The 56,215-nt window shown below is 66.7% G+C and carries 52 protein-coding genes (1 of these 52 cut by a window edge); 23 read left to right on the forward strand and 29 right to left on the reverse strand.

What is annotated here, in order from left to right; translation table 11 throughout:
- Positions 1–278: 278 nt before the first annotated feature.
- The 10 genes from ACQR0U_RS26280 to hutI all read right to left on the reverse strand — a co-directional run bounded on the left by ACQR0U_RS26280 (position 279) and on the right by hutI (position 12,543).
- Positions 279–422: a hypothetical protein gene (locus tag ACQR0U_RS26280; protein WP_315714295.1), complete on the reverse strand. Its 144-nt coding sequence runs from the start codon at positions 420–422 to the stop codon at positions 279–281.
- Between the two features lie 146 nt (positions 423–568).
- Positions 569–1,609 carry a phytoene/squalene synthase family protein gene (locus ACQR0U_RS26285; protein WP_316225953.1) on the reverse strand — a complete coding sequence of 347 codons (1,041 nt, stop codon included), beginning with the start codon at positions 1,607–1,609 and terminating at the stop codon, positions 569–571.
- A complete protein-coding gene (locus ACQR0U_RS26290) occupies positions 1,606–3,144 on the reverse strand; it encodes a phytoene desaturase (RefSeq protein WP_316166565.1) in 1,539 nt (512 codons plus the stop codon). Before ACQR0U_RS26290 ends, ACQR0U_RS26285 begins: the two co-directional genes overlap by 4 nt.
- Positions 3,145–3,195: 51 nt before the next feature.
- Entirely contained in the window at positions 3,196–4,101 is a 906-nt protein-coding gene (gene bchO / locus ACQR0U_RS26295) for an alpha/beta fold hydrolase BchO (RefSeq protein WP_434872318.1), read from the reverse strand.
- Positions 4,102–4,134: 33 nt separating this feature from the next.
- Entirely contained in the window at positions 4,135–5,103 is a 969-nt protein-coding gene (locus ACQR0U_RS26300; protein WP_434872319.1) for an alpha/beta fold hydrolase, read from the reverse strand.
- Positions 5,104–5,237: 134 nt separating this feature from the next.
- Positions 5,238–6,977, reverse strand: a complete 1,740-nt coding sequence (locus ACQR0U_RS26305; RefSeq protein WP_315750161.1) for a magnesium chelatase subunit D — start codon at positions 6,975–6,977, stop codon at positions 5,238–5,240.
- The gene (bchI, locus tag ACQR0U_RS26310) at positions 6,974–8,020 is read right to left on the reverse strand and encodes a magnesium chelatase ATPase subunit I (protein WP_315714289.1); all 1,047 of its coding nucleotides are present in this window, start codon (positions 8,018–8,020) and stop codon (positions 6,974–6,976) included. Before bchI ends, ACQR0U_RS26305 begins: the two co-directional genes overlap by 4 nt.
- Positions 8,021–8,104: 84 nt before the next feature.
- A complete protein-coding gene (gene hutU / locus ACQR0U_RS26315; protein ID WP_434872320.1) occupies positions 8,105–9,775 on the reverse strand; it encodes a urocanate hydratase in 1,671 nt (556 codons plus the stop codon).
- Between the two features lie 9 nt (positions 9,776–9,784).
- Positions 9,785–11,332 carry a histidine ammonia-lyase gene (hutH, locus tag ACQR0U_RS26320; RefSeq protein WP_434872321.1) on the reverse strand — a complete coding sequence of 516 codons (1,548 nt, stop codon included), beginning with the start codon at positions 11,330–11,332 and terminating at the stop codon, positions 9,785–9,787.
- Positions 11,329–12,543, reverse strand: a complete 1,215-nt coding sequence (gene hutI / locus ACQR0U_RS26325; RefSeq protein WP_434862856.1) for an imidazolonepropionase — start codon at positions 12,541–12,543, stop codon at positions 11,329–11,331. The genes hutH and hutI overlap by 4 nt, the downstream gene beginning before the upstream one ends.
- An 87-nt stretch (positions 12,544–12,630) precedes the next feature.
- On the opposite strand from hutI, the gene ACQR0U_RS26330 reads away from it, so the two are divergent.
- From ACQR0U_RS26330 to ACQR0U_RS26350, 5 genes are all read left to right on the forward strand, one after another.
- Positions 12,631–13,989, forward strand: a complete 1,359-nt coding sequence (locus ACQR0U_RS26330) for a formimidoylglutamate deiminase (protein WP_434862855.1) — start codon at positions 12,631–12,633, stop codon at positions 13,987–13,989.
- Positions 13,986–14,723, forward strand: a complete 738-nt coding sequence (gene hutC / locus ACQR0U_RS26335; RefSeq protein ID WP_316225947.1) for a histidine utilization repressor — start codon at positions 13,986–13,988, stop codon at positions 14,721–14,723. Before ACQR0U_RS26330 ends, hutC begins: the two co-directional genes overlap by 4 nt.
- A gap of 128 nt (positions 14,724–14,851) precedes the next feature.
- Complete coding sequence (locus ACQR0U_RS26340; protein ID WP_316225946.1) at positions 14,852–15,796, forward strand: ABC transporter substrate-binding protein; 945 nt, start codon at positions 14,852–14,854, stop codon at positions 15,794–15,796.
- Positions 15,797–16,009: 213 nt separating this feature from the next.
- Positions 16,010–16,783, forward strand: a complete 774-nt coding sequence (locus tag ACQR0U_RS26345; protein WP_434842920.1) for an ABC transporter permease — start codon at positions 16,010–16,012, stop codon at positions 16,781–16,783.
- The gene (locus ACQR0U_RS26350; RefSeq protein WP_434841349.1) at positions 16,780–17,565 is read left to right on the forward strand and encodes an ABC transporter ATP-binding protein; all 786 of its coding nucleotides are present in this window, start codon (positions 16,780–16,782) and stop codon (positions 17,563–17,565) included. Before ACQR0U_RS26345 ends, ACQR0U_RS26350 begins: the two co-directional genes overlap by 4 nt.
- 307 nt (positions 17,566–17,872) lie before the next feature.
- On the opposite strand, the gene ACQR0U_RS26355 is transcribed toward ACQR0U_RS26350, so the two are convergent.
- Both ACQR0U_RS26355 and ACQR0U_RS26360 read right to left on the reverse strand, forming a co-directional pair.
- Positions 17,873–18,160, reverse strand: coding sequence for a hypothetical protein (locus ACQR0U_RS26355; protein WP_434842781.1), 288 nt, complete (start codon positions 18,158–18,160; stop codon positions 17,873–17,875).
- Between the two features lie 17 nt (positions 18,161–18,177).
- Positions 18,178–18,939 carry a DUF899 domain-containing protein gene (locus tag ACQR0U_RS26360; protein WP_316201226.1) on the reverse strand — a complete coding sequence of 254 codons (762 nt, stop codon included), beginning with the start codon at positions 18,937–18,939 and terminating at the stop codon, positions 18,178–18,180.
- Between the two features lie 86 nt (positions 18,940–19,025).
- Here ACQR0U_RS26360 and ACQR0U_RS26365 point away from each other — a divergent pair, with 86 nt between their 5' ends.
- Together ACQR0U_RS26365 and ACQR0U_RS26370 are read left to right on the forward strand one after the other, a co-directional pair.
- Positions 19,026–20,246, forward strand: coding sequence for a helix-turn-helix domain-containing protein (locus ACQR0U_RS26365; protein ID WP_434842780.1), 1,221 nt, complete (start codon positions 19,026–19,028; stop codon positions 20,244–20,246).
- Between the two features lie 28 nt (positions 20,247–20,274).
- A complete protein-coding gene (locus tag ACQR0U_RS26370; RefSeq protein WP_434842779.1) occupies positions 20,275–20,919 on the forward strand; it encodes a Vgb family protein in 645 nt (214 codons plus the stop codon).
- Between the two features lie 41 nt (positions 20,920–20,960).
- Here the strand turns inward: ACQR0U_RS26370 and ACQR0U_RS26375 are convergent, their stop codons facing one another.
- Positions 20,961–22,112, reverse strand: coding sequence for a hypothetical protein (locus tag ACQR0U_RS26375; protein WP_434842778.1), 1,152 nt, complete (start codon positions 22,110–22,112; stop codon positions 20,961–20,963).
- 209 nt (positions 22,113–22,321) lie between these two features.
- On the opposite strand from ACQR0U_RS26375, the gene ACQR0U_RS26380 reads away from it, so the two are divergent.
- From ACQR0U_RS26380 to ACQR0U_RS26405, 6 genes are read left to right on the forward strand one after another with little or no spacing between them, the layout of a single operon-like run.
- Positions 22,322–23,143: a sugar phosphate isomerase/epimerase family protein gene (locus tag ACQR0U_RS26380; RefSeq protein WP_434842777.1), complete on the forward strand. Its 822-nt coding sequence runs from the start codon at positions 22,322–22,324 to the stop codon at positions 23,141–23,143.
- Between the two features lie 48 nt (positions 23,144–23,191).
- The gene (locus tag ACQR0U_RS26385) at positions 23,192–24,829 is read left to right on the forward strand and encodes an ABC transporter substrate-binding protein (RefSeq protein ID WP_315714271.1); all 1,638 of its coding nucleotides are present in this window, start codon (positions 23,192–23,194) and stop codon (positions 24,827–24,829) included.
- Between the two features lie 4 nt (positions 24,830–24,833).
- Positions 24,834–25,808: an ABC transporter ATP-binding protein gene (locus ACQR0U_RS26390; RefSeq protein ID WP_315827749.1), complete on the forward strand. Its 975-nt coding sequence runs from the start codon at positions 24,834–24,836 to the stop codon at positions 25,806–25,808.
- Entirely contained in the window at positions 25,805–26,797 is a 993-nt protein-coding gene (locus tag ACQR0U_RS26395) for an ABC transporter ATP-binding protein (protein WP_315827718.1), read from the forward strand. Before ACQR0U_RS26390 ends, ACQR0U_RS26395 begins: the two co-directional genes overlap by 4 nt.
- The gene (locus tag ACQR0U_RS26400) at positions 26,797–27,726 is read left to right on the forward strand and encodes an ABC transporter permease (RefSeq protein ID WP_315714392.1); all 930 of its coding nucleotides are present in this window, start codon (positions 26,797–26,799) and stop codon (positions 27,724–27,726) included. Before ACQR0U_RS26395 ends, ACQR0U_RS26400 begins: the two co-directional genes overlap by 1 nt.
- A complete protein-coding gene (locus ACQR0U_RS26405; protein WP_315827717.1) occupies positions 27,723–28,580 on the forward strand; it encodes an ABC transporter permease in 858 nt (285 codons plus the stop codon). The genes ACQR0U_RS26400 and ACQR0U_RS26405 overlap by 4 nt, the downstream gene beginning before the upstream one ends.
- 276 nt (positions 28,581–28,856) lie before the next feature.
- On the opposite strand, the gene ACQR0U_RS26410 is transcribed toward ACQR0U_RS26405, so the two are convergent.
- Entirely contained in the window at positions 28,857–29,756 is a 900-nt protein-coding gene (locus tag ACQR0U_RS26410) for an NAD(P)/FAD-dependent oxidoreductase (protein ID WP_434842776.1), read from the reverse strand.
- Here ACQR0U_RS26410 and ACQR0U_RS26415 point away from each other — a divergent pair.
- Together ACQR0U_RS26415 and ACQR0U_RS26420 are read left to right on the forward strand one after the other, a co-directional pair.
- Positions 29,749–29,991, forward strand: a complete 243-nt coding sequence (locus ACQR0U_RS26415) for a hypothetical protein (RefSeq protein WP_315714267.1) — start codon at positions 29,749–29,751, stop codon at positions 29,989–29,991. The two genes, ACQR0U_RS26410 and ACQR0U_RS26415, sit on opposite strands and share 8 nt — an antisense overlap.
- Before the next feature lie 10 nt (positions 29,992–30,001).
- Positions 30,002–30,163 carry a hypothetical protein gene (locus tag ACQR0U_RS26420; protein ID WP_315714266.1) on the forward strand — a complete coding sequence of 54 codons (162 nt, stop codon included), beginning with the start codon at positions 30,002–30,004 and terminating at the stop codon, positions 30,161–30,163.
- Between the two features lie 210 nt (positions 30,164–30,373).
- Here ACQR0U_RS26420 and ACQR0U_RS26425 read toward each other — a convergent pair whose 3' ends face one another.
- From ACQR0U_RS26425 to ACQR0U_RS26445, 5 genes are read right to left on the reverse strand one after another with little or no spacing between them, the layout of a single operon-like run.
- Positions 30,374–31,861 (reverse strand): ABC transporter substrate-binding protein, encoded by a 1,488-nt coding sequence (locus ACQR0U_RS26425; RefSeq protein ID WP_315714265.1) that lies wholly within the window; start codon positions 31,859–31,861, stop codon positions 30,374–30,376.
- 34 nt (positions 31,862–31,895) lie between these two features.
- On the reverse strand, positions 31,896–32,948 hold the full coding sequence (locus tag ACQR0U_RS26430; RefSeq protein ID WP_315750157.1) for an ABC transporter ATP-binding protein: 1,053 nt from the start codon (positions 32,946–32,948) through the stop codon (positions 31,896–31,898).
- Entirely contained in the window at positions 32,945–33,955 is a 1,011-nt protein-coding gene (locus ACQR0U_RS26435; RefSeq protein ID WP_316194278.1) for an ABC transporter ATP-binding protein, read from the reverse strand. The genes ACQR0U_RS26430 and ACQR0U_RS26435 overlap by 4 nt, the downstream gene beginning before the upstream one ends.
- Positions 33,952–34,818 carry an ABC transporter permease gene (locus tag ACQR0U_RS26440; RefSeq protein WP_315714262.1) on the reverse strand — a complete coding sequence of 289 codons (867 nt, stop codon included), beginning with the start codon at positions 34,816–34,818 and terminating at the stop codon, positions 33,952–33,954. Before ACQR0U_RS26440 ends, ACQR0U_RS26435 begins: the two co-directional genes overlap by 4 nt.
- A gap of 8 nt (positions 34,819–34,826) precedes the next feature.
- Complete coding sequence (locus tag ACQR0U_RS26445) at positions 34,827–35,777, reverse strand: ABC transporter permease (RefSeq protein ID WP_315714261.1); 951 nt, start codon at positions 35,775–35,777, stop codon at positions 34,827–34,829.
- A gap of 212 nt (positions 35,778–35,989) precedes the next feature.
- Here ACQR0U_RS26445 and ACQR0U_RS26450 point away from each other — a divergent pair, with 212 nt between their 5' ends.
- Genes ACQR0U_RS26450 through ACQR0U_RS26460 form a run of 3 tightly spaced genes read left to right on the forward strand, consistent with a single transcriptional unit; the run spans position 35,990 to position 39,270 of the window.
- Entirely contained in the window at positions 35,990–37,342 is a 1,353-nt protein-coding gene (locus ACQR0U_RS26450) for a GH1 family beta-glucosidase (RefSeq protein ID WP_315714391.1), read from the forward strand.
- Between the two features lie 2 nt (positions 37,343–37,344).
- Positions 37,345–38,325: a glucokinase gene (glk, locus tag ACQR0U_RS26455; RefSeq protein ID WP_315714260.1), complete on the forward strand. Its 981-nt coding sequence runs from the start codon at positions 37,345–37,347 to the stop codon at positions 38,323–38,325.
- Between the two features lie 6 nt (positions 38,326–38,331).
- Positions 38,332–39,270, forward strand: a complete 939-nt coding sequence (locus ACQR0U_RS26460; protein WP_315827712.1) for a 1-phosphofructokinase family hexose kinase — start codon at positions 38,332–38,334, stop codon at positions 39,268–39,270.
- Here the strand turns inward: ACQR0U_RS26460 and ACQR0U_RS26465 are convergent.
- Positions 39,230–40,357, reverse strand: a complete 1,128-nt coding sequence (locus tag ACQR0U_RS26465; RefSeq protein WP_316194275.1) for an SbmA/BacA-like family transporter — start codon at positions 40,355–40,357, stop codon at positions 39,230–39,232. The genes ACQR0U_RS26460 and ACQR0U_RS26465 overlap by 41 nt on opposite strands.
- 174 nt (positions 40,358–40,531) lie before the next feature.
- Between ACQR0U_RS26465 and ppsA the strand changes: the two genes are divergently transcribed.
- A complete protein-coding gene (gene ppsA / locus ACQR0U_RS26470) occupies positions 40,532–42,985 on the forward strand; it encodes a phosphoenolpyruvate synthase (RefSeq protein WP_434842775.1) in 2,454 nt (817 codons plus the stop codon).
- Positions 42,986–42,998: 13 nt separating this feature from the next.
- Here the strand turns inward: ppsA and ACQR0U_RS26475 are convergent, their stop codons facing one another.
- Positions 42,999–44,432: a lysophospholipase gene (locus ACQR0U_RS26475; RefSeq protein ID WP_316201234.1), complete on the reverse strand. Its 1,434-nt coding sequence runs from the start codon at positions 44,430–44,432 to the stop codon at positions 42,999–43,001.
- Positions 44,433–44,656: 224 nt separating this feature from the next.
- Complete coding sequence (locus tag ACQR0U_RS26480; protein ID WP_315714255.1) at positions 44,657–45,682, reverse strand: histone deacetylase family protein; 1,026 nt, start codon at positions 45,680–45,682, stop codon at positions 44,657–44,659.
- Between the two features lie 450 nt (positions 45,683–46,132).
- On the opposite strand from ACQR0U_RS26480, the gene ACQR0U_RS26485 reads away from it, so the two are divergent.
- The gene (locus ACQR0U_RS26485) at positions 46,133–47,470 is read left to right on the forward strand and encodes an MFS transporter (RefSeq protein ID WP_434842774.1); all 1,338 of its coding nucleotides are present in this window, start codon (positions 46,133–46,135) and stop codon (positions 47,468–47,470) included.
- A gap of 414 nt (positions 47,471–47,884) precedes the next feature.
- Here ACQR0U_RS26485 and ACQR0U_RS26490 read toward each other — a convergent pair whose 3' ends face one another.
- Positions 47,885–48,298, reverse strand: coding sequence for a hypothetical protein (locus ACQR0U_RS26490; protein ID WP_434842773.1), 414 nt, complete (start codon positions 48,296–48,298; stop codon positions 47,885–47,887).
- A gap of 108 nt (positions 48,299–48,406) precedes the next feature.
- Between ACQR0U_RS26490 and ACQR0U_RS26495 the strand changes: the two genes are divergently transcribed.
- Positions 48,407–49,342, forward strand: a complete 936-nt coding sequence (locus ACQR0U_RS26495) for a LysR family transcriptional regulator (protein ID WP_315714252.1) — start codon at positions 48,407–48,409, stop codon at positions 49,340–49,342.
- Positions 49,343–49,600: 258 nt separating this feature from the next.
- Here the strand turns inward: ACQR0U_RS26495 and ubiV are convergent, their stop codons facing one another.
- The 3 genes from ubiV to ubiT are packed head-to-tail and all read right to left on the reverse strand — an operon-like array spanning position 49,601 to position 52,056.
- On the reverse strand, positions 49,601–50,491 hold the full coding sequence (ubiV, locus tag ACQR0U_RS26500) for a ubiquinone anaerobic biosynthesis protein UbiV (protein ID WP_434842772.1): 891 nt from the start codon (positions 50,489–50,491) through the stop codon (positions 49,601–49,603).
- 36 nt (positions 50,492–50,527) lie between these two features.
- Positions 50,528–51,505 carry a ubiquinone anaerobic biosynthesis protein UbiU gene (gene ubiU / locus ACQR0U_RS26505; protein ID WP_315750151.1) on the reverse strand — a complete coding sequence of 326 codons (978 nt, stop codon included), beginning with the start codon at positions 51,503–51,505 and terminating at the stop codon, positions 50,528–50,530.
- Positions 51,496–52,056: a ubiquinone anaerobic biosynthesis accessory factor UbiT gene (gene ubiT, locus ACQR0U_RS26510; protein ID WP_315750150.1), complete on the reverse strand. Its 561-nt coding sequence runs from the start codon at positions 52,054–52,056 to the stop codon at positions 51,496–51,498. The genes ubiU and ubiT overlap by 10 nt, the downstream gene beginning before the upstream one ends.
- Positions 52,057–52,157: 101 nt before the next feature.
- Here ubiT and ACQR0U_RS26515 point away from each other — a divergent pair, with 101 nt between their 5' ends.
- Positions 52,158–53,684, forward strand: coding sequence for a UbiD family decarboxylase (locus tag ACQR0U_RS26515; protein ID WP_434842771.1), 1,527 nt, complete (start codon positions 52,158–52,160; stop codon positions 53,682–53,684).
- Positions 53,681–54,313: a UbiX family flavin prenyltransferase gene (locus ACQR0U_RS26520; protein ID WP_315714245.1), complete on the forward strand. Its 633-nt coding sequence runs from the start codon at positions 53,681–53,683 to the stop codon at positions 54,311–54,313. Before ACQR0U_RS26515 ends, ACQR0U_RS26520 begins: the two co-directional genes overlap by 4 nt.
- 139 nt (positions 54,314–54,452) lie before the next feature.
- On the opposite strand, the gene ACQR0U_RS26525 is transcribed toward ACQR0U_RS26520, so the two are convergent.
- The 3 genes in view from ACQR0U_RS26525 to ACQR0U_RS26535 are tightly spaced (at most 10 nt apart) and all read right to left on the reverse strand, a layout consistent with a single transcriptional unit that may run on beyond the window.
- The gene (locus tag ACQR0U_RS26525) at positions 54,453–54,767 is read right to left on the reverse strand and encodes a metal-sulfur cluster assembly factor (RefSeq protein WP_315714244.1); all 315 of its coding nucleotides are present in this window, start codon (positions 54,765–54,767) and stop codon (positions 54,453–54,455) included.
- Positions 54,764–55,273, reverse strand: coding sequence for a DUF2249 domain-containing protein (locus ACQR0U_RS26530; protein ID WP_315827704.1), 510 nt, complete (start codon positions 55,271–55,273; stop codon positions 54,764–54,766). The genes ACQR0U_RS26525 and ACQR0U_RS26530 overlap by 4 nt, the downstream gene beginning before the upstream one ends.
- 10 nt (positions 55,274–55,283) lie before the next feature.
- On the reverse strand, positions 55,284–56,215 hold the 3' portion of the coding sequence (locus ACQR0U_RS26535) for a hypothetical protein (RefSeq protein WP_434842770.1). The gene runs 406 nt beyond the window's last position; 932 of the gene's 1,338 nt are visible here — the last part of the coding sequence; the start codon falls outside the window, past its right edge — the gene reads right to left on this strand; it ends in the stop codon at positions 55,284–55,286.

Below are 56,215 nucleotides of genomic sequence, written 5' to 3' on the forward strand. Positions count from 1 at the left end.
GCCCCGCGTTGACCGTTTCTTTCGAATGCCCATCGCAACCTCCTCATCGAGTGTTGCGACGACCAATTGAATCCACCGGTTGAATCGGCTTTGCCTGTGGTACCTGCCGCCTGCATTTTTTCTGCAGGCGGGCCATGGGTGAGGCCTTCACCCGGCATTCCCTGCGCCCTCTGCACTGTTTGCGAGGGACAAGATCATCGCAGACTCGGGCAACCTCTGCCGCGAGAACGCGAAGCCATGTCGATCGCTGTTTGAGACGTGAATCCGCCTCCCCCACCCTACCGCTTCTCCGCCTCGCGCTCCCTGGCCTCGCGCTCGGCGCGCTGGCGGTCGAGGCGGCGGCCTTGCCATTCGAGCACGAGCCAGCCGAGCACACACATGGTGACTACGACGAATTCGAGCAGGCCGCCCATCTCGCTCATGGCGCGTCACTCATCGCGTCTCACCTGGTGTCCAGCTCATGACTTCGCGTGTCATGACATCGCAGCCGAGCCACACTGGTCGCGCCAACGCGGTCGTACCGTCGTACGCGAGTCGTCTCATACGTGATGGCGACGACCTCGCCTCGCTACGACATCCGCCCCGAGCGCAGCAACTGATCGCGTCGCTCCAGGCGCTCGAACAGATCGAGCACCCACAGCGCGCGATCGTGAACAGTCCGGCGCGGCGGCGCGATCGCGTGCGGGCGCTGCGCATCGGCCGCGACGACCGCCTCGATCAAAATGCGCGCCTCCGGCCGCGGCGGCGCCAGCGACGGCTGCTCCTGCAGCAGCGACATCACCGCCGCCTTGCCGAGAAGCTGCAGCTTGCGCGGCATCGAGACGAATGCGCGCCGCGACAGCGAATCGAATTCGGCACGTGCGACCTCGCGGCCGATCTCGGCATAGATCAGCCGCGCCGCATGGATGCCGGGCCGGCAGGTCCACGGCAGATCGGCGATGCCCGCAGAAGCGCGCGCATAGAACACGTCGGCGACCGCGAGCAGTCGCGCCGTGACCCGCCCGATGCGGTCGTCGAAGAACGGCGCGGCACGCCAGGTCTCGATATCGAGACCCGCCTCGCGCAGCCATTGCCGCGGCAGATAGAGCCGGCCGGCGCGCGCGTCCTCGCCGACGTCGCGGGCAATGTTGGTGAGCTGCATGGCGATGCCGAGGTCGCAGGCGCGTCCGATCGTCTCGGCCTCACGCCGGTTCATCAGCAGCGACATCATCACACCGACCGTGCCGGCGACGCGCACGGCATAGGCGAGCACGTCGCTCAGGGTCTCATAGCGGCGCCCCTGCGCATCCCAGGCGAGACCTTCGAGCAGCGCCTCCGGCAGCGTGCGCGGAATCGTGAACTGCGCCACGACGCCGGCCAGCGCACGATCGACGGGACTGTCGTCCGGCGTGCCATGATAGATCCGGTCGAGCCGTTCGTGCAGCAGCTCGACGGCGTCGACGCGGCGGCGGGGCCCGTCGATCGCATCATCGGCCTCGCGGCAGAACGCGTAGAGCGCGACGGCGGGATCGCCGACCGCGCGAGGCAGCACTTTCGAGGCGGCAAAGAACGTCTTCGATCCGCCCCGCAACATCCGCCGACAGATCGCAATGTCCGTTTGCCAGCTCATCGCCGCTCCAGCTCATGCGGCGCGGGCACGAGATCATCGAGCACACGCGCCGAGGACAGCACGCCCGGCAGGCCGGCGCCGGGATGGGTGCCCGCGCCGACCAGATAGAGCCGCTCGACCTCTTCGCTCTTGTTGTGCGGCCGGAACCAGGCGCTCTGCATCAGCACCGGCTCGAGCCCGAACGCCGCGCCGCGATAGGACGACAGGCGATGCTCGAAATCATCCGGCGTCAGCAGCCGCGACGTAACGAGCTGGCCGGCAAGGTCCGGCAGCAGCGTGTCGCTCAGCGCGGTCTCGATCCGCTGGCGGAACGGCTCGGCCGTCGCCGACCAGTCGATGCCGCTCTGCTGATGCGGTACCGGCGACAGAACGTAGAAAGCATCGCAGCCATCGGGCGCCAGCGACGGATCGGTCGCGGTGGGGCGATGCAGATAGAGGCTGAAATCATCCGCCAGCACCTTGCGGCGGAAGATGTCGTCGAGCAGGCCGCGATAGCGCGGGCCGAGCAGGATGGTGTGATGCTGAACGTCATCATAGCGGCGCTTCGTGCCGAAATACCAGACGAACAGGCTCATCGAGTAGCGCGCACGGTCGATGCGCGCATCGGTCCAGCGCCGGCGCGGCACGCTCGGCAGCAGATGCTTGTAGGTCCAGGCGGCGCAGCCGTTGGAGACGACGACGTCGGCGGCGATCGTCTCGCCGGATGCGAGCCGCACGCCGGTCGCAACGCCGTTCTTCGTGGTGATCTCGGCCACGGGCGCCGAGCAGCGCACCTGGCCGCCGTGCCCCTCGATCAGGCTGACGAGGCCGTTGACCAGCACGCCGGTGCCGCCCATCGCAAAGTGCACGCCCCAGCGACGCTCGAGATAGGCGATCAGGCAGTAGATCGACGTGGTCGTAAACGGGTTGCCGCCGATCAGCAGCGGATGGAAGCTCAAGATCACGCGCAGCCGCTCGTCGCGCACATGCTGGGAGACCAGCCCATACACCGAGCGAAAGCTCTGCAGCTTGATCATCGCCGGCGCGATCTTTGCCATGTCCATGAACGACAGGAACGGCACGTCGCCAAGCTCCTCAAAACCCTTTCTGAAGATCGCCTCGCTCGCCTTCATGAAGCGCTCGTAGCCATCGACGTCGCCGGGTGCCAGGCGCGCCACCTCGGCACGCATCTCGGCCGGGTCGCCCGAGCAGTCGAACACGGTGCCGTCGTCGAAGCGGATGCGATAGAATGGGGAGATAGGCTTGAGCGTGACGTCGTCGGACATCTTCCGACCGCACAGCTGCCACAGCTCCTCGAACAGGAACGGCGCGGTGACGATGGTCGGGCCGGCATCGAAGGTGAAGCCGTCCTGGCGATGCACATAGGCGCGGCCGCCGGGCGCATCGAGTTGCTCGTAGACCGTGACGCGATAACCGCGCGCACCGAGCCGGACCGCTGCGGCGAGGCCGCCGAAGCCGGAGCCGATCACGACCGCATGCGGCCGGTCTCCGAGCACAGCCGGGACAGCGGCCTTGATGGTGGAGACGTCGAGCATCGACGAAAGCGTAAATCGAAATTGACGTTTTCGCCAGCCAAAAATGTCAACTTAACTGGACGTTCCCTGTTGCACTGCAAGGACGCCCGCGCGCTCGGCGGCGTTGACGATCAGGCCCGCGATCCTGGCCGGCTGCTCCTCATGGGCCAAATGACCAAGGCCCTCAATGAGTTCGAGCTGCGCCTGGGGCACCAATCGCTGGACGCGACGCGCGACGTCTGGCGGGATGGCGCGATCATTCGCGGCCGCGACCAGAAGCAGCGCGGTCTTCAACCGCGGCAGCTCGCGGCCAAGCGGATGCAGGTCCCAGTTCGCCATCATCTCGAGCGCGGCGCCGACATGGCCGGGGCTGCCGACCAGCCGCCGATACAGCCGCTCGCCTGTCGCGTCGATCGTCGAGCCGGTGCCCTTCAGCAGCCGATGCACCGCCGCCGGATCACGGCCCCGCCAGGCAAACAGCCGCGGCACCAGCGGATTGAGCGCCATCATCTTGGCGAGCGGCGACAGGAACTGCGCGGCCGCGCCGCCGAACGGCAGATAGGCGCCATTGAGGCTGACGATCAGCTTCGGCGTGATCCGTCCATCGAGCGTCATGCGGGTCAGGATCGCCGCGCCCGCGGAATGACCGATCGCGATTTCAGGCGTGATCGCAAGCTTCTCGCAGAGGCCAGCGAGATCGCGCGACATGCCGTCGAGCGACAGCCGCCGCCCATGCGGGGTGGAGGTGAAGCCGTGGCCGGAGAGATCCGGCGCGACGACGGTGAAGTGCCTGGCGAGCAGCGGCGCGAGATCGCGCCAGGAATGGGTCGCGGCTCCCGTGCCATGGGCGAGCAGCGCAACGGGCCCCTCGCCCATGATCTGAACATGCCAGCGCAGGCCCGCGGCCTCGACGAAGCGGCTGGCCGCGCGGTTGGGCCAGTCGCTGCCGTCGACGCTCCAGTTCGGCTTGTCGCTCATGCCGGCCCACGCGGTTGGACGCCGCCGGCATCGTCAACGATCGGCCGCGCGCGTCAGGAAATCATCGTAGCTGGCGACGACTTTATCAAGCTGTTCGAAATGCGGCATCGCGCCGGTCTGCATCACCTCGATCTGCCAGTTGGGCAGAGCCTCGACGGCGTGCTTGCCGTGATAGTCGACGAAATCGCCGCGCACGCCATGCACCATCCAGACCGGCATCGCCAGTGCCTGGTAGAGCTTCAGGGCATTGGTGCTGAACAGATAGCCGGAGACGAACGAATACGGCGCGTTCTCGGCGCCGGGCTGATGGGTCGTGATGTAGTCATACTCCAGCAGGCCCTCGTCGATGTCCTTGCGGCCGAAGGTCTTCTGCAGGAAAAAACGAATGCTGGCGCGCGAGGTCAGCAGGGTGAAGAAGCCGTGCTTCCACAGCGGGACGTTGAGGATGTTGCGGACCCACGGCATGGCGCGGGTCGTGTCCTTGGTGCCCGCCGACTCGGCCGCGGCCTCGGCGCGGCGATCGAAGCCGGTCGGGCTGAGCAGCGCCAAGGTGCGAAACAGGTTCGGCGCCTCGGTGCCGGCGCGCGCGGCGAACTCGCAGCCGAGCGACAACGCGATGGCGTCGATCGCGACCTCGCCATGACGGCGGCGAATTTCGTTCGTGGCGAGCAGGATCGCATCTGTCATGATGCGCGGCGTATAGATGCGGTCGGCGCGGTCCGACAGGCCGAAGCCCGGCAGGTCGAGCGCATAGACCGGACGCGTCTGGCGGTAGTGCTCGAACAGCGGCTTCATCTCGTAGGCCGTCGCCGCGGCGTTGACGCTGTGGATCAAGAGCAGCGGCCGCTGCTCCGCCGGGGCGGCGGGGCCGTCGCCATAGCAGGTGATGCGGCCCGTACGCGGATCGGCGAGTTCGAAGCTTGGCGCTGCAAGCGGCGGCGGCATCGTCACAGCGCGCGTGTCAGCCGCATGATCACTCTGTGTAGTCGAGGCGACCTGCATGGCGTGCTCCTGTGTGACGATATCGGGGCGACGGCAGGCAACCGCTGCCTTACAAGGGGGTGAGCATAGCGATGACCGATCCTCTTGTCAGTCGCCGTTGGGAACGCAGCTTGACGCCGGGGGTTCCACCGCCATCAGCCGCGGCCGGCTTGCGCCATAACGGCCTGCGACAACCGTACGGCATCGGCATGAGGCAGCGCGACGTAACGCGCCTGCATCGCACCGGCGAGCTGCGCGGCCTTGTCCTGCGGGCGCGGCGAGGAATCGACCAGCACGACCGGAATGCCGGTCAACGCGAGCTGCCGTGCGGCCACCAGCGCCTCCGCCTCGGCCTCGCTGCGGCCGCCGCCATCGCGCGCGACATTCGCCCGGCCGTCGGTCATCAAAACGATCGTCGGCGTCTGGCCCTTGGCCTTCACGGCGAGCGCGAGCTCGGTTGCGGCGAAGATCGCCGCCGACAGCGGCGTGCCGCCGCCGCCGGGCAGCGCCGCGAGGCTGCGCTTGGCGCGCGTCAGCGAGCGCGTCGGCGGCAGCAGCAGCTCGGCGCCCCTGACGCGGAACGCGATCAGCGCGACCTCGTCGCGGCGAATGTAGCATTCGGCCAGCAGCAGCTCGACGGCGCCCTTCACTTCCGCAAGCCGCTGCAAGGCCGAGGAGCCGGAAGCATCGACGACGAAGATGGTCGTGGTGCCCGAGCGCTGCTTGAAGCGGGTGATCCGAATGTCGTCCTTGTGCACGATCAGCCGGCCACTCTTGCCGGAATGTTGCGTCCGCCGCCGCAGCGGCTGCCACGGCGCTGCCGCGCGCAAGGTCTCGAGCACATTGAGCCGCGCGCCGGCGCGCCATTCACCACGACGCGCGCCAATCGGACGGCCGCGCTTCGGCACCTTCTGAGCGGTGCCCTGCTTGCTGACGCTGCTGCTGCGGACGCGGGTCGCGCGTTCCTCTTGCAGCCGCTTCAGCAGGTCGACTGGAATGGCCGCCTGCGCCGCTTCGACCACGCGATCCTCGAGCGAACCGTCCTCGCTGCGGTCGTCGTCCTCACTCTCGGCCGACTCATTCTCGGGCTCCGGCGCCTCGCTGTTCTCAGTCTCGTCATCCGCTGCGGGCAGCCGGGTGGCGCGCGGCGCCAGCACCAGCCGCGCGGCGCAGGCGATGTGCGCTTCGGCGACTTCGACCTCACCATCAAGGGCCGCTGCGATGCGCGCGACGCGACAGGCGAGCAGCGGCGCGCGCAGCGAGTCGATGCCGAGCGCGCAGGCCGTCATCGTCAGCGCCGCGATCGCGTCGTCCGACGAACGGACCTGCGGCAGCCGCGCACGCGCTGCTGCGATGTCCGACGATTTGAACAGGCTCTCGCCGAGATCGACGCGCGCAACTTTGCTGAGATCGAGATGGCAGGCCAGGCGGTCGGCCAAGGCAGGCGACACGCGCTCATCACCGATGCCCTCGTCGAGCGCAATCAGTCCGAGCCGAGCCGGTGCGCGCAGCGACATGCCATCGCGCTCGATGCTGATAGCCCCGGTGTCGACGGCAACACAGAGATGTGTGACCGTCGACCGCGACATGCGCTCGGCCATCACGGCGATCAGCCCGCCGCCATCGGCATCGGCGAGCAGCCCACGTTGCAGCACCGGCCGCCCCGCCTGCAACGTCGCGGCGAGATCGAGGCCGCCAAGCAGGCGATCGTCCGAGATCGACGGCGGCAGCTTGCGCAAGGGTGTCGACGGCGGCATCAGCTCGTGCAACAGCTCCAGCCACTGCTCGCGCACCGGACCTGCGCCCGCACGCAGCAGCACCGACGCGGACGGGTCGATCGCGGCCAGAGCGGCCGCGATCATCGCATCGGCCCAGATCGCGGCGCCATCGCTCACGGCGCGAACAGCTCGTCGAGCGCGCGCTCGACCCGCACCGACGAGCCGGAATCGTCGAGCGGATTGCGCCTGAGACGGTGCCGCAACGCCATCGGCGCGACCGTCTTCAGATGGCGGTCATCGACCGCCTTTGCGCCCTCCAGCGCCGCTACCGCGCGCGCCGCCCGCATCAAGGTGAGTTCGCCACGCAGGCCATCGGTGCCGAGCGCCATGCAGAGGCGTGCGGCCTGCTCGAGCTCACGATCGGCGACCTTGACCGCTCCGATGTGCTCACGGCCCGCGAGGATACGCTTGCGCTGCTTCGCCTCCTCCTTCTCCCAATGTGCAACGAAGGCGGTGGGATCGGTCTCGAAGGCATCGCGCCGCTTGACCACCTCGATGCGCGTCGGCAGATCATTGGGCGTCTTGACCTCGACGGATAGGCCAAAGCGATCGAGCAATTGCGGCCGCAACTCGCCCTCCTCCGGATTGCCGGTGCCGACCAGCACGATGCGGGCGGGATGGCGGATGCTGAGACCGTCGCGCTCGACCACGTTCTCGCCTGACGCGGCGACGTCGAGCAGGAGATCGACGAGATGATCCTCCAGCAGATTGACCTCGTCGATATAGAGAAAGCCGCGATTGGCGCGAGCGAGCAGCCCCGGCTCGAATGATTTCTCGCCATGAGCCAGCGCACGCTCGAGATCGAGCGCGCCGACGACGCGGTCCTCGGTGGCGCCGAGCGGCAGGTCGATGACCGGAACCGGCACCTGGTGCGCCTTCAACGCCGCCGGCTTCTTTGTCTTGCCGCTTGGCTTGGAGCGCGCGCGACACGCGGCGCATTGCGCGGCGACGTCGGCCGGATCGCATTGATAGGGACAGCCGATCACGGCGCTCATCGGCGGCAAGAGCGCGGCGAGCGCGCGCACCGCGGTTGATTTTCCGGCGCCGCGATCGCCAAAGGCCAGCACGCCGCCGACCTTGGGATCAACGGCAGCGATCATCAGCGCCAGCTTCATCTCGTCCTGGCCGACGATGGCCGAGAACGGAAAGGCGATTCCCATGAGCGTCCCCTGCGCCGCGACGCGTTCCCGCCGCGTTGCCAGCATGAGACCACAATCAGGGGCCGCTCTTCAACCCATCAGCGCTTAACGGACGAGGCTCGGCAGATCGAGACCATTGGCCTCGGCGCAGGCGATGGCGTCCTCATAGCCGGCATCGGCGTGGCGCATCACGCCGGTCGCCGGGTCGTTCCACAGCACGCGTTCCAGCCGCCGCGCAGCGTCCGCCGTGCCGTCGGCGACGATCACCATGCCGGCATGCTGCGAATAGCCGATGCCGACGCCGCCGCCATGATGCAACGACACCCAGGTGGCGCCGCTCGCACAATTGAGCAGTGCGTTGAGCAGCGGCCAGTCGGACACTGCGTCCGAGCCATCCTTCATCGCCTCGGTCTCGCGGTTCGGGCTCGCCACCGAGCCGGAATCGAGATGGTCACGGCCGATCACGATCGGCGCCTTCAATTCGCCGCGGGCGACCATCTCGTTGAAGGCAAGCCCAAGGCGATGGCGATCGCCGAGCCCGACCCAGCAGATCCGCGCCGGCAGGCCCTGGAACTTGATGCGCTGCCTCGCCATGTCGAGCCAGTTGTGCAGGTGCTTGTTGTCCGGCAACAGCTCCTTCACCTTGGCGTCGGTCTTGTAGATGTCCTCCGGATCGCCCGACAGCGCCGCCCAGCGGAACGGGCCGATGCCGCGGCAGAACAACGGACGGATATACGCCGGCACGAAGCCCGGAAAATCGAAGGCATTCGCGAGGCCCATGTCCTTTGCCATCTGGCGGATGTTGTTGCCATAGTCGAGCGTCGGAATGCCCATGGCGTGGAAGTCGAGCATCGCCTGGACGTGGCCGACCATCGACGTCTTCGACGCCTGCTCGACCGCCTTCGGCTCCGAAGCACGCTTGGCTTCCCACTCTGCGAGAGTCCAGCCCTTCGGCAGATAGCCGTTGATCGGATCATGCGCGCTGGTCTGGTCGGTGACGATATCCGGCCGCACGCCACGACGCACGAGCTCGGGGAATATCTCGGCGGCATTGCCGAGCAGGCCGACCGACACCGCCTTCTTGGTCGTCGCGGCGTCGGCCATCAGCGCCAGCGCCTCGTCTAGCGTCGTGGCCTGGCGATCGAGATAGCCGGTGCGCAGCCGCATCTCGATGCGGCTCGGCTGGCATTCGACGGCGAGCATCGAGGCGCCGGCCATGGTCGCCGCAAGCGGCTGCGCGCCGCCCATGCCGCCGAGGCCCGCGGTCAGAATCCACTTGCCGGAGAGATCACCGCTGTAGTGACGGCGGCCGACTTCGACGAATGTCTCGTAGGTGCCCTGCACGATGCCCTGGCTGCCGATATAGATCCAGGAGCCGGCCGTCATCTGGCCGTACATCATCAGGCCCATTCTATCGAGCGCATTGAAGTGATCGAGCGTCGCCCAATGCGGCACGATGTTGGAGTTGGCGATCAGGACGCGCGGCGCATCCGGATGGGTGCGGAAGATGCCGACCGGCTTGCCCGACTGCACAACCAGCGTCTGATCCGCCTCGAGCTTGCGCAAGGAGGCGACGATGCGATCAAAGCTGCCCCAGTCGCGCGCGGCGCGGCCGATGCCGCCATAGACGATCAGTTCGCTCGGCTTCTCCGCCACATCAGGATCGAGATTGTTCATCAGCATGCGCAAGGGCGCTTCGGTGAGCCAGCTCTTGGCGCTGATGTCGCTGCCACGGGGAGCGCGGATCACCCGTTCGTTGTCCAGGCGTCGGTTCATGGGTCCCTCTCATCCAAGCTTGGGAAACGGATCGCGTCCGAGTGCATGCGTTGCAACCGTGGCCAGCACACCGCCACCGACGAGCGCGGCCGCCTTGGCGAGATCGTCGGCCATGTAGCGGTCGTGCACCAGCGCCGGCACATGCGCGCGAAGCGCGGCAATGACTGCAGACAGCGCCGCGCTGGTGCCGTGCGGCGCTCGCAGCTCGATGCCTTGGGTGGCGACGAGCAGCTCGATGCCGATGATAGCAGCGAGATTGTCGGCCATGTCGTACAGCCGGCGCGCCGCATGTGCAGCCATCGAGACGTGGTCTTCCTGGTTGGCGCTGGTCGGCGTCGAGTCGATCGAGCACGGCAGCGCGCGCTGCTTGTTCTCGGCGAACAGCGCCGCGGCCGTCACCTCGGCGATCATGAAGCCGGAGTTCAGGCCCGGCTCCGGCGTCAGGAACGGCGGCAGGCCGAAGTTCAGCGCGGGATCGACCAGCGTCGCGATGCGCCGCTCGCTGATCGCGCCGAGCTCGGACAATGCCAGCGCGATCTGGTCGGCGGCAAACGCCACCGGCTCGGCGTGAAAATTGCCACCGGAGATGATCTCGCCGGTGTCGGCCAGCACCAGCGGATTGTCGGTGACGGCATTGGCCTCGGTGACCAGCGTGCGCGCGGCCTGTGTCAACAGATCGAGCGCCGCGCCGGCGACCTGCGGCTGGCATCGCAGGCAATACGGATCCTGCACGCGCTCGTCGCCTTCGAGATGCGACAGCCGTATGGCGCTGCCGTCAAGCAGTTCGGTGAGCACGCGGCCGGCTGCGATCTGGCCGGGATGACCGCGCAGCGCCTGAATTTCGGGCCGGAACGGCGCCGTCGAAGCCATCGCCGCATCGACCGACAGTGCGCCCGTCACCAGGGCAGCGTTGAGCAGATCATGCGCGCGGAACAGACCGGCGAGCGCATAGGCCGTCGAGAACTGCGTGCCGTTGATCAGCGCCAGCCCTTCCTTCGGCCCGAGCGTAACCGGCGTGAGGCCGGCGCGCGCCAGCGCCTCGCGGCCCGGCACGAGCCGGCCGTCGACGAAGGCCTGGCCTTCGCCGATCATGACGGCGGTCATATGCGCGAGCGGCGCGAGATCGCCGGAGGCGCCGACCGAGCCCTGCTGCGGCACAAAGGGCGATACGCCGCGCGCCAGCATCGCCTGCAACTGTTCGATGATCTCACAGCGCACGCCGGAGGCGCCGCGACCGAGCGAGATGATCTTCAACGCCATCATCAGCCGCACCACCGGCTCAGGCGTCGCGGGGCCGACGCCGCAGCAATGCGAGAGAATGAGATTGCGCTGGAGCTGGGCCGTCTGGTCAGGCGGGATGCGCTTGGAAGCCAGCTTTCCGAAGCCGGTGTTGATGCCATAGACCGGCTCGGCGCCCTGCGCCGCCTTCGCCACGATCCCTGCTGCCGCTTCGACACGCGGCCAATACGCCGAATCCAGCATGAGCGACGCGCCGGTGTAGACGCGCACAAGATCATCGAGGCTGACGTGGCCGGGCTCTGCGACGATCGTGCTCATTGGCCCCTCCACACGCGCCGGTGCAGCGGGTTGAAGCCCATGCGGTAGACCAACTCCGCGGGACGGCCGATGTCCCAGATCGCAAGATCGCACCACTTGCCGGCCTCCAGCGTGCCGGTCTCGGCTAGCAAGCCCAAGGCCCGGGCGCCTTCGCGCGTGACGCCGGCGATGCATTCATCGACCGTCATCCGGAACAAGGTCGCCGCCATGTTCGTGGTCAGCAGCAACGAGGTCAGCGGCGACGAGCCCGGATTGCAGTCGGTCGCCAGCGCGAGCTTTACGCCGTGCTTGCGAAACAGCTCGACCGGCGGCTTCTGCGTCTCGCGAATGAAGTAGAACGCGCCAGGCAGGAGCACCGCCACCGTGCCGCTCCGCGCCATCGCAACAGCACCCGCTTCGTCGGTGTGCTCGAGATGATCGGCCGACAGCGCGCCGAACTCGGCCGCGAGCGCGGCGCCGCCGAGGTTCGACAACTGATCGGCATGCAGCTTGACCCGCAGGCCGAGCGCCTTGGCCGCCGCGAACACGCGCGATGTTTGCGCAGCGGAGAAAGCGATATTTTCCATGAATGCGTCGACCGCATCGGCGAGGCCTGACCTGGCAACCGCCGGCAGCATCTCGTTGCAGACGAGGTCGATGTAGCGGTCCTTGTCGCCACCGGCTTCGACCGGCAACGCATGCGCGCCGAGAAAGCTGGTGCGCACGCTGACCGGCCGCTGGCTGCCGAGCGCGCGGGCTGCGGACAATTGTCGCAGCTCTGTCGCGGCCTCCAGGCCATAGCCGGATTTGATCTCGATCGTCGTGACGCCTTCGGCGAGCAGCGCATCGAGCCGCGGCAGCGCGCGGGCGATCAATTCCTGTTCGCTGGCGGCGCGCGTCGCCGCGACGGTGGACACGATGCCGCCGCCGGCACGCGCGATCTCCTCATAGCTCGCGCCGGCGAGCCGCAGCTCGAACTCGTGCGCACGGTCGCCTCCAAAGACAAGATGGGTGTGGCAGTCGACGAGACCCGGCGTGATCCAGCGTCCCTCGCAATCGATGCGCTCGGGCGCATCTCCATCAGCCGGAAACTCCGATTGCGGACCGGCAAAGGCGATGCGGCCATCGCGTGCAGCGATCACGCCCTGCTCGATCACGCCGAGGCCCGGCTCCCCCTCGCGCAAGGTCGCGAGCCGCGCATTCTGCCAGATCCGGTCGAAACGCTGGGCCATGCTGCCTCCCCCTTCACGAAAGCTTGACGGGCGATATGTCTATACATAAACTCGCTTCCGCCGTCCTGTCCAGCGGGCTTATCGATCATGGCGTCATTGCACTTCGCATCCGCGCTTCTGCCCAGGGGGTGGGCCGAGGACGTGCAGGTCGTCATCAGCAATGGCGCAATCGAGTCGGTATCCGCCGGCGTGCCTCCGACCTCCGACGACGAGCAACATGAGGTCGCGATCCCCGGCATCGCCAGCCTGCACAGCCACGCGTTCCAGCACGGCATGGCCGGGCTTGCCGAGATCAGCGGCCACTCGACGGATACGTTCTGGACCTGGCGCGAGACGATGTACCGTTTCGCCCTGTCGATGCGCCCCGAGGATGTCGAGGCGGTCGCGGTCCTGCTCTATGTCGAGATGCTGGAGCGCGGCTTCACGCGGGTCGGTGAATTCCATTATCTGCACCACGATCGCGACGGTACGCCTTACGCCGATGTCTCCGAGATAGCGGGGCGCATCGCCGCGGCGGCCCAGACATCCGGCATCGGCCTGACCCTGCTACCGAGCTTCTACGCGCATGGCGGCTTTGGCGGCGCGGCGCCGCATGACGGCCAGCGGCGCTTCATCTGCGATATCGATCAGTTCGCCAAACTGCTGACGGCCTCCCGCAAGGCGATCAGCTCGCTTCATGGCGCCAATCTCGGCATCGCGCCACACAGCCTGCGGGCGGTCGCGCCGGATGAACTGGCCGCGCTGCTGCCGCTCGCCGAGGGTGGCCCGATCCACATTCACGCCGCCGAACAGGTGAAGGAGGTCGAGGACTGCCTCGCCTGGTCCGGCCAGCGCCCGGTGCAATGGCTGCTGGATCATCACGACCTCAACGATCGCTGGTGCCTGGTCCACGCGACGCATATGACGGCGGATGAAACGGCGGCGCTTGCGAGGAGCGGCGCGACGGCGGGCCTTTGTCCGGTCACCGAAGCCAGCCTCGGCGACGGCATCTTCCCGGCACGCGACTATCTGCGCGCGCGTGGGCGCATCGGCGTCGGGACCGACTCGAACGTGCTGGTCGGCGTGAGCGACGAGTTGCGCCAGCTCGAATACGGCCAGCGGCTGACGCATCGTGAGCGCAACGTGCTGACGTCAGGTCCGGATGCGTCGACAGGCCGCACGCTCTTGGATGCCGCTCTTGCTGGCGGCGCACAGGCGCTGGCGCAACCGCTCGCCGGCCTGCAGGTCGGCGGCCGCGCCGACATCCTCACGCTCGATCTGTCGCATCCGTCGCTCGCAGGGCGAACGCGCGATGCGCTGCTCGACGGCTGGATCTTCGCGACGTCGCACGGCGCCATCGATTGTGTCTGGGCCGGCGGCGCCAAGGTCGTGCAGGGAGGCCATCATCGGTCGCGCGAGGCGGCAAGGCGCGGCTTTAACACGGCGGTGCGGAGGCTGCTCGCATGAGCCTCGCCGATGACAGCGCCAGGCCGGGAGCCGGCACGCTCTACAAGACGATCCGGCAGGACATCGAGCGCCGCATCCTCACCGGCGAATGGCCGCCCGGCCACCGCATCCCGTTCGAGCACGAGATCATGGAGCATTACGGCTGCTCACGCATGACCGTGAACAAGGCACTATCGGAGCTCGCCCAGGCCGACCTGATCGAGCGGCGCCGCCGTGCCGGCACGTTCGTGCGGCGTCCGCAGTTCCTGTCGGCGGTGCTGAAGATCCCCGACATCCGCGCCGAGATCAGCGCGCTCGGCCGCGCCTATGGCTATGAACTGATCTCATCGACGCGCCGCACCGCCAACGCCGCCGATCGTGAGCGCCTCGGCGTCAAGACACCGTGCAAGGTCATCGCGATCCGCTGCCGCCACAGCGCCGACAACGTCCCGTTCGCGATCGAGGACCGGCTGATCGATCTCGACGCCGTACCCGATGCCGCGAAGGCCAATTTCAAGATCGATCCACCGGGCTCCTGGCTGCTGCATCACGTGCCCTGGACCGAGGCGGAGCACGCGATCAGCGCCATCGTCGCCGACGACGCAATCGCCGAAGGCCTCGACATCGCGGTCGGCTCACCCTGCCTCGTGATCGAGCGTCACACCTGGCGCAAGGGACAGCCGCTCACGGCTGTCAGGCTGATCTATCCCGGAGAGCAGCATCGCCTCGTGGCGCGGTTCAGGGGCAGCGAATGAGACAGCTCACGCGCGCCCGAACTGAGCATGGGATTTGCAAGCACGCTTGCAGAGATGAGCGGAGATCGCAGCCATCACGGCTGCGAGCCGCACGAAGGGCTTTCTTCTCACAGCAAAGGACGATGACGATGCGCAGATTTGGGCTACTCGCAGTAACGGCCGCGCTCCTGGCCTCGACGACCGTCTATGCCGACGACGTCAAGGTCGGTATCGGCATTTCCGGCTGGACCGGTTTTGCGCCGCTGACCTTGGCGAAGGAAGCCGGCATCTTCAAGAAGAACGGCCTCGACGTCACCATCAAGAAGATCCCGCAGAAGGACCGCCACCTCGCGATCGCCGCCGGTGACGTGCAGTGCGCGGCGACCACGGTCGAGACCTGGATCTCCTGGAACGCCAACGGCGTCGCCACCAAGCAGATCTTCCAGCTCGACAAGAGCTACGGCGCCGACGGCATGGCCGTGCGCAACGACATCGCCTCCATCAAGGACCTCAAGGGCAAGACCGTCGCAGCATCCGCGCCCGGCACCTCGCCCTATTTCGGGCTGGCCTGGATGCTCAAGAAGAACGGCCTCACGGTGAAGGACGTCACCATCGTGAACCTGGAGCCGGCCGCGGCCGCGCAGGCCTTCGTTTCCGGCCAGAACGACGCGGCGATGACCTACGAGCCGTATCTGTCGACGGTGCGCGCCGCGCCCGACAAGGGCAAGATCATCGCCACCACCCTGGATTATCCGATGGTGATGGACACCTTCGGCTGCACACCGAAGTTCCTGTCCGAGAATCCGAAGGCCGCCAAGGCGCTCGCCGACAGCTATTTCGAGGCGTTGGACATGATCGCCAAGGACCAGGCCAAGGCCTATGAGATCATGGGTGCCGACGTGAAGCAGACGGCTGAGCAGTTCGGCAACTCCGCGAAGTATCTGCGCTGGCAGGACAAGGCCGCGAGCCAGAAGTTCTTTGAGACGGAGTTCAAGACCTTCAACAAGGAGGCGGCCGAGCTCCTGCTCGAGGTCGGCATCATCAAGCAGATCCCGAAGATCGAGGATCTGTATGACGCGAGCTTCATCAAGTAGGCGCTGAAGCGTGCCCCGCACGATCCGTCATTGCGAGCGAAGCGAAGCAATCCAGGGCCCAGCGTGAGACTCTGGATTGCTTCGTCGCTTCGCTCCTCGCAATGACGGTGTTGAGGCATCCCGCCCGATATTGAGCAGCGTATTCCGAAGCCAACTCAACATGAGCGGCCCGCCCCCTCGCGAGCCGCACCCAACACGAAAGCCCGATCCGTGATCCGACCTCTCGAACCCGTCAGCGCCAGATCGAGAACCGCGCTCGGCCTTGCCTTCTTCGTCGTGTTCGTCGCGGCGTGGTCGCTGGCGACGGTTGGCGGCTATGTGCCGAAGACGTTCCTGGCAGATCCCCTGACCATGCTGCGCGAGGGCTGGGACCTGCTGGTCAAGTTCGGCTTCCTCACCGACATCGGCATGACCGTCTGGCGCGTCGTCGGCGGTTTCGTGCTCGCGGCCGTCATCGCCGTTCCGCTCGGCCTGTTGATGGGCGCCTACAAGCCGATCGAGGCGTTCCTCGAGCCGTTCGTCTCCTTCGCGCGCTACCTGCCTGCCTCCGCTTTCATCCCGCTCCTGATCCTGTGGGCCGGCATCGGCGAGTTGCAGAAGCTGCTGATCATCTTCATCGGCTCGGTGTTCCAGATCATCCTGATGATCACCGTCACCGTCGGCAACACGCGGCGCGACCTCGTCGAAGCCGCCTACACGCTCGGCGCCGGCGATCGCGGCATCATCGCGCGCGTGCTGCTGCCGTCGGCTGCGCCTGAGATTGCCGAGATCCTGCGGCTGGTGCTCGGCTGGGCCTGGACCTATGTCATCGTCGCCGAACTGATCGGCTCGTCCTCCGGCATCGGCCACATGATCACCGACAGCCAGGCGCTGCTCAACACCGGACAGATCATCTTCGGCATCATCATCATCGGCCTGATCGGGCTGATCTCGGATTTCCTGTTCAAGGCATTCAACGCCTGGCTGTTCCCGTGGAAGCTCGCATGACCACGCTCGTCATCGATCAGGTCACCCGCATTTTCCCGGCCCGCCAGGGCCACGCGCCGACGCGCGCGCTGGAGCCGGTCGCGCTCACGATCGGCAACAACGATTTCGTCACCATCCTCGGCCCCTCCGGCTGCGGCAAGTCGACCCTGCTGCGCATCGTCGCCGGGCTCGACCATCCGACGAGCGGCAAGGTGCTGCTCGACGGCCGCGAGGTCGAAGGCCCCGGCGCCGATCGCGGCATGGTGTTCCAGTCCTACACGCTGTTTCCCTGGCTCACCGTGCGTGAGAACATCGCCTTCGGCCTGCGCGAGCGCGGCGTGCCTGAGGACAAGCGCAACGCCGTCGCCGACCGCTTCATCCAGCAGATCGGCCTTGAGGGTTTCGAGAACCACTGGCCCAAGCAGCTCTCCGGCGGCATGCAGCAGCGCTGCGCGATCGCGCGCGCGCTCGCCAATGATCCGAAGATTCTGCTGCTCGACGAGCCGTTCGGCGCGCTCGACAACCAGACCCGCGTGCTGATGCAGGAGATGCTGCTCGGCATCTGGGAGCGCGACCAAAAGACGGTGCTGTTCGTCACCCACGACATCGAGGAGGCGATCTTCCTCGGCAGCCGCGTGCTGGTCATGAGCGCCCGCCCCGGCCGCGTCAAGGCCGACATCAAGATCGAGCTGCCGCATCCCCGCTCCTACAAGATCAAGACGTCGCCGGAGTTCGTCGCGCTGAAGGAGCGGCTGGTGGAGGAGATCCGGGCCGAGGCGCTGAAGGTGGCCGCGGAGGCGTGACGCCGCGCTGTCGCGGTGCGCGGTGTTTAACTGTGCGCTCAAACTGGCGGTGATGCTTGCGGAAACATACCCCTCACCCAAGTGAGTGTGCCGCGCTGTCTTACATGCCCTCTCCCACAAGGGGAGAGGGCGCAGTAACTGGCCCTGCGCAGGCTCGAATGGCGAGCAGTACTTTCCCAACGATCGCCGCGACAAGACTGCCCGATACAGCGCCCTCGCCCCTTGTAGGAGAGGGCATCGCCGGCCCACCCGCGGGCTCGCTCAGGTGAGGGGTCTCTCTCGGCAACCAACGCTGGTCGACGCCGAACTAACTCAAAGGCTGCTGCGATCGAGCCCCGGCGGACCTCGCCCTCGGCCGGCTCCGCCGCATCCGCTTCAGCCACGGCACCAAGTGAAACGCGCTCATCAGCAGATACATGACCGTCATGTCGCCGAGCGGCGCGCCCGCCGGCATCGCCGAGCAGATCATATCTGCCCGGCCGTCGCGGGCCATGGCGTTCAGCACCGCCATCAACGCGAAGGTCGGCGCCGCAGCAAAGCGGAGTGCCTCAGCGAGGTCCGGCATCGCGCGCCGCTTGGACGGGACGAACGCCATGGCTTCACTCCCTGCTCTCAGCGCGCCGCGTATTCGTCGCGGCGGCGCCACCACACGCCCTGCTCGTTGCGGCCCTTCGGCGCGCGGTCGAGCCACTGATAGGCGCCCCACAGCCCATCGAGGCCACGGGCGTAGCTCGAATAGGTGTGGTAGACGACGCCGTCTTCGACAATGAAGGCACTCATGCCCGGGCGGTCGCGCATGAAGGTGGCGCCGTCCGTGCCGGTGCCGGCGGCGACTTCCGCCACCATGGCCGGGACGTCGGACGGCTTCATCGGCGGGCTGGTGCGGTAGTTGTACTCGCTGCCCCCCTGGCGCTGCTGCTCCTCGGTGATCGCGACATTGAAGTCGAAGTTGAAATCGCTGCTCGCCGACGACGCCCAGGGGAAGCTCCAGCCCATGCGGCTCTTGTAGGCCCTGAGCTTCGCCAGCGGCGCGCGCGACACCGCCCACAGCATCACGTCGTGATTGGCGAGATGGACCTGGAAGCCGTTGAAGCCGTCGGCGATCATCGAGCAGGACGGGCAGCCGGCCTGGAAGTCGGGGCCGAACATGAAGTGATAGACGAGGAGCTGCGAGCGGCCCTGGAACAGATCGGGCAAGCTGGCAGGCCCCTCCTCGGTATCGAAGCGATAGGCCTTATCGACGCGCACCCAGGGCAAGGCCTGGCGACGCTGCGCCAGTTCATCGCCGCGGCGGGTGAACTCCTTCTCGGCCTGCAGCAAATCGAGGCGTGCCTTGAGCCAGTCTTCGCGAGTTCCGGTGAGATGCATGGTCATGTCGGTGTTCCTTTTGCGTGTTGACCGCATCTGAGACTAGGATCGCCGCGGGAGGAATGCGGAGTGACAAGTGTGGCGGGATTTGCATGGACTCGCTGATCTCGGCGGCGGCACAGGCGCTGGCCGCGGGTGATCCGCTCGGCGCGCTCAATCGCGTCGCGCTGCGCGACGATCCGCCGGCGCTGGCGCTGCGCGGCATCGCGATGGCCAGGCTCGGCGATGTCATCAGGGCGAAGGCGCTGCTGCGCCAGGCCGCGCGCAGCTTCGGCCCGAAGGCGGCCATGGCGCGCGCCCGCTGCGCCGTGGCGGAGGCCGAGATCGCGCTGGCGGCGCGCGATCTGTCATGGCCGACGAAGGCGCTGGCCGAGGCGCGCGCAACGCTGGAGCAGCACGGCGACCGCACCAATGCCGCCTATGCGCGGAGCCTCGAAATCCGGCGCATGGTCCTCATCGGCCACCTCGATGACGCCGAGCGGGGGCTCGCCGATCTCGATCCCTCGCCGCTGCAGCCGGCGGCGCGCACCATCTATGAACTGATCGTCGCCGGCCTGGCGCTGCGCCGCCTGCAGACCAAGGCGGCGCAGGCGGCGCTCGAGCGGGCCGGAGCCATGGCCTGGCGGACGCGGAGTCCGGAGCTGCAAGCCGAGGTCGAGCGGCTCGCGGCCACGCTGTCCGCGCCGGCCGCTCGCTTGATCCGAGGAGGCGAGCAACGGCTGCTGCAGCTCGATGAGGTCGAAGCGCTCTTCCGATCCGACGGCCTGATCGTCGATGCCTGCCGGCTCGTGGTGCGCCAGGGCAGCCTCGTCGTGCCGTTGGCGCGGCGTCCGGTGTTGTTTGCTCTCGCCCGCAGGCTGGCGGAGGCGACGCCCGATGATGTCTCGCGATCGGAGCTGATCGCCGCGGCTTTCCGCGGCAAGGAAGCCGATGAGTCGCATCGCGCCCGCTTGCGTGTCGAGATCGGGCGCTTGCGCCGGCTCTTGAAAGACATGGCCGACGTCAATGCGACGCGCGGCGGCTTTGCCCTGCTGCCGCGCGATGGCCGCCGCGTCGTCGTGCTGGCACAGCCGATCGAGGACGAGAATGCGCCCGTGCTCGCCTGCCTCGCCGACGGCGAGGCGTGGTCGAGCTCCGGCCTTGCGCTGGCGCTCGGCGCCAGCCAGCGCACGATGCAGCGCGCGCTCGACGCGCTCGCTCTGTCCGGCAAGGTCCAGTCGTTCGGCCGCGGCCGCGCGCAGCGCTGGACCTGTCCGGTGGTGCCGGCATTCGCGACCAGCTTGTTACTCCCGGCGTGGTCGTCGCTCGATTAGCGTGCTGCCGTCAGCAATGGAGAAGGTCATGACACGCGCACCTGCAGAGATCATCCGCGAATACGGCCCGTTCGACGGCACCGACCGAGTCAACGGCGTCAGCTATGACGGCGAGCAGGTGTGGATTGCGACCGGCGCCAGCATCAAGGCGTTCGATCCTGCCGACGGCGCGGTCCGCAAGTCGCTCGACGTGCCCTCGCATGCCGGGACCGCCTTCGATGGCAAGCATCTCTATCAGATCGCCGAAGATCGCATCCACAAGGTCGATCCCGACAGTGGCCGCGTGCTCGCGACGATCCCGGCGCCCTCGGGCGGTGGCGATTCCGGGCTGGCCTGGGCTGAAGGGTCGCTCTGGGTCGGCGCCTATCGCGACCGCAAGATCCACCAGATCGACCCGGCAACTGGGCAGATCCTGCGCAGCATTTCCTGCACGCGCTTCGTCACCGGCGTCACCTGGGTGGATGGCGAGCTCTGGCACGGCACCTGGGAGGACGATGTCAGCGACATCAGGCGCATCGATCCCGCGACCGGCGAGGTCCTCGATCAGCTCGACATGCCGGTCGGCACCGGCGTCTCCGGCATGGAGTCCGACGGGAGCGAGACGCTGTATTGCGGCGGCGGCGGCAGCGGCAAGGTGCGTGCGGTCAGGCGACCGAAGCAGGCACGGAGGTAACACGCAAATGAGCCACGGCAGGCTCAGCGAGCGGAGGCAGCCTACTTCGCGATGGACGTGAACGCCGCCTTGCGAAAGTTGGCGTTGGCTTCCTCGCGCGTCTGCAACTGCTGGCCGCCGCCGCCGACCGGCTTGGTCGGCGTGATCACGGAGAACAGGACGAAGCCGCCCGCCTTGCGCGGGAAGATGAAGTACTCGGCGATGTCCGACTTCTCGCTGTCCTCGCAGGACGACATGCCGCGGAACACCACCGCGCTGTCGACCAGCTCGCTGTTGCGGGCGGAGATGAACTTGCCTTTGCAGTCGCGCGCGTCGTTGCCGATGATCGTGGCAGCGACTTCCAGGCCGTCCAGGTTGCGCTGCGGCGGCACGATCCGGACGAAGCCGGTGGCATTGTCCGCCTTCCAGGCGACGCCGCCTGCGGTCAGCCACACTGGCCGGTCGCCGCCGCCGAGGATTGCCGGATGCGACAGCGCCGCCTTCAGAATGAAGTTGGAGGCGATCTGCATCGCCTCGAGCTGCAGCTCGGGCGAATCCTCGGACGCGCGTGCCGGCTGCACGCTCGCCGTCGCGGCCGGCGTGGTCGCGACGGGGGGCGCGGCCTGACGCTGCGCCGAAGCGGCGCCGGGCTGCACCGTGAAGTTCGTCGCCGCGGCCATCCCACCGGCATTGATTATGCGCACACAGTTCGCCAGCGAGGGCAACAGCACGGAGGTGCCGTTGAGATCGAACTGGAACAGGTTGCCCTGTGCGAAGGCGGACATCGTCCGCGCCGCCCGGAACGCCTTGATCAGGCTGGAATCGTTCGGCATCGGAACCACGACCATGTTGGCCGACCAGACCGAGCCCTCGACGTTGTACGAATTGCGGCCGTCGAAGCTGAGCACGATGGGAAACTTCTGCCCCTGCGACAGCGACCAGCCCGGATGAATGAAGGCGAGCGCCCAATTGTAGGTCGGCAGCGCGAGCACGCCGAAATTGATGCCGCTCTTGTAGCTCGCCGAGGCAATGCAGCTGGAGAACTTGCCGGTGTTGTCGTCAGTATAGGCGCCGCCCGACCATCCGGCGACCGAGATCGTGCCATACGGTCCCTTCGCGTAAGCAGCCGCTATCAAGGACGCCTCGATCAGCGCCACTGAGGTCAGTATCAGGACCGACAGCATCGCGCCAAGGATTGCCCGCCGCACCGTCATCGCACATCCCCGTTTTTGCCGCATTGTTGCAATTCCCGCGGCTACGTCAAGTAGATCCCGAGCGCGTTCGTCTACCCCAGGAATAGAACGACTGCGGCCTGCCGCGGGCTCAACCACACAAGATGTCGCGGTCGCCATCCACAGCCCTTCATGGGGGCGTCATCGAACTCCGCTAGCGCTCACGAGGTCTCAAGAAGGGATCTCGCCAAATGTCCGCCACGCTGCCTGTCCTGGGCGCCGCTCTCTCCGTCAAATCGATTCCGGCCCACACCGACTGGCTGCTCGAGCGCCAGCGGGATCTCGAGATCCAGGACTTCTTCCGCGCCGACCTGCTCGACAGCGACTGGCGCGGCACCGCGCGCGAGATCAAGTCGATGCTGTCGGGCCATACCGGCCGGCTCGGCATCCACGGCCCGTTCTGGGGCTTCAAGATCGACAGCCACGATCCGATGATCCGCCGCGCGGTGACCAAGCGGCTGCTGCAGGGCCTGGAAGTCGCAGAGTTCCTCGGCGCCACCCAGATGGTGATCCACTCGCCCTACACGACCTGGGACTACAACAACATCGACATGCTGCCGGACAATCGCGAGCAGCTGATCGAGCGTGTCCGTGCGACGCTGTCCGACGTCATCGCCTCGGCCGAGCAGGCCAATTGCGAGCTGGTGATCGAGAACATCGAGGACAAGGATCCGCTGGATCGCGTCACGCTTGCCAAGGCGCTGGACAGCAGCAAAGTGCGCGTGTCGCTCGACACCGGCCATGCCAACTACGCGCATCATTCCACCGGCGCGCCGCCGGTCGACTACTATGTCGATGCCGCCGGCGACATGCTGACCCATGTGCATCTGCAGGACACCGACGGCTATGCCGACCGACACTGGGCGCCGGGCGAAGGCAACATTCGCTGGATCGCCGTGTTCCGCGCTTTGGCGAAGCTCAGCTCCAATCCGCGCCTGATCCTCGAATTGCGCAACCACGATCACGTCAAGGCCGGCGCAGCGCACCTCGCCGCGCTCGGCCTCGCTCAGTAAGCCAACGACCGTCATTTCCTGACAACCTCGCACCCTAGAGAGATTGCCATGACCAAGCTCACCCGCCGCGGCCTGCTCGGCGCCGGCGCCGCGATCGGCGGCAGCTTCATCCTGCCGCGCGTGTCGATCGCGCAGGGAGACAACCGTCCCTCGGTCACCATCGCCGTGCAGAAGGTGACCAATTCGAACGTGCTCGACGTGCTGCGCGAGCAGTCCAATGTCGGCGAGCGCGTGTTCTACTCGTCGCTGTGGGAAAGCCTGATCTCGAAGAACTTCCGCGGCAATCTCGAAGCCGTCCCCGGCCTCGCCACCGAGTGGAAGCGCATCGACGACCAGACCGTCGAATTGAAGCTGCGCCAGGGCGTCAAGTTCCACAATGGTGACGAGATGACGTCCGAGGACGTCGTGTTCTCGTTCAGCCGCGAGCGCATGTTCGGCGACAGCGAGGCCAAGAGCCGCACCACCATCAAGGCGTTCGAGAAGATCCCGACGCCGCGCCCGGGCAAGGAGCTGCCGCCGGACGTGATTGGCGTCGCGCGCCGGATGTGGCCGGACCTGGTTCGCGTCGACGCCGTCGACAAATACACCGTGCGCTTCGTCAACGCGACGCCCGACGTCACCATCGAAGGCCGCCTGATGCGCTATGGCTCCGACATCATGAGCCGGCGCGGCTGGGAGGAAGCGGCGAGCTATCTCGACTGGGCGCGCAAGCCGATCACGACGGGTCCCTACAAGATCGTCGAGTTCAAGCCGGACGTGTCGCTGACGCTCGAAGCCCATGACGAATATTGGGGTGGCCGTCCGCCGCTGAAGCGCATCCGATTCCTGGAAGTGCCGGAGGTCGCGAGCCGCATCAACGGGCTCCTGTCTGGCGAATATCAGTTCGCCTGCGACATCCCGCCGGACCAGATCGCCGGCATCGAGAAGAACGCGGCGTTCGAGGTCCAGGGCGGCACCATCCTCAATCACCGTCTCACCGTGTTCGACAAGAACCACCCGCAGCTCGCCAATCCGCTGGTGCGCCGCGCCTTCACCCATGCGATCGACCGCCAGGCCATCGTCGACAGCCTGTGGGCCGGCCGCACCCGGGTGCCGAAGGGCCTGCAGTGGGAATTCTACGGCGACATGTTCATCGCCGACTGGAGCGTGCCGGCATTCGATCCGAAGCTGGCACAGGACCTGCTCAAGCAGGCCGGCTACAAGGGTGACCCGATCCCGTATCGACTGCTCAACAACTACTACACCAACCAGGTCGCGACCGCGCAGGTGCTGGTCGAGATGTGGCAGGCGGTCGGCCTCAACGTTCAGATCGAGACCAAGGAGAACTGGTCCCAGATTCTCGAGCGCGCTCCGACCCGCGCGGTGCGCGACTGGTCCAACTCGGCCGCGTTCAACGATCCCGTCTCCTCGCTCGTCGCCCAGCATGGCCCCAACGGCCAGCAGCAGCAGGTCGGCGAATGGAGCAATGACGAGCTCAATCGTCTTTCCGAATTCCTGGAGACCTCGACCGATCGCGAGGCGCGCAAGAAGGCGTTCCGCCGCATGCTGGAGATCGCCGAGCGCGAGGACCCCGCCTACACGGTGCTGCACCAGAACGCGACCTTCACCGCCAAGCCGAAGTCGATCAAGTGGAAGGCCTCGCCGGCCTTCGCGATGGACTTCCGCACCGGCAACTACGGTGCGTGACGCCGTGGCGCCGCTGGTCAGCATCTCCGAACTGAAGGTCGCCTTCGACGGCACGCCCGTGCTGCACGGCATCGATCTTGACATCGGTAGGGGCGAGGCCATCGGCCTCGTCGGCGAGTCCGGATCCGGCAAGTCGGTGACGTGGCTCGCGGCGCTGGGTCTCCTGCCCGGCAAGGCGAAAGTATCAGGCTCGGCCAGGCTCGAAGGCCGCGAACTGCTCGGCGCTGACGGCAAGGTGCTCGACCAGGTGCGCGGCCGCCGCATCGCGATGATCTTCCAGGATCCCGCCAGCGCGCTCAATCCGGTGCTCACGATCCGGCGCCAGTTGTGCGAAAGCCTCGCGCTGCATCGCGGGCTGCGCGGCGAGGCTGCGCGGGCCGAGGCGCTCAGGCTGCTCGATCTCGTCGGCATCCCCGATGCGGCACGCCGGCTGTCCGCCTATCCGCACGAGTTCTCCGGCGGCCAAGTCCAGCGCATCATGATCGCAATGGCGCTGGCCGGACAGCCCGAGCTGCTGATCGCCGACGAGCCCACCACCGCGCTCGACGCCACCATCCAGGCGCAGATCCTCGATCTGCTGTCGGCCATCCGGCGCGAGTTCAACATGGCGATGGTCCTGATCAGCCATGACCTCGGCGTCGTCGCGGAGAATTGCGACCACGTCTGCGTGATGTATGCCGGCCGCATCGTCGAGCGCGCGCCCGCGACGCGGCTGTTCGATGATCCCTGGCACCCTTATGCGCAGGGCCTGATCGGCGCGCTGCCGCCGCTCGATGGCGTCAGGCGGCGGCTGCAGGCCATTCCCGGAACAGTGCCTGATCCGCGCGCACTGCCCAGCGGCTGCGCCTTCGCGCCGCGCTGCACGTTTGCCGGCGACGGCTGCCATGCCGGCGTGCCGCCGCTGGCGCCGGTCGAGCCGGACCGCGCGGTGGCCTGCCTGCGGCCGCAGCGCCTGCCGATGGAGCTCGCCGCCGAATGACAGCGCCGCTGGTCGAGGTCCAGGCGATCTCGCGCACCTATCGGATGAGGACCGGCCTGTTCGGACGCGCCGCATCCGTCCACGCCGTCGACGGCCTGAGCTTCTCGATCCAAAAGGGCGAGACGCTCGGCATCGTCGGCGAGTCCGGCTCCGGCAAATCCACCACCGGCCGCATGGTGCTCGGTCTCGAGCCGCCCGACCGCGGCAGTGTGCGCTTCGACGGCGCCCCGATCGCAGCACCAGGCTCGGCGGCGTGGCGCGCCCAGCGCGCGCGCATGCAGATGATCTTCCAGGATCCGCTCGGCGCGCTCGATCGACGACTTCCCGTTGCCGCGCAGATCCGCGAGCCGCTCGACATCCACGACATCGGCACGGCCGCCGAGCGCGACGCGCGCGTGCATGAGCTGCTCCAGGCTGTCGATCTCAACGACGGCCATGGCGCCCGCTATCCCGGCGCGCTGTCGGGCGGTCAGCGCCAGCGCATCGTGCTCGCCCGTGCGCTGGCGACCAAGCCCGACTTCCTCGTCTGCGACGAACCGGTCAGCGCGCTCGACGTCTCGATCCAGGCGCAGGTGGTGAACCTGCTGGTCGATCTCCAGGCCCGGCTCGGTCTGACGATGCTGTTCATCAGCCATGATCTGCGCGTCGTCCGGCAGATCAGCAGCAAGGTGGCCGTGATGTATCTCGGCCGCATCGTCGAATATGGCGATGCCGACGACCTGTTCGCGCGGCCGCAACATCCCTACACGCAGGCGCTGGTGTCCGCTTCCCCTGCTCCGGGACGCCGCAGCACCAGCCGCATCGTACTGACGGGCGACCCGCCGAATCCGGCGGCGCGCCCCGCCGGCTGTGCCTTCCACCCGCGCTGCAGCCACGCGACCGCCCGCTGCGCCAACGAGTTGCCCGCGCTCGCCGCCCTGGATCGGCAGCGCCAGGTGGCCTGTCATCTCGTTTCGGGGCTGCAGTCGCAGACCGAGGTCGCCGCGTGATGCTGCGCTATTTCGCCATCCGCCTGGCGCGTGCGCTGCTGACCATCGCACTCGTCGTCACCTTTGCCTTCATCGTGCTGCGGCTGTCGGGCGATCCCGCGCTGATGATCATGGGGCCCGAGGCGCCGCCCGAGGTCATCGCCGCCTTCCGCAAGGCGTGGGGTCTCGATCATCCGATCTGGATGCAGTATCTCGACTACTTCAAGGCGATCGGCCAGGGCGAGCTCGGACGCTCGATGCGCGACGGCCGGCCCGCGATCCAGCTCGTCATTGAGCGCATCCCCGCGACCTTGGCGCTGACCATTCCGGCGTTCCTGCTGAAAGTGCTGCTCGGCATTCCCGCCGGCATCTACGCCGCGCTGCACCGCGGATCGGCGATCGACCGCGCCGTGATGATCACGGCGGTGGCGGGCTTCACGGTGCCGAGCTTCGTGCTGGCCCTGATCCTGGTGCTGATCTTCGCCGTGCAGCTCGGCTGGCTGCCGTCGGGCGGACAGGACTCGTGGCGGCACGCCATCCTGCCGATCGTGACGCTCGGCTTCGGCGGCGCCGCGGTGCTGGCGCGGTTCACGCGCAGCGCCATGCTGGAAATTCTCGGCCAGCCCTACATCAGAACGGCGTCGGCCAAGGGCGTGCCGTGGCGCCGGGTGATCACGGATCACGCGCTGCCCAACGCGGCGATCCCCACCGTCACCATTCTCGGCTTCATGGTCGGCAGCCTGATCGCCGGCGCGGTCGTCGTCGAGAGCGTGTTCTCCTGGCCCGGCGTCGGCCGTCTCCTGGTCGTCGCCGTCGCCAACCGCGACCTCGCGGTCGTGCAATGCATCCTGCTGCTGGTGGCGATGACCATGGTCACGTCGAACCTGATGGTGGATTTCCTCTACGGCCTGCTGGATCCGCGGCTGCGTAGCAAGGGAGCCGAGGCATGACCGACCTTGCATTGAAATCGCCTGCCGCGCGGCGGCTGTGCTGGCCGAACATTCCCGTCTCCGTGACCATCGCAGTCGGCTGGATCGTCGCGATGCTGCTGCTGGCGATCTTCGCCGATCAGCTCGCGCCGCATGGCTTCACCAAATTCGATCTGCGCAATCGCCTGTCGCTGCCGGGCAGCCCGGCGCATTGGCTCGGCACCGACGAGCTCGGTCGCGACGTGCTGTCGCGTCTGATCGTGTCGATCCGGATTTCGCTCTTGATCGCGTTCGGCGCGACCGGGATCTCCGCCATCGCCGGCACCACGCTCGGCTTTCTCGCCGCGCATTTCCGCGGCCTGGTCGAGCAGGCCGTGCTGATGCTGGCGGACTTCCAGGCCAGCATGCCGTTCCTGATTCTGGCGCTCGCCGTGCTCGCCTTCTTCGGCAACTCGCTGCCGCTCTTGATCGGGTTGATGGGCCTGTTCGGCTGGGAGCGCTATGCGCGCATCGCGCGCGGCCTCGCCATCTCCGCCAATGCACAAGGCTATGCCGCCGCCGTCCGACAGCTCGGCGCAACGCCGCAGCGCGTCTATCTCAGGCACATCCTGCCGAACATCGCCTCGACCCTCATCGTGTCGATGACGCTGGTGTTTCCCGAAGTCATCCTGCTGGAGTCCGGTCTCTCCTTCCTCGGCCTCGGCGTGCAGCCGCCGATGACGAGCCTTGGCAACATGGTCGGCTATGGCCGCGAATATCTGACGCGCGCACCATGGATCATGCTGGCACCGGCGATCACCATCGTGGTGACGACGCTCGCCGTCTCGGTGATCGGCGACTGGCTGCGCGACCGGCTCGATCCGACGCTGCAATAGCCTCGATCAGCGGCGAGCCTCGTGACTCGCCGCGGCACTATGCTCGCAGATGATCAGGGCATGCCCCGCTTGCTCGCCCGCCAGCGCCATCCATCTCGACGCCTGCTGCAACCACTGATCGCGGCGAGCCGGATCGCGTTCGGCCTCCTCGCGACAGCTCAATGCCGCAGTCATGCACGCCGATCTTCTGTCCATGAATCATGGTCCGACACATCAACGCAACGGAACTTACATATGATATCGCGACTTCCGGTTGTGATCAATTCCAGGCCTGCCTTACCCCGATGGATCCGCATGGCGCATCGGCAATGAATGATGCGCGTGACAGGCGGCGACCGCGGCGTGGCCGAATGCCACCGCGATCTGATGCAGGTCGGTGACGACGTCGCCGATGCCATAGAGTCCCGCCACGCCGCAGCGCTGCTTGGCATCGACCTCGAGAAAGCCATCGGATGTATGCCGCGCGCCGAGCTTGATGGCGAGCTCGGAGCGAACATCGGCGCCCATCGCAGGATACACGATCTCGAACCGTTCGCTGCTGCCGTCGACGAATGACGCCTCGATCGCACCGTCTTGGCGCTGCAACGCGTGAAGCTGCGGCGCCACCCGAACGCCGGCGGCGGCAAGCTCCTGCCGCTTCGCTGCATCCTGCTCATCATCGATCGGGATCAAGGTGACGTCCGAACTGTAGACGCGCATGAACAGCGCCTTGCCAGCGGCGTGACCGAGCGCGCCCACGATGGCGATCTTGTGGTCGATGGTTTCAAAGCCGTCGCAGACCGGACAATAGCGCAGCTCGCCGCCACGGACCGCCACTCTCCAATCGGCGAGCGGCGTCTGCTTGTCGACGATACCCGTCGCGAGGATGACGCGCTGTGCCGCGACCGTACCGCGCTCGTGAGTCGCGACCAGATCTCCGTCATGCGTCTCGAGAGCGCTCACCGTGCCCCGGACGATAGGAACGTGAAGTTCCTCGACCTGCCGCTGCATTCGTGCGAGCAGCTCGCTTCCGGGCATGCCGTTCGGGAACCCCGGCAGGTTGTGGCTCCGCGGAATCAGCGCTGCCCGCGATGCGCCGCCATCGACGACCACGACCCCACGCCGGAACCGGGCCAGGTAAATCGCGGCCATCAGTCCAGCTGGCCCGCCGCCTATGACGAGGACTTCGGTGCGCATTGCCGCCCTGCTCCAGTCCTGGCTCAAGCTGCATCGGAGCAGAAAGTTCTCGCGCGGAAAACATTTCGGCAAACGTGTCGATGAAATCGACCCGGAACTCTCTGGAACACAAGTGGAACTTTTGCCACTGAGGGACGTTAACCTATGTCACTGCCGCGGCGGAAAAGCCGTGCAAACTTGGCAGCGAGGGGATTTGTTGCGAGGGCGCGTGGATGCGATTTGTAAATTCGACTGATGAAAGCTTGATGGCGTACTACGAAAGTGTCCGAAAGCAGGTGGCCGCCGACAGCCGGATCGGGGGCCCCTACCGTTTGATCGGCGATCGGGCCAAGCAGTATGCGCAGGAGCTCCAGGCCGAGATGCGGCGGCGGCAGTTGCGCTTCACGCCGATCGATTGGCCGAACTGACTGGGCAAGGGATCGTGGGGCTCACCTCAGCGCTCAAGTTGAAGTATTGCGTTCGACCAGACAGCGCGGCGGTCGTTATTGCGCCCTCTCCCCTTGTGGGAGGCAAGTAGGACAGAGTTTGCGGACAGGCTTGCGATGCCCTCTCCCACAAGGGGAGAGGGCGCTGTATTCTGCAGTGTCACCGCAAAGCCGCGCGAAGCGGGGTCGTCATCATTCCCACGACCAGCTCGAGAAATCATTCTCGAACTGCGGCACGTCCTTCCAGACACCCTTGAGCTTCTTGTTGATGATTGTGATCCACTGCGGCTGGAACAGGAAGCCCGCAGCGGCATCGGTCGCCAGCATGCGCTGGGCATCGCCGAGCAGCTTGGCGCGCTCGGTCTCGTTCGGCGTATCGACAATCGACTGGTAGAGCTTGTCGAAGGCCTCGGACTGATAGCCGAAGTAGTAATTCTTGTCGGTGAACTTCACGAGATCGAACGGCTCGACATGCGAGACGATGGTCAGGTCGAAATCATGCGGTCCGTTGAAGACCTGTGACAGCCACGCCGCCCATTCGAGATTCTCGATCTTGGCGACGATGCCGACCTTGGCCAATTGAGCCGCGAGCACCTCGCCGCCCTGGCGGGCATAGGCCGGCGGCGGCAGCCGCAGCGACAGTTGCAGCGGCGTGGTCACGCCGGCTTCGGCGAGCAGCTTCTTGGCCTTCTCCGGGTCGTAGGGATTGATGTCGGTGGTGTCGACATAGCCGAGCGAGCCCGGCACGTAGAAGCTGCCGATCGGCGTACCCAGGCCGTCGACGGCGCCTTCGACCATCGCCTTGCGATCGATCGCAGCAAGGATCGCGCGGCGGACGCGGACGTCGTCGAGCGGCTTCTTCTTGTTGTTGATGGTGACGATCGTCTTCGCCTTTGAGCCGCCGATCAGCACGGTGAAGCGCGGGTCGGACTTGAACTGCGCGATGGTGCGCGCCGTGGTGCCGCGCGGGAAGGCATCGACGTCACCCGACAACAGCGCAGCGACCTGCGCTGCCGGATCGGAGATGAAGCGGATCGTCACCTTGGACAGCTTCACGGCTGCGGCGTTGCGATAGTCGGGCCATTTGTTCAAGGTCAGGGACGAGCCCTTGGCCCAGCTCCCCAGCGTGTACGGTCCAGTACCGACCGGCTGCGTCGCGTTGGTCGGCGCGCTCTTCGGCTCGACGATCGAGGCGGTGGCCTGTCCGAGCAGGAACGGCAGGTTGGGCTCAGAATATTTCAGCTTGACGACGATGGTCTCCGCGTCGGGAGCCGTCACGGACTCCATCGCCTGGAACAGCGCCTTGTCCTTGTTGGTGCTGTTGGCGGCGCCGGCGCGCTCGAACGAGAACTTCACCGCGGCGGAATCGAACGCCTCGCCGTTCTGGAATTTCACGCCCTTGGCGAGCTTGAACGTGTAGCTCTTCAGATCGGACGAGGCCTGCCAGCTCGAGGCCAGCAGCGGCGAGACCGAGCCGTCCTCGTTGATCTTGGTCAGCGTCTCATAGACGTTGTAGAGCGTCACCTCGGCGATGGCCGCCGCGGCCGCGCTGGTCGGATCGAGCCCCGGCGGCTCCAAGGTCATGCCGACAACGACGCTATCCTTCTTGCTCTGCGCGAGAGCCGGCGCGACGGCCGCAACGAGCGCGGCCATGGCGATGATCGATAGTTTCTTGAACATTGTTTGTTTCTCCCTGAGGAAGCCAAATTACGCGTCAAAGCGGCTTCGAGACAAGTGGCTGCAGTTCCGTTGCGACGAGCGCCGGCAGCGCCATTACGCTTTCCGCCCGATGGCAGGCAGCGGAATGCTGTCCGGTGAGCGCTCGCAACGCGGGGGCCGTCGCGCGGCACCGGGCATCGGCGAGCGGACAACGGGGCGCGTAGGCGCATCCGGCCGCGCCGAGGGATTGCGAAGCGATCGCAACGCTCTCGCGACGGCGCCGGACCGCGCCGGCCTGGGCCCGCGGCACGGCGTCGAGGAGCGCCCGCGTGTAGGGATGCGCGCAACTTCCGAACAAGTCCTCCGGCCGCCCGCGCTCGACGATGCGGCCGAGATACATCACCGCAACCTCGTCGCAGAGATAGTCGACGACCGCGAGATCATGACTGATCAGCACGTAGCTCAGGCCGAACTGCTCCTGCAGATCCTGCATCAGGTTGAGAACCTGCGCCTGCACGGAGACATCCAGCGCCGACACCGGCTCGTCGGCGACGATCAGCTTCGGCTGGGTGATCAGGGCCCGCGCGATCGCGATGCGCTGGCGCTGCCCCCCGGAAAATTCATGCGGATATTTGTCCATGTCGGCATCGCGCAATCCGACCTGCCGCAGCACGCTCGCGACGCGCCTGCGGAGAGAATCGCGATCCGGGTGTTCGAGAGCGGTCAGCGGCTCGGCGACGATGCGCGCAATGGTCTGGCGCGGATCGAGTGATCCGTACGGATCCTGAAATACCATCTGGAAATCGCGGCGCGCCCGCCGCAGCTCATCCACCGGGAGGCGGTTGAGATCGCGGCCCACCATCAGCACCGATCCCGCTGACGGCCGCTCCAGCGCCATGATCAGCCGCGCCAGGGTCGACTTGCCAGAGCCGGACTCGCCGACGATGCCGAGGCTCTTGCCCGCCTTCAACGACAGCGACACGCCGTTCAGCGCGAGCACCTCGCCGGGCGGCCGCAGCAGACTCTCTCGCGGCAGCGTGTAGCGCTGTACGAGATCCCTGACCTCGAGCAGCGGCGTCTCTGCAACTCCTTGCGCGGCGGTGCTCAAGCGACCACTCCCGCCGGATCACACGCGAGCGCGACGCCGGTCCGGATGCACCGGACGCCGTGCCCGGCGCCGATCTCGATCGACGGCGGCAGCGCCGTGCGACAGGCGTCGATCGCCAGCCCGCAGCGATCTGCGAACGGACAACCGGCCGGAAGATCGGCGAGCTCCGGCACGGTACCCGCGATGGTCGCAAGGCGCGTGCCCTTGCGGGCCCCGAGCCGCGGCCGCGCGCGGAACAGGCCCTGCGTGTAGGGATGCCCCATGCGCGAGAACACGGCGTCCGTGGTGCCGCTCTCGACCACCGTGCCGCCATACATCACGATCATGCGCTGGACGTTCTCGGCGATGACACCGAGATCATGCGAGATCAAGATCATCGCCATGCCGCGCTCGGCGACCAGATCGGCGATGAGGTCGAGGATCTGGCGCTGGATGGTGACGTCGAGCGCAGTGGTCGGCTCGTCGGCGATCAGCACGTCGGGCTTGCAGGCGAGCGCCATCGCGATGGTGATGCGCTGGCGCTGGCCGCCGGAGAACTGGTGCGGATAGGCGCCGTAGCGTCGGGCGGGATCCGGCAGACCGACGCGGTCGAGGAGCGCGATCGCCTGTCGTTTCGCCTCGGTCGCCGTGCAGCCGATATGCCGCAGCAGCGGCTCGGCCACCTGATGACCGATCGTATGCATCGGGTTGAGCGCGGTCATCGGCTCCTGGAAGATCATGCTGATGCGGTTGCCGCGCAGCTTGCAGTATTCGGCATCACCGAGACCGACCAGCTCGCGGCCATCGAGCGTGATGCTGCCGCTGACGACGGCGCTGTCAGGCAGAAGGCCAAGCAGAGCGAGCGCCGTGATCGACTTGCCGCAACCGGACTCGCCGACGATGCCGAGCGTCTCGCCGCGCCGGAGCGTGAAGGAGACCTCGCGCACGGCTTGCGCCGAGCCGCGGCTGGTATTGAGGCGGATGCCGAGACCCGACACATCGAGCAGAGGCTGATCGCCTACCGTCATCGCTGCCTCGCCAGCCGTGGGTCGAGCAGATCGCGCAGGCCGTCGCCGAGCAGGTTCAGGCCGAGCACCGCGAGCGCGATGGCGGCACCGGGATACACGGCGAGGCTCGGCGACTGGAACAACAGGGTCTGCGCATCGTTCAGCATGCGTCCCCAGGACGGCTGCGGCGGCTGCGTGCCGAGGCCCAGATAGGACAGCGCCGCTTCCGCCAGGATCGCCAGCGCGAACTGGATCGTCGCCTGCACGATCAGAATCGACAAGATGTTCGGCAGCACGTGCTCGATGGTGATGCGGAAGCGGCCCTTGCCGGCGGCGCGCGCAGCCAGGATGAACTCGCGCGCCCAGACCGCACCGGCGGAGCCGCGGGTGACGCGCACGAACACCGGGATCTGGAAGATGCCGATCGCGGTGATCGACGTCACCATGCCCGGCCCGATCACCGCCGCCAGCATGATCGCCGACAGCACCGCGGGAAAGGCGAAGGTGAAGTCGCTGAAGCGCATGATCAGTTCCTCGGTCCAGCCGCGCTGCGCGGCTGCGACCAGGCCAAGGCAGACGCCGCAGGTGAGACCGATGCCGACGGCGATGATGCCGACCAGAATGGTCGCGCGCGCACCCACCAGCAATAGCGAGACGATGTCGCGGCCGAGCACGTCGGTGCCCAGCCAATGCGCTGCTGATGGCGGCCGCAATTTGGACGCGACATCGATCTCATAGGCCGACCATGGCGTCCAGAGCAGCGACAGCAGCGCGGCGCCGAGCACCAGCAGACAGAGCAGCGCGCCGACCGTGAAGCTGCGATGGCGCAGCGCGCGGCGCCAGAACGCGTTGGACGCAGGCGCAGCGCCCGTTTGAACGACCACGGCGGAACTCACAGCTCGTGCACCTTGATGCGCGGATCGATCACCGCATACAGGACATCGACCACGAAGTTGACGATGATCACCATGGCCGCCAGCAGCATCACGCAGTTGCGCACCACGATCAGGTCGCGATTGGCGATCGACTGGAAGATGAGGCGCCCCAGGCCCGGGAGATAGAACACGTTCTCGATCACGATGGTGCCGGCGAGCAGGTTGGCGAATTGCAGCCCCATCACGGTGAGCACCGGGATCATGGCGTTGCGCAGCACGTGCTGCCACAGCACCTCGCGCTTCGTCAGGCCCTTGGCGCGCGCGGTGCGGACGAAATCCTCGCGCAGAACGTCGAGCACGGCCGAGCGCGTCACCCGCGCCAGGATCGCGGCCTGCACCACTGCCAGCGCCACAGCCGGCAACAGCAGCGCGCGCAGACCCGGCCAGATGCCGTCCTCCCAGCCGGGAAAGCCGCCGGCCGACAGCCATTGCAGCTTCACCGCAAACAGGAGGATCAGCAGGATCGCGAACCAGAAGTTCGGCAAGGCGATGCCGATCTGGGTCAGCGACATGACGCCGACATCGCCGAGACGGTTGTGATTGGCGGCCGTGTAGATGCCGGCCGTGAGCGCCAGCACGGTCGTGAGCCCCATGGCCAGGATCGCGAGCGGAATGGTCATCGCCAGCCGCTCGCGGATCAGTTCGGCCACCGGCGTGCCATAGGCGTAGCTGTTGCCGAGATCGCCGCTCAGCAGGCCGCCGATCCAGTGCAGGTAACGCAACGCCAGCGGCTGATCCAGCCCGAGCTTGACGGTCAGCGCCCTGACCGCATCCGGCGAGGCATCCGCGCCCATCAGCATCTGGGCGGCATTGCCCGGCAGCGCGTCGAGCACCAGGAATATGATCAGTGACGCGCCGACGAGGGTCGCCAGCAAGGTCAGGAAGCGCCGCAGCAGAAAAACGCTCATTCGCGCCGGGACTCCAGTTTTCGGCGGCCGCACGTTCCACAGCTTTCGGCTCCGATGCAAGCCCGTTGCCTGCATGATTGCCATTGCCGGGCGGAGGCACCTTCACACACCGCATCCGCCGGGGTATCGCCGGCTTGATCCCGGTCAACGGCGGAGCGCCGGCGACCGCCATCATGCGGCTGATCGCAACAACGCAAGGGCCCATCTCGATCATGACCATCCGTCCGAGCTTTCTCTGGGGCGCCTCGACCTCGGCCTTCCAGATCGAGGGCGCGGCGCACCTCGACGGCCGCGCCGACAGCATCTGGGATGTCTATCTGCGCGCCCCCGGCCGGGTGAGCCACAACGACACCGCCGAGACCGCCTGCGATCACTATCATCGCTACGCGGAGGACGTGGCGCTGATGCGCGATCTCGGCCTCAATGCCTATCGGTTCTCGATCGCCTGGCCGCGGCTGCTACCGCAAGGCCGCGGCGCGGCCAACGAAGCCGGCCTCGCCTTCTACGACCGCCTCATCGACGCCCTGCTTGCCGCTGAGATAGAGCCGTGGCTCTGTCTCTACCACTGGGACCTGCCGCAGGCGCTGGAGGCGCTCGGCGGCTGGCAGAACCGCGACATCGTCGGCTGGTTCGCCGACTATGCCGCGCTGGTCGCGCGGCGCTATGGCGACCGGGTCAAGCGCTTCGCCACCTTCAACGAACCCTGCGTGTTCACGCTGTTCGGCTACGGCCTCGGCTGGCACGCGCCGGGGATCGCCGACGGAGCGGCCCTGCACAAGGCCATTCATCACGTCAATCTCAGCCACGGCCGCGCCGTCGACGTGCTGCGCAGGGACGTGGCCGGCGCCTCGATCGGCGCCATCCACAATCGGCAGCCCTGCTACCCTGCGAGCGACAGTGCGGAGGACGCCGCGGCCGCCTTGCGGCTCGCCGCCTATTGGAACGATGCCTTCCCGTTTCCGCAGGCCTTTGCCTGCTACCCGCCGGAGCTCCAGGACGCCGTCGCGCCCTATATCGCACCCGGCGACATGGCGCAGATCGCCCGCCCCGTCGACTGGTTCGGGCTCAATCACTATTCGCCGCATTACATCAAGGCGGGCAGCAACCTGATGGGCGCCAGCTTCGGAGCGCCTCCCGCGGCAGTGCCGCGCAGCGCAATCGGCTGGCCCGTCGTGCCCGAGGCGTTCCGCGATACGCTCCTGGACATCCACAGCCGGTTCCGGCTTCCGATCTACGTGCTGGAGAACGGAACGGCGGCCAATGACACCGTCGATGCATCCGGCTGCATCCAGGACGACGGCAGGATCGGCTATCTCAAGGCCTATACGACCGCGATGGAACAGGCGATCGCGGCGGGCGCCGACGTGCGCGGCTATTTCGTCTGGTCGCTCCTGGATAATTTTGAATGGGGAGCGGGCTATTCGCAGCGCTTCGGCATTGTCTATGTCGATCGCGCCACCCAGCGCCGCATTCCCAAGGCGTCGGCGCGGTGGTATTCGAACATGATTGCCGCTCACCGGGTATCCGACGATCCCGCCGGGCGGCACAACCGGGCGGAAGAGTGAGGATGAGCGAACGCGTTCTTCTGGGCGACATCGGCGGCACCAATGCGCGGTTCGCGCTGCTTGACGGCCACGTCATCGGCGAGGTCGCGCATCTCAAGGTCGCCGACTTCCCGACCATCACGGACGCGATCACCGACTTCCTGTTGCGACACGCCGCCGGCGGCCCGCCCACCGCGGCCGTGCTCGACATCGCCGGCCCGATCGAGCGCAATCGCGGCATGCTCACCAACTCGACCTGGGTGATCGACGGCGCCGAGCTGGCGGAGCGGTTCAAGCTGCGCTCGGCCAAGCTCCTGAACGATTTCGAGGCGGTCGGCTGGTCGCTGCCGGTGCTGCATCCCGACGACCTGTTTCCGCTTGGCGGAAGCGCCGCGGTCGACGGCGCGCCGATGCTGGTGATCGGCCCCGGCACCGGCTTCGGCGCCGCGTGCTATCTCCCGGCAGAAGGCCGTCCCACGGTTGCCGTGACCGAGGCCGGCCATGCCACGCTGCCGGCGACGACGGCGCGCGAGGCCGCCGTGCTCGCCAAGATGCGCGAGCGCTTCGGCCATGTCTCGATCGAGCGTGCGCTGTCGGGCATGGGCCTTGCGAACGTCTATCAGGCCATTGCCGCGGTCGACGGGGTCACGGTGCCGCCGCGCGATGCCGCAGCGATCACTCACGCCGCGCTGGACCGCAGTTGCGCCACCAGCCGCGCGACTCTCGACATGTTCTGCGCCTGGCTCGGCGCCGTCGCCGGCAACCTCGCGCTCACCTTCTGCGCCCGCGGCGGCGTCTACATCGCCGGCGGCATCCCGCCGCGGTTTCCGGACTACTTTGCCAGATCCGATTTCCGCCGGCAGTTCGAGGGCAAGGGGCGCTATGACAGCTATCTGCGTCCGATCCCGGTTCATCTCGTTATCAAGCCCGACATCAGCTTCCTCGGTCTCAAATCGTTCTTCGAGGCCGGCATCACCGCGAGCGGCGGCTCCCCGACCCACTGAGATCGAATGAGCGACATCGTCACGATCACGCCGAACCCGGCCGTCGACATCTCGACGACCGTCGAGAAAATCGTGCCGGTGGCCAAGCTGCGCGGCACGACGCAACAGCGAGATCCCGGTGGTGGCGGCATCAACGTCGCCCGTGTCATCGCCCGCCTCGGCGGCGACGTCACCGCGCTCTATCCGGTCGGCGGTCCGACCGGCCTGCTGCTGAAGCAGCTCGTCGAGAAGGAAGGCGTCGCCAGCCGCACCTGGGCGACGGCCGAGGACACGCGCGAGGACTTCTTCGTCCAGGAGCGCGTCAGCGGCCAGCCCTATCGCTTCATCCTGCCGGGTCCGACGCTGACCGAGGCCGAATGGCAGGCCGGCCTTGCCTTGCTCGCAGCCCAGGATCCGTTTCCCCGCTTCGTCGTCGGCAGCGGCAGCCTGCCGCGCGGCGTGCCGACCGACTTCTATGCGCGCGTTGCGACGCTTGCACGGTCACGCGGCGCGCAATTCGTGCTCGACACCTCGGGGCCAGCTTTGGCCGCGGCGGTAGCCGGCGGCATCGACCTGATGAAGCCGTCGCTGCACGAGATGCAAGAGCTGGTCGGCGGCGCGCTGCCCGATGCCACGGCGTGGGAGAAAGCCGCCCACGCGCTGGTCGCGAGCGGCAAGGCCGGCACCGTCGCGCTGACCATGGGTCATCTCGGCGCCCTGCTGGTCACCCGCGACCGCGTGCTGCGCGCTCAGCCGCTGACGATGGTGCCGGTCAACGCAGTCGGCGCCGGTGACAGTTTTCTCGGCGCATTGGTCGCGAAGCTCGCCGCGGGCGAGTTGCTGGACGACGCGTTTCGCTTTGCGGTCGCCGCAGGTGCCGCGGCGCTGCTGCGCACCGGCACCGCGCTGTCCGATCCCGCCGACGTCAGCCGTCTGCAGGCTGACGTGCGGCTCGAGACGGCGTGACATCGCTCGCCGCATCACCGTTGAGCCGATCGAGCGAGAGCAGCAACCCGCCGACGCGCTCCAGCGACGACATCCACTCTGCGAGGCGGTTGAAATTGTCCACCATCCAATTGAACGACCCCTGCACCAGCGTGAACGCAGCGGCTGCCTGGGTGAGTTCGCCCAGGGTCATCTGATCGCCGAGGAACTTCGGCGCGCACAGCACGAGGCCGATGATCGGCGCGAGCAGCGTATTCAGATGAGACACCAGGGTGTTGCGCATCAGCTGCCAGCACAGCCGCTTCCATTGCTGGATCGTGCGGTCGAGCGCCATCCACAGCCCGGCAACGACGCTGCGTTCTTCCTGCTTGGGCGCGATGCCTTCGCCGATGTCGCGCAAGTGATGGGCTGCGGTGATCAGCTCCGACTCGGCCTGGTTCTTGGTCTGGATGACGCGCGTGAGTGGCGAACCGACCCACAGCATGGCCCCGGTCACCAGCCCGGAATAGATGACGACGCTGACCACCAGGTAGCCTGGAATCCACAATTGGTGCCCGGCCACGGCAAAGCCGATGGATCCGCCGACCTGCCACAGCACCTGGACGAACACGACCGCCGTCAGCAGCGAGGAGATCACACTGACCACGAAGTCGATCGGTGCATCGGTGGCGATGCGGACATCCTCGGCAATACGATACTCCGGAATCTTCAGATCGCCCTGCACCGTCGCGAGCCGCGCATAGCGATCGTTCTCGACCCAGTAGTTGATCACCTTGGCGCTCAACCATTGCCGCCAGTTGCGTTGCATCACCATGCGGCCCCACACCGAGACGATCGCCAGCACGACGCTCGCCAGACAAAGCGGAATGAGCAGAACGGCCTGCTGCCGCAGCCGCGTCGGATCGCGGCCCTCCAATGCGTCGAAGAAATCCCTGTTCCAGTAATTGAACCGAAACTGCACGTAGAGCTGAAGCACCACGAGGACGATCAGGGCGACGCAGAGCAGCCAGACCCGCCATGCCGTCGATCCGAGCCAGAATTGCCGCGCCGTGAGCCAGAACCGCGACCATTCGCGATTGCCGTCCTCGTTCTCGTCGTCGGAGATCATTGGTGATCCGGATGGGTACGATTGATGGGTCTTAACAAACATCCTCGCCTATGGTGGAACCGTTGTCATCCCGCGATTTAAGGGGCTCGCGAAGCGCCTTGCTTGATCTTGCGCAAGGCAGTCGCCGCCCGCCGCGACAAACTGAAGTTCGCGCTGCGATGCGGGAGATCACCGATGACGGCACCCGGCTACATCCGCTGGTTCAAGGACCTTCGTATCGAGGACGTGCCCGGCGTCGGCGGCAAGACGGCCTCGCTCGGAGAGCTGTATTCGGCGCTGGCGTCGCAAGGCGTGCGCGTACCCAACGGCTTCGCACTGACGGCCGCCGCCTATCGCGACGCCTTGCGCGCGACCGGCGCCGACGACGCGCTGCGCAAGCTGCTCGCCGGCCTCGACAAGCGCCGCATCGCCGATCTCGCCAAACGCGCGGCGAAGGCGCGCGCGATCGTGTTCGCGGCGACCGACCGTGACGATCTACGCCACGAGGTCGCAGAGGCTTACAAGCAGCTGGAGCAGGAGTATGGCCGCGGCGTCGCGGTTGCCGTGCGCAGCTCGGCCACCGCCGAGGACCTGCCGAATGCGAGCTTCGCAGGCCAGCACGAGAGCTTTCTCAACATTCGCGGCGCCAAGGACCTGTTCGAGGCGTGCCGCCACTGCTTCGCCTCGCTCTATACGGACCGCGCGATCTCCTACCGCATCGACAACGGCTTCGACCACGACAAGGTCGCGCTGTCGGTGGCCGTGATGAAGATGGTGCGCTCGGACCGCGCCGCGAGCGGCGTGATGTTCTCGTTGGACACCGAGAGCGGCTTTCGCGACGTCGCCTTCATCACCGGGGTCTACGGCCTCGGCGAGACCATCGTGCAGGGCACGGTCGATCCGGACGAGTTCTACGTCCACAAGCCCACCTTCGCGGCCGGCTTCCGCAGCGTGCTGTCGCGCCGGCTCGGCGCCAAGGACAAGCGGATGGTCTATGCCAAAGCCAGCGCAAAGGCCGGCGCGCGCAGCCGTGGCCCCACGACGCGCACCGAGGCGACGCCGCCGGCTGACAGGGCGAAATTCTGCATCAGCGATGCCGACGTGCTGGAGCTCGCGCAGGCCACCATCGTCGTCGAGGAGCACTACTCGCAGAAGGCCGGCAGGCCGACGCCGATGGACATCGAATGGGCCAAGGACGGTCGCGACGGTGCGCTCTACATCATCCAGGCGCGGCCGGAGACGGTGGCCTCGCAGCGGCGGCCCGAGGCGATCGAGACCTACGTTCTGAAGAAGACCGGCAGAACGCTGGCAACCGGCCGCGCCGTGGGCGAAAAGATCGCCACCGGCAAGATCCGCTTGATCCGCAATCCCAAGGATCTGAACGCGTTCTGCCCCGGCGAGGTGCTGGTCGCCGCGTCGACCAGTCCGGACTGGGAGCCGGTGATGAAGACCGCGGCGGCGATCGTCACGGATCATGGCGGCCGCACCTGCCATGCCGCGATCGTCGCTCGCGAGCTCGGCGTGCCGGCCGTGGTCGGCACGGAGGATTTCAGCAAGCGCGCGAAGACCGGAACGACGGTCACTGTCTGCTGCGCGGAGGGCGACGCCGGCCATGTCTACGACGGCGCACTGCCGTTCGATGTCGAGCGCCTGGCGATCGACAGCCTGGAGAAGCCGCGCACCGAGATCATGGTCAATCTCGGCAATCCCGAACTGGCCTTCAAGACCGCGCTGCTGCCGAACGATGGCGTCGGCCTCGCCCGCATGGAGTTCATCATCAACCAGGCGATCGGCATCCACCCGATGGCGCTGGCGACGCCCGCAAAGGTGACCGCGGCAAAGGACCGCGCGACGATCAAGCGCCTGACCGCGCGCTACAAGAAGCCCGCCGACTTCTTCGTCGAGCGGCTGTCGGAAGGCGTCGGCACCATCGCCGCGGCATTCCACCCGCGGCCGGTGATCGTGCGCCTCTCGGACTTCAAGACCAACGAATATGCCAGCCTGATCGGCGGCTCCGATTTCGAGCCGAAGGAAGAGAACCCCATGCTCGGCTTCCGCGGCGCCTCGCGCTATGCGCATCCCGCCTACGCCGCCGGTTTCGCGCTGGAATGCGCGGCGATGAAGCGCGTGCGCGACACGATGGGGCTCTCCAATCTGAAGATCATGATCCCGTTCTGCCGCCGGGTCGAGGAGGCACGCAAGGTGATCGCGGCGATGGCCGGGCATGGCCTCGTCAGAGGCGAAAACGGGCTCGAAATCTACATGATGTGCGAGATCCCGAACAACGTGATCCTGATCGATGAGTTCGCCAAACATTTCGACGGCTTCTCGATCGGCTCCAACGATCTCACCCAGCTCACGCTCGGCGTCGACCGCGACTCCGACATCGTCGCGTTCGATTTCGACGAGCGCGATCCCGGCCTGCTGGCGATGCTGCGGATGGCGGTGGAGGGCGCGCACCGCAACCATCGCCATGTCGGCATCTGCGGCGAGGCGCCGGCCAACTATCCGGAAGTGGCGCGCTATCTGGCCGAACTCGGCATCGATTCGATCAGCGTCAATCCGGCGAGCGTCGTGCGCACCATGGAGATCGTCCGCACCGCTGAGCGGGAGCTCGCCTCGCGCACGCCGCAGGCACTGGCGAGCTGATCATGGCCGAAGCTCAAGAGCTGGCCTTGAAGAAGTCCAGCACGGTCGAAGCGCCGCCGGTGACGTCGCCGCCGCCATACAGGCTTGCCAGGAACGTGCCGCGATGGCTGGCGCCGGTGACCGCGATGCCTTGCGCAAAGCGGCCGTCGGCCGCCAGCGGCATCTTGACGAGGCTCGGCGGCAGCGCCTCGTCGAGAAGACCGTAATAGAACCGCATCGGGGCGTCATAGTCCCAATAGGTCGAGCTGTTGCCGGCCAGACGACGGAGGAAGCGGCTGTTGGTCTCGTGGGTGAAGCGCTCGAAGAAGCCGTCGACCAGCAGGTCCGAGGGCTGCGGCACCGACTTGCTGAACGCCTCGTCCATGCTGTAGTCGGCCCAGTATTTCTCGGCCAGCGCGAGGTGCTGCGGCTTGATCGCAGTCTTGAACAGGTCGCCGAGCCGGTAATACTGGCGATAGCTGCCCAGGAGGACGATGACGCAGGGCGTTATCCAGATCGGCTGCTTCGGATAGGTGCTGTCGGTCGACGCGCTGCCCGGTTGGGCCGACACCCAATAGCGCATCGAATCCGCAAGATTGTTGAACGGACTCTGCGTGGCGCTCGCCGCCACCGCGACGCGCCGCCGCTGCAGTTCCTGGCGCAGCCATTGCGTGTTCAAGGCACCCTGCGACCAGCCGTTCAGGAACAGCCCGGACTTTCGCAGGCGGAGATGATCGAGCGCGAGCAGACCCGCGCTCAGCACGTCCAGGCAGCACTGCACGGTCGCGTCCTTCACCGCATAGGCCTCGCCTCGCCCCTGGCGATACGGTCCCTTGCCGAGATAGTCGGCCGCGATCAACGCAAAGCCGTTGCCGACAAGGCGCTGGACGTTGAACAGCGTCTCGATCGAATCGACATTGTCGCGCGGCTCGTAGTTCGGATCGGCCAGCTTGACGAGATTGGACGGGACCTGGTCGAACGACAGGATGGTGCCGTGCTGCCACGACACGACCGGCAGTGCGCCCTTGTGATCGGCGGGCAGCGCGAGCAGGCCGCTGACCTTGACGCGCTCACCGGTGCCGGGAATGCGCGTGTAGGTCGTCAGCCGACGCAGTTCGACGTCGACCCGCGCCCCGTACTTGTCGGCCGAGAATGGCGGCAAGATATTGTGCTCATTGAAGACGGCGTGGAGCTTCGCTGCGAGCGCATCGAGCCGATCCTTGCTGACGCGCACCGGCTGGCCGAGGCTTGCGCCGTCACCTGGCTGCGCGACAGCCGGGCCGGCGGAGAACGACAATGCCGCAGCGCCGAAGCCAAGGCCGGCTGAGGCCAGCAGCCTTCGGCGGGATGGCCGGCCGGCCGAGGCTGCAGAGCTGAGCTCCGGCCCGGTCGGCTTGGACTTCGGCGGAGCCAACGCCTCTTCGGATCCCGTGACCAGGGTCTCCAGGCCGATCATTCGCCGCTTCATCACGTCCCTCCGAGCCGCCTACAGCCGAGGGTAGTTCACAAAGCCTAGCACTTGCTAAATGGTGCAGCAATTGGAGCCGGATGTTTCGACGGTCGCCTGCACCGTCGAGCCTCGAGTGGTCGCGTCGCGGCTCGCCTCCACACGTCAGATGCCGCCATGCGAATGATTTGCGATGGCGTTCTGGGGTACACACCAAGAAGAGATCGCGAGGAAGAGATGATGGCCTACCGCGCGGCCTCGAAACCTCCGAGCACTGCGGTCAGGTTCTGCCCAAGAATGTCCGAGAGATAGCCGCCCTCCTGCACGAACACCGTGGGAAGGCCGAGCCGCGCGATCGCGCCGCCGATGCGACGGAAACCCGGCGTCGTCACGGAGAGCCCCTTGAGCGGATCGTGCTCGGAGGCATCGAGACCGAGCGCCACCACGAGCGCGCCGGGCGCGAACGCATGAATCGTCTTGGCCGCGGTCTCGAACGCCTTGAGATAGGTGTCGTCGCCGCTCTTCAGCGGCAGCGGAATGTTGAGGTTGGCGCCAAGCCCCGCGCCTGCGCCGCGCTCATGCGCATAGCCCCAGACGAACGGGTAGTAATGCGTGGGGTCGGCGTGGATCGAGATGGTGAGCACGTCGGGCCGCTCGTAGAAGATGCCCTGCGTGCCGTTGCCGTGATGGACGTCGACGTCGAGGATGGCGACGCGCTCGTAGCGCTGACGCAGATGCGCGGCCGCGATGGCGGAGTTGTTCAAGAAGCAGAAGCCCGAGGCCATGTCTCGATAGGCATGGTGGCCCGGCGGCCGGCACAGCGCGTACACCGCATCCTCGCCATCGAGCAGCAGTTGCGCCGCGGTCGCAGCCACGTCGGTCGCGGCGCAGGCGCCTTCCCACGTCCCCGGCCCGATCGGCGCCGAGGTATCGGTCGTGTGCCAGCCCAGCCGCCCGACGATGTGCGTCGGATAGGTGGCGGCATTGCGAACGGGATGGATGTTCGGGATCATCTCCGCACCGGCATCGCCGAGCGCGGCCCAAGCGTCCCATGCCTCTTCCAGGAAACTGAGGTATTCCGGACTGTGCACGCGCGCGCGAGCTTCCTGGCCGAAATGAAGCGGCGCGACCACCTCGTGATGGCCGGCCTTCAATCCCGCAAGCAGACGATCCGCCCGCTCGGGCTGCTCGGTGGTGCGCTTGACGACGCCGCGCACCAGATAGAATTGCGGATCATGGCTGCGATGCAGCTCGGTGTAGACGGCCTTCACGCGCAGTGGCTCCTGTTCGCTTGTGCCGACGATTGTGCACGCAGTCGCAGCCGATACAAGCACAGATGGTTCGCACGTCCGTTGGTCCGTGCCCGCAGCTTCCAACCGGCGGAACGGAACGCTGCGCCTCGCATCTTGTCGGCAGCGGGTTCGCCGGGATCCAGGCGATCCGGCGCGAGGCGCGGTGGATGTGAGGAGAGATCCGCATGCTGGCGATTGCCGCGACGGCCGTCGGAATGCGCGACGAAATCTGCAAAACCTCGACGTGCAAGCCTGATCGGCTCATGCGTCGCACGCCGCGGCTGCTCAGGAAAGAGCGCCTTTGTCCGGCATGGAGACCCCGGGATTGATCCAAAATTTGGATCGATCGATACAGGCTTCGGTTTGGACCCCGGCCCTCCCTCTCCTCTAGGACAGTCATCGAGGAACGTGACAAGAGAGGTGGAGCGCATGAGCGCAATCGTAACCACGGCCGAATTGCGCCGATCGCGCGTGCGGCTATTCATCGTGACCATGCTGTTCCTGGTCACGACCGTGAACTACGCCGACCGGGCGACCTTGTCGATCGCAGGACCTTCGCTGTCCAAGGAGCTGCATCTCGATCCCGTCGCGATGGGCTATGTGTTCTCCGCCTTCGGCTGGTCCTATGTGCTCGCGCAGGTGCCGGGCGGCTGGCTGCTCGACCGCTTCGGTTCGCGCTGGGTCTATGCCTGCAGCATCGTGATCTGGTCGATCTTCACCATGATGCAGGGCTGGATCGGCTTCTTCTCCGGCGCCGCCGCGGTCACCGCGCTGTTCGCGCTGCGCTTCCTGGTCGGTCTCGCCGAAGCGCCGAGCTTCCCGGCCAATGCCCGCATCGTCGCCGCCTGGTTTCCGAGCAACGAGCGCGGCACGGCGTCGGCGTTCTTCAACTCGGGCCAGTATTTCGCGACCGTGATCTTCGCGCCGCTGATGGGCTGGATCGCGCATGAATTCGGCTGGCGCCACGTCTTCACCGTGATGGGCGCGCTCGGCATTCTCATGGGCCTGATGTGGATCAGGACCATGTACGGCCCGAAGGAGCACGCGAGCGTCAACCAGGCCGAGCTCGACTACATCAAGGACGGCGGCGCGCTGATCGACATGGAGGGCGCGCGCGACGGCAAGGCCGCGTCCGGTGGTCCGACCTGGTCGCATATCGGGCAGTTGCTGTCGAACCGCATGATGCTCGGCGTCTATATCGGCCAGTACTGCATCAACACGCTGACCTATTTCTTCCTGACCTGGTTCCCGGTCTATCTCGTCAAGGAGCGCGGCCTCTCGATCCTGCAGGCCGGCTTCGTCGCCACCCTGCCGGCGCTGTGCGGCTTCATCGGCGGCGTGCTCGGCGGTTTCATCTCCGACGCCATCCTGCGCAAGACGGGATCGCTGACGCTCGCCCGCAAGATCCCGATTGTGGGCGGCATGCTGCTGTCGATGGCGATCATCGGCTGCAACTATGTCGACGGCCAGGCGCTGGTGGTCGGCCTGATGGCGCTGGCGTTCTTCGGCAAGGGCATCGGCGCGCTCGGCTGGGCGGTCGTCTCCGACACCTCGCCGAAGGAAGCCGGCGGCGTCTCCGGCGGCCTGTTCAACACCTTCGGCAACCTCTCCAGCATCACGACGCCGATCGTGATCGGCTACATCCTGTCGGCCACCGGCTCCTTCAACGGCGCGCTGGTGTTCGTCGGCCTCAACGCCCTGGTCGCGGCGTGTGCCTACTTGCTGATCGTCGGCAAGATCCAGCGCGTCCAGCTCCGAACCTCCTGAGCACCACGCCGCGCTTCGCGTGGTCTCGACTCCAACGGCGGCCCCCCGGCCGCCGTTTTTTTTGTCGGTGCCTCGCCGTCCTTCCGGGGCGACGCGCGGCAGCCGTCAGAAGCAACCCGGACCCGTGGAAACGGACCCGGTCTCATTATCTCAATCCGCCGATCAGCGGACAGACATGTCGAGCCCAGCAAAAAGGGAACGCGGGGAACATTGGTAGCAGGGGTCCGCTACATCGCTAGACCCACTATTTCGGAAGCCCTGTTTCTTATCGGCGGGCAGCCCAAATGCCAATGAACAAGTCCAAATCCCGGGGCCCGCGACACCAATTCTTGCGATCGGTGGAACGGATTCCCGGGCTCGTCGGAGCGTCACGCTTGGTTAAGGCGAATGCATGAGGCCGCCGCCTCAATGCGTTCACATCGCCTTGGCGAGCGCGAACAACCGGAAATCCTCGAGCGCCGCGTGCCGATGCGGAGCGACTTCGCGCTGGTAGGTCTCGGTGTCGACGATCGAGCGGAAGGCGGCGAAATCACCGTATTCATTGATCGCCGCTTCGTCCCAGCGTTCGCCTTGCGGGTCGACCAGGCTCGCCAGGACCGGCCCGGAAAACATCCGCACCAGCGGCTTACCGGCTGCGAGACGCCGGAAGGCCGGTCTATAGCGTTCGTTAAAGGCTTCGCGGCCCGAACAGGGCGCGGCGTCGAAGCCGTCCTCATAACGCGCATAAGCGCGGTAGCGCAACAGATTGAGCATGTAGACCGGCTGGCCGGGGGGAATCGCGCGCTCGGCGACGTCGAGGGCTTGCAGCGTGATTTCGATGGGGTTCATGGGACTTCTCGCGGTTTCTAGCGGCGCAGCATGCGCGCTGACGCTCCCCATTTGGTCCATCGGAACGGCCTCTTGTAGCGACCCCGTCGCCATGACTATGTGGACTGGATGTCCACAACGGCCTTGCCTCCCGACCTCTCGCGCCTCCTCGCCTTCGTCCGCGTCGTCGAGGCGGGCTCCTTCGCCGAAGCCGCGCGGCGGGCGGGGACGACCACCTCGGCGATGTCCAAGGCGGTCGCCCGCCTCGAACAGGCTCGCGGAATACGGCTTTTGCATCGCACGACCCACTCGCTGGCGCTGACCGAAGAGGGCGAGCGGCTGATGGCAGCGGGACGCGCGCTGGCCGAAAGTCTCGATCGCGTCCAATCCGCGCTCAGCGAAGCCGCGCGTAACGATGGCGGACGGGTGCGAGTGACCGCCCCCGCCTCGTTCGCGCGTGCCTGCATCCTGCCGCGACTGCCTGCGTTCCTGCGGGAGCGGCCCGAAATCGAGATCGAGATCAAATTCCGCAACGAGATTCTTGATCTCGCGGCGGAAGGCGTCGACATCGCCATCCGCTCAGGACCCCTCGATCGCGCGCCCGGTCATCTGGCGCGGCGGCTTTGCACGTTCTCCTGGATCGCTTGCGCCTCGCCCGCCTATCTGAACGCGCGCGGTGCGCCGGCGACTCCATACGAGCTTTCCGAACATGGCCACGTCGGCTTCCGCAATCCCGCGAGCGGGCAGATCCTGACCTGGCGCTTCACCGACCCACGCGGCAAAAAACTCGTTCGCGTCGCGCCCAAGCCCAAGCACATTTGCGACGACGCGCACGCTTCGGTCGCTTTGATCGCGAATGGGTTCGGCATTGGCTGGGGCCCGGCATGGCTCGTCCACGACGACTTGCGCACAGGTCGGCTCGTCGAAGTGCTTGAGCCGTGGCGCGCGCCGGCGGAGCCCCTATGGATGCTGCGCACCTCGAACCGCCGGCCACCGCTGCGCACGCAGCGCGTCATGGCGTTCCTCGCTACGCTTCCCGCCGCGTTCAGCGACAAATCGGGATGAGGCGTCGGCCGTCAGCTGGGCTCTGCGGTCGGCGCGTCGGACACCAGCCGGCTTGGGAGGGGAAATCGGGGACAGACCACGATTTCCCCGGCTTCCTGGGCTTCCGCCTGGACGCGGTCAGCGATCTGCAGCACGCCAGCAAGAACGGGCTGCGCGCCGTCTCTCAACGTCGTCCATCCGTGGTCAGTCAATTTGAGATGGGTCGACATGCACACTGAGCACATCCGAGTTCACCTCGACAGAAGGACACGGCAGTACCTACCCCGAGACGTAGGAGGCACCGGGGGCGCCGTGCAAGAAGCCGTTGGCGAATGGCACGTCCGGATAGATCTCGCGCAAGCGGTCCCTGGCGGCCTCAGCCTCCATGCGGCCCGCCAGGACCGCCCGGAATTGCTCGGACACCGCGACCATGTCGCAGGCCTGAGGTGACAGCCGCAGCGATCTCACGCCGCTCTGCGTCAGACGATCGAGATCGCCGAGCAGATTGCAGCAACCATGCGACAACGTCTGCACGCCATTCATGGTGAGGAACGCTTCATTGTCCAGCGTCGTCACGACGAGGCCGTCCGGATCCTGCTCGCACACGAAGCGGCAATTGTCCTTGGCGAGCTTGTGCAGGCGGGCGTGATAGCAGCGCGCGGAGATCGCGAGCGGCACACGGCCGAAGGCGAACACTTCGATCGCCACCTGCGGCACGGCGCCGGCGATCGCGGCAACCGAGGACAGCGGCAGCTCCGGCGGGAGGCAGATCCGGGAAGCGCCCTGGGCGGCATGAAACGCGGCGCTGGCCTCGTTGTAGATGTTGACGAATGGCCCGATGGCATGCGGCCGACCGGCGATCGATTTGAGGCAGGTGAGGTCGTTGACCTCCACCAGACCGTGGCCATACTCGGCGAGGCTTGCCGTCTGCCGGCGCTCGCGTCGCAACGACACCAGGACCAGCGAACCCAGCAGCACCTGCTTGCCGGCAGCCATAAGCCGCTCGATGACTTCAGGCAAATGGGGTTCGAAGAACGGCGCGCGCTTCGAGCAGACGACCTCGCCGACCACGACGCGGTCGAGCGGGGCCTCGTCGGCCATGCGAAAGTAAAAATCACGCCAGCGCTCGGGCTGCCAATTGTAGAGCACGGGCCCCAGAGTGAGCTGCATTCGGCCTGCGCCTTGTTCCGCCATTGTCATGTGGTCCTAGCGCCAGGTCTTGCGGTAGGCGCCCTGCGTGGTGGCCTGCCCTTCAGTGAACGCCGTGAGGTCGGACGCGTCGGCGGACCGGCCGGCATCGAGCGCTGCCAGCACGCTGCGGAAATGCCGCACGACCCCGTCGACATAGGCGCGGCCGCGCTGGCGGCCCTCGATCTTGAGCGCGGTGACGCCGGCTTCGCGCAAGCCTGCGAGCAGGGTCGTGGCATCGAGGCTGACCGGATCCTCAAAGATGTAGCCAGAGCCCTGTGCGGTCGAGAAACGCCCCTTGCACAGCGTTGGATAGCCGGCAGGTTCGTTGCGTCCGAATCGGTTGATTGTGAAAGCACCAAGCCGCGAGGTCGTGCCCAGTATCGTCTCCTGATAGACGACATGACTGGCCGGCGAGCATACCCCCTGCATGTTCGGCGACTTGCCGGTGGCGTAGGAGGACAGCGAGCAGCGCCCCTCGGCCATAACGCATAGTCCGCCAAACACGAACACTTCGGTCTCGCATGCCGTCTCACGGGTGATCTCGGCGATCTCGGGTACGCTCAGCACGCGCGGCAGCACCACGCGGCGGGCGCCGAAATTCTCGACATAGAACGCGATCGCGTCGACATTCGCCGCCGCCGCCTGCACCGAGACATGCAGTCGCTGTTCGGGATGGCGCCGCGCGGCATAGTGCATCAGCCCGACATCGGCAAGGATCAGCGCGTCGGCCCCGGCCTCGACGGCATCGTCGACCGCGCGACGCCACAGCTCGACGGCGCCGGCGCGCGGGAAGGTGTTGATCGCAACCAGCACCTTGGCGCCGCGCCGATGCGCGAACGTTACTCCTTCGCGCATCTGCTCGCGGCTGAAATTCAGCCCGGGAAAGTTGCGGGCATTGGTCTCGTCGGCGAAGCCGCAATAGACGGCATCGGCACCGGCTTCGACCGCGCTCTTCAGCGCCGCCGGCGTCCCTGCCGGACAGATCAGCTCCATCGTCGCATCCCGCTTTCGTTCGTCGTTGATCTCAGCAGCGAGTCACGCGCGGCCGCCAGCAGGCGTTGCGCGGGCACGCCGAACGGCCCCGAAAGCGCCGCGATCTCGCCGACCAGATCCAGACCGGCATCATCGATCGCGTTGCGCAGCGCCAGCACCGCCTCGATATCGCCTTCGATCACGAGCTGACGCGAAAACATCAGCGCATCGCCATCGAGCCGGCCCTCGACCAGCGCCAGCAGGCTCACGATCGACGCAGAGATGGAGGCATCGAGGCCGGTGGGCAGCTCGCGCACCGCCGCGAGTTGCGGCTGCTGTGGACCCGCCTGAATCACGAATGCGAACGGCAGATCGGTCGGCTTGATGCCAAAGCGCTTTCCGCGATGCGACCCGAGCCGGTCGAGCAGATGCGGATGCCGGCGCAAGAGCCCACGCAGGAAAGCGCCGAGCGCGATCTGCAGGGGCAGCAACGGCAACGGACGCAGCACCTGCCTGAGCAGTGGCGGCAACAGGGGCAGTGAGGTCGAAGACGCGTCCTGAAGAGAGCTCATGGCACAAGCTCTGGCCGGATCGGCGGCGGAAGTATTTGACCCGGAACAAAGATCACACTGATTGTTCCAGCTACGAGGCGTTTTTTGAACGGAGCCTATCGTTGCGACGTGATGTCCCTCGCTTCCGCGAGCTGTCGGATTTCCTGCGCTTTCTCGACGAGCGGGGACAGCTGCGACGCATTCGCGACAACGTCTCGGTCGTCCACGAGATCACCGAGATCCATCGCCGCGTCATCTCCGCCGAAGGGCCCGTGCTGCTGTTCGAACGGCCGATCAAGGCATGCGGATCGCTCTCGGCAATGCCGCTCGTCACCAATCTTTTCGGCACCGTGGAGCGGGTGGCCTGGGGCATGGGCGTGCAGCCGGAACGATTGGCGGAGCTCGGCGAGATGATGGCGGAGTTGCGCACCCCGCAGCCGCCGCGCGACATCAGGGAAGCGCTGCAGAAGCTGCCGCTGGCACGCGCAGCACTGTCGACCCGGCCGAGGCTGCGATCAGCCGCGCCGGTGCATGAACGTGTCACGATGGGCGATGACATCGACCTGACCACCTTGCCGGCCCAGATCTGCTGGCCGGGCGAGCCGGCGCCGCTGTTGACGTGGCCGCTCGTCATCACCGTGCCGCCGGACGCGTCCGCCGGCGAGCAGGAAAATGTCGGCGTCTACCGCATGCAGGTGCTCGGCCGCGATCGCGCCATCATGCGCTGGCTCGCCCATCGCGGCGGCGCCCGCCACCACCAGCAGTGGCAGGCGCAGGGGCGCGACATGCCGATTGCGATCGTGATCGGGGCCGATCCCGCCACCATCCTCAGCGCCGTGTTGCCATTGCCCGAAACTATCTCCGAGCTGCGCTTCGCTGGCATCCTGCGCGGCGACCGTCCCGAGCTGGTCGAATGCCTGACCGTGCCCCTGACGGTGCCGGCGGCCGCCGAGATCGTGATCGAGGGCATCGTGTCGGCCACGGAGACCGCGCCGGAGGGGCCCTACGGCGATCACACCGGCTACTACAACGCCGTCGAGAGCTTTCCGGTGCTTCAGGTCACCGCGATCGCCACGCGTCGAAGTCCGCTCTATCTGTCGACGTTCACGGGACGCGCGCCGGACGAGCCGTCTCGAATTGGCGAGGCGCTGAACACGCTGTTCGTCCCCTTGATCCGACGACAATTCCCGGAGGTCGTCGACTGCTATCTGCCGCCGGAGGCCTGCTCCTACAGGATCGCCGTGGTGGCGATCAAGAAGCGCTATCCGGGCCAGGCCCGCCGCATCATGCTCGGCCTTTGGTCGATGCTGCCGCAGTTCAGCTACACCAAGCTCCTCATCGTGGTCGACCAAGACATCGACGTCCGCGACTGGCGCGCGGTGATGTGGGCCGTCGCGACGCGCAGCGACTCCTCGCGCGACCTCGTCCCGCTTGCCGACACGCCGATCGACTATCTCGACTTCGCCTCGCCAAAATCCGGCCTCGGCGGGAAGCTCGGCATCGACGCCACAACCAAGCTCGGGGTCGAGACCGAACGCGCCTGGGGCGAGGTGCTGGCGATGGACCCTGCTGTAGCCGCGCGCATCGACGCGATGTGGCCGAGCCTCGGCCTCGGCGACGCCATGGCCGACCGAACGGCCTCGACATGAATGGGCGGCATCACGTCATCGTCGGCATCAGCGGCGCCTCGGGCGCCGCGATCGGTGCGCGCATCGTCGAACGGCTCGCGGAGCAGCCGCAATGCGCGGTCCATCTCGTGGTGTCCGACGCTGCCGTGCGCACCTTGCACGAGGAGGTCGGCCAGGGCGGCCTCGCGCGGCTGCGCGATCTGGCGGCGCATGCTCATGATGTCGCCGACATCGGTGCGAGCATCGCCAGCGGCTCGTTTTCTGCAGCCGGCATGATCGTGGCGCCCTGCTCGATCCGCACCCTCTCGGCGATCGCCTGGGGCCAACTCGACAACCTGCTGGTCCGCGCCGCCGACGTTCAACTCAAGGAGCGCCGCCGGCTGATATTGTTGGTGCGGGAGAGCCCGCTGCATCTCGGTCATCTCCGAGCGATGACGCAGGCCACCGAGATCGGCGCGATCATCGCGCCGCCAATGCCGGCGTTCTACCTGAAGCCCCAGTCGCTCGATGACGTCATCGAGCAGATCGCCTGTCGCGCGATCAACCTGCTCGGCGTCCCCGGGCTCCACGCCAACGCGCGTGAGTGGCTTCCGGACCGGACGACCGAAGCAGGCAACCTTGTTGAGATAGGGAAGCAAGACAGGCGATAGGATTTGAAGACAGAACACGACAGATGCACTCGGGCGATGGGCCGAAGGCGTCCACGACGGTTGACGTGTTCTTCGACGAGCGGGCGTAACGACGCCGCCTCTCCGGCCGAGCCGCTGCCAGCTTTTCGCTTTCGTTCAGTCAATTGACGTTGTCGAAACCCAGCGCAGCACGAACGGCCGGATCAATTCTGGATGGGGTCCACGGCGGATCGAATGTCATCGTCACGTCCACGGCTTCGACGCCCGCAATCTCCGCGATGCTGCTTGCGACCCCTTCCTTGAGAAAAACTGTTGCGGGGCACCCGGGCGTTGTGGCCGTCATCGTGACATGCACGACGCCATCCGTCGCCGTGATCTCATAGATGAAGCCGAGATCGACCACGTTTTCCCCCAGTTCCGGATCGATGACCACGCGCATTGCGTCGCGGATGCGGTCGATGACATCGCGGCTCATAGCGGAGCCCTCACCGACAGTTCGTAGGTCGATCCATCCGCCGTAAACCCGCCGAGCCAGCGAAAGCCGCGCTTCTCAAGTTCAGGGAACAGGAAGACCGGCTCGCGGCCCAGAAGTGCCGACAAGGTCTCTCCAGGGCCCAGCTCCTCCGCAGCCGCGAGGATGCGCACCATCGGCTCGGGTGGGTCGAGCTCTCGGTTGTCGAGCGTGACTACGGGATCTGGCCATTGCTCGAAGGCGAGGCCGGCACCAGCGTCTTCCTGACCGGCGTCCTCGGCAGCCAGCGGCGAAAACAGCACTTCCCAATCGCCATCGTCGAGCGGTCGATCGGTGTGGGCGAAGCCCTTTCTTGCCATGACGGAGAGCAGCGGAACCGGCCTGAAGCTCGCGATCAGCCGCACACCCTGGCCTGGCGCCAGCCGGTCGACCGCGTCCATGATGATGGAGAACGGTTCGCCTCCGGCCCTGAGAATCGGTCGGACGTCGACGTCAATGTACGCGGTCATGGCTCTCCTCCTAGTTTCTGGCGAACAACAGGCTTGGCGCGATGGCTCCGGCCGGAAGCCTACGGGAGCCCGCAACGTCGGAAAGACGTCGGACTCGCACAAGCTCGTGTATGATTCCAATACTGCCCACGGCCATGACCGCCGCGGCGCCGCGAAACGCCTGGCCCTCGCCCATCATCAACATGATGGTCGCCGCCCAGACGCCTAGAAAATAGATGATGAACCACTTCTCGGACCGACGTTCCACCGCCAGGTCCTGAACCCGTGGCGTCTGGGCGCGCCCCATCACGGGACCGTAGGTTTCGAGCCAGGTCAGAAAGGCGACAATCTTGTAGAGCTTCGCGAATATGAGACCAGACAGCCAGCCGAACACGGCCAAGAACGCGAACGCGCCGACATGAACGCCGACCTTTCCGCTGACGATGATGACGGCGCCGAGCGTCACCGTCGCCGCCAGGTTGGCGAAAGACACGGTTGCCATCCGCATGTTCAACTCGAGCTGGCGCCGTTTGCGGGAGCGATAGATCGTCGCGATGTCCCGTCCATAGAGCGCAAGCGAGATCACCCCAAGAACGGCGGCGAGGATGAGCACGGCTCCGAGCCCGGCCTCGAGGCCGATCGCGAACAATCCGCCCACGACTGCGACCGATAGCGCGAGCGCACCAAATTTCAGCGCGGATGTGCTCTGTCGCTCGCCGAGGTCCGCCGAGAGCATGAACATGGCCAGCAGGCGATAGCTCACCCCCATGGCGGTCAGGGTCAGCCAGCCTCCCAGCCCGGCAATCGCATGGATCGGAATCGCCGCGGCCAGGAGCGCGTCGCCGAAGGCGCCCGCCGATCCGGCGAGAGCAAACGCGAACGCGACGCCGAGCGCGACAGTTGCGCATAACGCGCCAAGTCCGGCGATGACAAAGAGAGCAGATCCCTTCGGCTGGCTGAAGA

This window comes from Bradyrhizobium sp. HKCCYLRH3097 (assembly GCF_051167875.1).
In the GTDB taxonomy this organism is placed as follows: Bacteria; Pseudomonadota; Alphaproteobacteria; order Rhizobiales; family Xanthobacteraceae; genus Bradyrhizobium.

Bases quoted from the DNA above. Each gene is read 5' to 3' on its own strand.
- ACQR0U_RS26525 (WP_315714244.1), bottom strand. From the start codon at position 54,767: ATGAGCCGCGATGTCATCGACCGCATCCGCGACGCAATGCGCGTGGTC.
- ACQR0U_RS26360 (WP_316201226.1), bottom strand. From the start codon at position 18,939: ATGACCATGCATCTCACCGGAACTCGCGAAGACTGGCTCAAGGCACGC.
- ubiV (WP_434842772.1), bottom strand. From the start codon at position 50,491: ATGCAGCTCACTCTGGGGCCCGTGCTCTACAATTGGCAGCCCGAGCGC.
- ACQR0U_RS26460 (WP_315827712.1), top strand. From the start codon at position 38,332: ATGAGCGACATCGTCACGATCACGCCGAACCCGGCCGTCGACATCTCG.
- ACQR0U_RS26300 (WP_434872319.1), bottom strand. From the start codon at position 5,103: ATGCAGGTCGCCTCGACTACACAGAGTGATCATGCGGCTGACACGCGC.
- ACQR0U_RS26395 (WP_315827718.1), top strand. From the start codon at position 25,805: ATGACAGCGCCGCTGGTCGAGGTCCAGGCGATCTCGCGCACCTATCGG.
- ubiU (WP_315750151.1), bottom strand. From the start codon at position 51,505: ATGGAGCTGATCTGTCCGGCAGGGACGCCGGCGGCGCTGAAGAGCGCG.
- ACQR0U_RS26385 (WP_315714271.1), top strand. From the start codon at position 23,192: ATGACCAAGCTCACCCGCCGCGGCCTGCTCGGCGCCGGCGCCGCGATC.
- ACQR0U_RS26405 (WP_315827717.1), top strand. From the start codon at position 27,723: ATGACCGACCTTGCATTGAAATCGCCTGCCGCGCGGCGGCTGTGCTGG.
- ACQR0U_RS26465 (WP_316194275.1), bottom strand. From the start codon at position 40,357: ATGATCTCCGACGACGAGAACGAGGACGGCAATCGCGAATGGTCGCGG.
- hutH (WP_434872321.1), bottom strand. From the start codon at position 11,332: ATGAGCACGATCGTCGCAGAGCCCGGCCACGTCAGCCTCGATGATCTT.
- ACQR0U_RS26520 (WP_315714245.1), top strand. From the start codon at position 53,681: ATGAATGGGCGGCATCACGTCATCGTCGGCATCAGCGGCGCCTCGGGC.
- ACQR0U_RS26490 (WP_434842773.1), bottom strand. From the start codon at position 48,298: ATGAACCCCATCGAAATCACGCTGCAAGCCCTCGACGTCGCCGAGCGC.
- hutI (WP_434862856.1), bottom strand. From the start codon at position 12,543: ATGGCCCAGCGTTTCGACCGGATCTGGCAGAATGCGCGGCTCGCGACC.
- ACQR0U_RS26375 (WP_434842778.1), bottom strand. From the start codon at position 22,112: ATGACGGTGCGGCGGGCAATCCTTGGCGCGATGCTGTCGGTCCTGATA.
- ubiT (WP_315750150.1), bottom strand. From the start codon at position 52,056: ATGAGCTCTCTTCAGGACGCGTCTTCGACCTCACTGCCCCTGTTGCCG.
- ACQR0U_RS26290 (WP_316166565.1), bottom strand. From the start codon at position 3,144: ATGCTCGACGTCTCCACCATCAAGGCCGCTGTCCCGGCTGTGCTCGGA.
- ACQR0U_RS26380 (WP_434842777.1), top strand. From the start codon at position 22,322: ATGTCCGCCACGCTGCCTGTCCTGGGCGCCGCTCTCTCCGTCAAATCG.
- ACQR0U_RS26400 (WP_315714392.1), top strand. From the start codon at position 26,797: ATGCTGCGCTATTTCGCCATCCGCCTGGCGCGTGCGCTGCTGACCATC.
- ACQR0U_RS26330 (WP_434862855.1), top strand. From the start codon at position 12,631: ATGGCGTCATTGCACTTCGCATCCGCGCTTCTGCCCAGGGGGTGGGCC.
- ppsA (WP_434842775.1), top strand. From the start codon at position 40,532: ATGACGGCACCCGGCTACATCCGCTGGTTCAAGGACCTTCGTATCGAG.
- ACQR0U_RS26495 (WP_315714252.1), top strand. From the start codon at position 48,407: ATGTCCACAACGGCCTTGCCTCCCGACCTCTCGCGCCTCCTCGCCTTC.
- bchI (WP_315714289.1), bottom strand. From the start codon at position 8,020: ATGGGAATCGCCTTTCCGTTCTCGGCCATCGTCGGCCAGGACGAGATG.
- ACQR0U_RS26365 (WP_434842780.1), top strand. From the start codon at position 19,026: ATGGACTCGCTGATCTCGGCGGCGGCACAGGCGCTGGCCGCGGGTGAT.
- ACQR0U_RS26355 (WP_434842781.1), bottom strand. From the start codon at position 18,160: ATGGCGTTCGTCCCGTCCAAGCGGCGCGCGATGCCGGACCTCGCTGAG.
- ACQR0U_RS26285 (WP_316225953.1), bottom strand. From the start codon at position 1,609: ATGAGCTGGCAAACGGACATTGCGATCTGTCGGCGGATGTTGCGGGGC.
- ACQR0U_RS26450 (WP_315714391.1), top strand. From the start codon at position 35,990: ATGACCATCCGTCCGAGCTTTCTCTGGGGCGCCTCGACCTCGGCCTTC.
- ACQR0U_RS26485 (WP_434842774.1), top strand. From the start codon at position 46,133: ATGAGCGCAATCGTAACCACGGCCGAATTGCGCCGATCGCGCGTGCGG.
- ACQR0U_RS26350 (WP_434841349.1), top strand. From the start codon at position 16,780: ATGACCACGCTCGTCATCGATCAGGTCACCCGCATTTTCCCGGCCCGC.
- hutU (WP_434872320.1), bottom strand. From the start codon at position 9,775: ATGAACCGACGCCTGGACAACGAACGGGTGATCCGCGCTCCCCGTGGC.
- ACQR0U_RS26370 (WP_434842779.1), top strand. From the start codon at position 20,275: ATGACACGCGCACCTGCAGAGATCATCCGCGAATACGGCCCGTTCGAC.
- ACQR0U_RS26420 (WP_315714266.1), top strand. From the start codon at position 30,002: ATGGCGTACTACGAAAGTGTCCGAAAGCAGGTGGCCGCCGACAGCCGG.
- ACQR0U_RS26340 (WP_316225946.1), top strand. From the start codon at position 14,852: ATGCGCAGATTTGGGCTACTCGCAGTAACGGCCGCGCTCCTGGCCTCG.
- hutC (WP_316225947.1), top strand. From the start codon at position 13,986: ATGAGCCTCGCCGATGACAGCGCCAGGCCGGGAGCCGGCACGCTCTAC.
- ACQR0U_RS26280 (WP_315714295.1), bottom strand. From the start codon at position 422: ATGAGCGAGATGGGCGGCCTGCTCGAATTCGTCGTAGTCACCATGTGT.
- ACQR0U_RS26530 (WP_315827704.1), bottom strand. From the start codon at position 55,273: ATGACCGCGTACATTGACGTCGACGTCCGACCGATTCTCAGGGCCGGA.
- ACQR0U_RS26425 (WP_315714265.1), bottom strand. From the start codon at position 31,861: ATGTTCAAGAAACTATCGATCATCGCCATGGCCGCGCTCGTTGCGGCC.
- ACQR0U_RS26445 (WP_315714261.1), bottom strand. From the start codon at position 35,777: ATGAGCGTTTTTCTGCTGCGGCGCTTCCTGACCTTGCTGGCGACCCTC.
- ACQR0U_RS26475 (WP_316201234.1), bottom strand. From the start codon at position 44,432: ATGAAGCGGCGAATGATCGGCCTGGAGACCCTGGTCACGGGATCCGAA.
- glk (WP_315714260.1), top strand. From the start codon at position 37,345: ATGAGCGAACGCGTTCTTCTGGGCGACATCGGCGGCACCAATGCGCGG.
- bchO (WP_434872318.1), bottom strand. From the start codon at position 4,101: ATGAGCGACAAGCCGAACTGGAGCGTCGACGGCAGCGACTGGCCCAAC.
- ACQR0U_RS26435 (WP_316194278.1), bottom strand. From the start codon at position 33,955: ATGACGGTAGGCGATCAGCCTCTGCTCGATGTGTCGGGTCTCGGCATC.
- ACQR0U_RS26410 (WP_434842776.1), bottom strand. From the start codon at position 29,756: ATGCGCACCGAAGTCCTCGTCATAGGCGGCGGGCCAGCTGGACTGATG.